Annotated in this window: 50 protein-coding genes, 1 tRNA gene and 1 pseudogene (1 of these 52 running past the window's edge); 22 read left to right on the forward strand and 30 right to left on the reverse strand. The window is 45.6% G+C overall.

Annotation, left to right across the window (positions count from 1 at the left end; all coding sequences use genetic code 11):
* Positions 1-312: transposase (locus NE536_RS16280; protein ID WP_261273340.1), on the forward strand; the 312-nt coding region annotated here is incomplete at its 5' end.
* Between the two features lie 172 nt (positions 313-484).
* On the opposite strand, the gene NE536_RS16285 is transcribed toward NE536_RS16280, so the two are convergent.
* The 3 genes from NE536_RS16285 to dnaQ all read right to left on the reverse strand — a co-directional run bounded on the left by NE536_RS16285 (position 485) and on the right by dnaQ (position 2,963).
* Positions 485-561: transfer RNA gene (locus tag NE536_RS16285), tRNA-Asp, on the reverse strand.
* A gap of 289 nt (positions 562-850) precedes the next feature.
* Positions 851-2,224 (reverse strand): TIGR03503 family protein, encoded by a 1,374-nt coding sequence (locus NE536_RS16290; protein WP_261273341.1) that lies wholly within the window; start codon positions 2,222-2,224, stop codon positions 851-853.
* A gap of 10 nt (positions 2,225-2,234) precedes the next feature.
* Positions 2,235-2,963: a DNA polymerase III subunit epsilon gene (gene dnaQ, locus NE536_RS16295; RefSeq protein ID WP_261273342.1), complete on the reverse strand. Its 729-nt coding sequence runs from the start codon at positions 2,961-2,963 to the stop codon at positions 2,235-2,237.
* Positions 2,964-3,033: 70 nt separating this feature from the next.
* Here dnaQ and rnhA point away from each other — a divergent pair, with 70 nt between their 5' ends.
* Complete coding sequence (gene rnhA / locus NE536_RS16300) at positions 3,034-3,504, forward strand: ribonuclease HI (protein ID WP_006081489.1); 471 nt, start codon at positions 3,034-3,036, stop codon at positions 3,502-3,504.
* 242 nt (positions 3,505-3,746) lie between these two features.
* Here rnhA and NE536_RS16305 read toward each other — a convergent pair whose 3' ends face one another.
* Both NE536_RS16305 and NE536_RS16310 read right to left on the reverse strand, forming a co-directional pair.
* Entirely contained in the window at positions 3,747-4,655 is a 909-nt protein-coding gene (locus NE536_RS16305) for a LysR substrate-binding domain-containing protein (protein ID WP_261273343.1), read from the reverse strand.
* 32 nt (positions 4,656-4,687) lie between these two features.
* Positions 4,688-5,425: a class I SAM-dependent methyltransferase gene (locus NE536_RS16310; protein ID WP_261273344.1), complete on the reverse strand. Its 738-nt coding sequence runs from the start codon at positions 5,423-5,425 to the stop codon at positions 4,688-4,690.
* A gap of 154 nt (positions 5,426-5,579) precedes the next feature.
* Between NE536_RS16310 and gloB the strand changes: the two genes are divergently transcribed.
* The gene (gene gloB / locus NE536_RS16315) at positions 5,580-6,371 is read left to right on the forward strand and encodes a hydroxyacylglutathione hydrolase (RefSeq protein WP_261273345.1); all 792 of its coding nucleotides are present in this window, start codon (positions 5,580-5,582) and stop codon (positions 6,369-6,371) included.
* A 232-nt stretch (positions 6,372-6,603) separates the two neighbouring features.
* Positions 6,604-8,151 (forward strand): lytic transglycosylase, encoded by a 1,548-nt coding sequence (locus NE536_RS16320; RefSeq protein WP_261273346.1) that lies wholly within the window; start codon positions 6,604-6,606, stop codon positions 8,149-8,151.
* 139 nt (positions 8,152-8,290) lie between these two features.
* Here NE536_RS16320 and NE536_RS16325 read toward each other — a convergent pair whose 3' ends face one another.
* From NE536_RS16325 to NE536_RS16335, 3 genes are read right to left on the reverse strand one after another with little or no spacing between them, the layout of a single operon-like run.
* Complete coding sequence (locus NE536_RS16325; protein ID WP_261273347.1) at positions 8,291-8,911, reverse strand: BsuPI-related putative proteinase inhibitor; 621 nt, start codon at positions 8,909-8,911, stop codon at positions 8,291-8,293.
* Positions 8,911-10,734 (reverse strand): AsmA family protein, encoded by a 1,824-nt coding sequence (locus NE536_RS16330; protein WP_261273348.1) that lies wholly within the window; start codon positions 10,732-10,734, stop codon positions 8,911-8,913. Before NE536_RS16330 ends, NE536_RS16325 begins: the two co-directional genes overlap by 1 nt.
* Before the next feature lie 57 nt (positions 10,735-10,791).
* Entirely contained in the window at positions 10,792-11,286 is a 495-nt protein-coding gene (locus NE536_RS16335; protein WP_106650374.1) for a putative 4-hydroxy-4-methyl-2-oxoglutarate aldolase, read from the reverse strand.
* Between the two features lie 230 nt (positions 11,287-11,516).
* Here NE536_RS16335 and NE536_RS16340 point away from each other — a divergent pair, with 230 nt between their 5' ends.
* Complete coding sequence (locus NE536_RS16340) at positions 11,517-11,837, forward strand: hypothetical protein (RefSeq protein ID WP_261273349.1); 321 nt, start codon at positions 11,517-11,519, stop codon at positions 11,835-11,837.
* Positions 11,838-12,086: 249 nt separating this feature from the next.
* Here NE536_RS16340 and NE536_RS16345 read toward each other — a convergent pair whose 3' ends face one another.
* Entirely contained in the window at positions 12,087-13,859 is a 1,773-nt protein-coding gene (locus NE536_RS16345; protein WP_261273350.1) for a DUF885 domain-containing protein, read from the reverse strand.
* A 637-nt stretch (positions 13,860-14,496) separates the two neighbouring features.
* On the opposite strand from NE536_RS16345, the gene NE536_RS16350 reads away from it, so the two are divergent.
* Positions 14,497-15,900 carry a DEAD/DEAH box helicase gene (locus NE536_RS16350; protein ID WP_261273351.1) on the forward strand — a complete coding sequence of 468 codons (1,404 nt, stop codon included), beginning with the start codon at positions 14,497-14,499 and terminating at the stop codon, positions 15,898-15,900.
* Between the two features lie 97 nt (positions 15,901-15,997).
* Positions 15,998-16,498, forward strand: a complete 501-nt coding sequence (locus tag NE536_RS16355; protein ID WP_006081478.1) for a peptidylprolyl isomerase — start codon at positions 15,998-16,000, stop codon at positions 16,496-16,498.
* Between the two features lie 342 nt (positions 16,499-16,840).
* Here the strand turns inward: NE536_RS16355 and NE536_RS16360 are convergent, their stop codons facing one another.
* Positions 16,841-18,637 carry a cyanophycinase gene (locus NE536_RS16360; protein ID WP_342455087.1) on the reverse strand — a complete coding sequence of 599 codons (1,797 nt, stop codon included), beginning with the start codon at positions 18,635-18,637 and terminating at the stop codon, positions 16,841-16,843.
* 346 nt (positions 18,638-18,983) lie between these two features.
* On the opposite strand from NE536_RS16360, the gene NE536_RS16365 reads away from it, so the two are divergent.
* From NE536_RS16365 to NE536_RS16380, 4 genes are all read left to right on the forward strand, one after another.
* Positions 18,984-21,587: a TonB-dependent receptor gene (locus NE536_RS16365; RefSeq protein WP_261273353.1), complete on the forward strand. Its 2,604-nt coding sequence runs from the start codon at positions 18,984-18,986 to the stop codon at positions 21,585-21,587.
* A gap of 78 nt (positions 21,588-21,665) precedes the next feature.
* Complete coding sequence (yfcC, locus tag NE536_RS16370; protein ID WP_261273354.1) at positions 21,666-23,111, forward strand: putative basic amino acid antiporter YfcC; 1,446 nt, start codon at positions 21,666-21,668, stop codon at positions 23,109-23,111.
* Positions 23,111-24,280, forward strand: a complete 1,170-nt coding sequence (gene iadA / locus NE536_RS16375) for a beta-aspartyl-peptidase (RefSeq protein WP_261273355.1) — start codon at positions 23,111-23,113, stop codon at positions 24,278-24,280. Before yfcC ends, iadA begins: the two co-directional genes overlap by 1 nt.
* 579 nt (positions 24,281-24,859) lie before the next feature.
* A complete protein-coding gene (locus NE536_RS16380) occupies positions 24,860-25,831 on the forward strand; it encodes a DMT family transporter (RefSeq protein ID WP_342455088.1) in 972 nt (323 codons plus the stop codon).
* 183 nt (positions 25,832-26,014) lie between these two features.
* On the opposite strand, the gene NE536_RS16385 is transcribed toward NE536_RS16380, so the two are convergent.
* The 4 genes from NE536_RS16385 to NE536_RS16400 all read right to left on the reverse strand — a co-directional run bounded on the left by NE536_RS16385 (position 26,015) and on the right by NE536_RS16400 (position 30,986).
* Positions 26,015-27,028 (reverse strand): hypothetical protein, encoded by a 1,014-nt coding sequence (locus NE536_RS16385; protein WP_261273357.1) that lies wholly within the window; start codon positions 27,026-27,028, stop codon positions 26,015-26,017.
* A gap of 106 nt (positions 27,029-27,134) precedes the next feature.
* Positions 27,135-29,123: a GMC family oxidoreductase gene (locus tag NE536_RS16390; protein WP_261273358.1), complete on the reverse strand. Its 1,989-nt coding sequence runs from the start codon at positions 29,121-29,123 to the stop codon at positions 27,135-27,137.
* Complete coding sequence (locus NE536_RS16395) at positions 29,120-29,650, reverse strand: hypothetical protein (protein ID WP_261273359.1); 531 nt, start codon at positions 29,648-29,650, stop codon at positions 29,120-29,122. The genes NE536_RS16390 and NE536_RS16395 overlap by 4 nt, the downstream gene beginning before the upstream one ends.
* A 19-nt stretch (positions 29,651-29,669) precedes the next feature.
* The gene (locus tag NE536_RS16400; protein WP_012587774.1) at positions 29,670-30,986 is read right to left on the reverse strand and encodes a hypothetical protein; all 1,317 of its coding nucleotides are present in this window, start codon (positions 30,984-30,986) and stop codon (positions 29,670-29,672) included.
* 1,002 nt (positions 30,987-31,988) lie between these two features.
* Between NE536_RS16400 and NE536_RS16405 the strand changes: the two are divergent.
* Positions 31,989-33,035, forward strand: a pseudogene (locus tag NE536_RS16405) (ISAs1 family transposase).
* Here NE536_RS16405 and NE536_RS16410 read toward each other — a convergent pair.
* Entirely contained in the window at positions 33,032-33,844 is an 813-nt protein-coding gene (locus tag NE536_RS16410; RefSeq protein WP_261273360.1) for a suppressor of fused domain protein, read from the reverse strand. The pseudogene NE536_RS16405 and the gene NE536_RS16410 overlap by 4 nt on opposite strands.
* Before the next feature lie 785 nt (positions 33,845-34,629).
* On the opposite strand from NE536_RS16410, the gene hypB reads away from it, so the two are divergent.
* From hypB to hypA, 5 genes are all read left to right on the forward strand, one after another.
* The gene (hypB, locus tag NE536_RS16415; protein WP_113939527.1) at positions 34,630-35,427 is read left to right on the forward strand and encodes a hydrogenase nickel incorporation protein HypB; all 798 of its coding nucleotides are present in this window, start codon (positions 34,630-34,632) and stop codon (positions 35,425-35,427) included.
* Positions 35,427-35,672, forward strand: coding sequence for a HypC/HybG/HupF family hydrogenase formation chaperone (locus NE536_RS16420; RefSeq protein ID WP_028760183.1), 246 nt, complete (start codon positions 35,427-35,429; stop codon positions 35,670-35,672). The genes hypB and NE536_RS16420 overlap by 1 nt, the downstream gene beginning before the upstream one ends.
* 63 nt (positions 35,673-35,735) lie before the next feature.
* Complete coding sequence (gene hypD, locus NE536_RS16425) at positions 35,736-36,875, forward strand: hydrogenase formation protein HypD (RefSeq protein WP_261273361.1); 1,140 nt, start codon at positions 35,736-35,738, stop codon at positions 36,873-36,875.
* The gene (gene hypE, locus NE536_RS16430; protein ID WP_261273362.1) at positions 36,868-37,884 is read left to right on the forward strand and encodes a hydrogenase expression/formation protein HypE; all 1,017 of its coding nucleotides are present in this window, start codon (positions 36,868-36,870) and stop codon (positions 37,882-37,884) included. The genes hypD and hypE overlap by 8 nt, the downstream gene beginning before the upstream one ends.
* Entirely contained in the window at positions 37,884-38,237 is a 354-nt protein-coding gene (gene hypA, locus NE536_RS16435; RefSeq protein WP_261273363.1) for a hydrogenase maturation nickel metallochaperone HypA, read from the forward strand. Before hypE ends, hypA begins: the two co-directional genes overlap by 1 nt.
* A 157-nt stretch (positions 38,238-38,394) precedes the next feature.
* On the opposite strand, the gene lpxM is transcribed toward hypA, so the two are convergent.
* From lpxM to pheS, 4 genes are all read right to left on the reverse strand, one after another.
* A complete protein-coding gene (gene lpxM / locus NE536_RS16440; RefSeq protein WP_261273364.1) occupies positions 38,395-39,333 on the reverse strand; it encodes a lauroyl-Kdo(2)-lipid IV(A) myristoyltransferase in 939 nt (312 codons plus the stop codon).
* A 104-nt stretch (positions 39,334-39,437) separates the two neighbouring features.
* On the reverse strand, positions 39,438-39,734 hold the full coding sequence (ihfA, locus tag NE536_RS16445; protein WP_006081370.1) for an integration host factor subunit alpha: 297 nt from the start codon (positions 39,732-39,734) through the stop codon (positions 39,438-39,440).
* 3 nt (positions 39,735-39,737) lie between these two features.
* On the reverse strand, positions 39,738-42,125 hold the full coding sequence (gene pheT, locus NE536_RS16450; protein ID WP_261273365.1) for a phenylalanine--tRNA ligase subunit beta: 2,388 nt from the start codon (positions 42,123-42,125) through the stop codon (positions 39,738-39,740).
* A gap of 15 nt (positions 42,126-42,140) precedes the next feature.
* Positions 42,141-43,124, reverse strand: coding sequence for a phenylalanine--tRNA ligase subunit alpha (pheS, locus tag NE536_RS16455; protein WP_006081368.1), 984 nt, complete (start codon positions 43,122-43,124; stop codon positions 42,141-42,143).
* A 469-nt stretch (positions 43,125-43,593) separates the two neighbouring features.
* Here pheS and NE536_RS16460 point away from each other — a divergent pair, with 469 nt between their 5' ends.
* Positions 43,594-45,114 (forward strand): methyl-accepting chemotaxis protein, encoded by a 1,521-nt coding sequence (locus NE536_RS16460; protein ID WP_261273366.1) that lies wholly within the window; start codon positions 43,594-43,596, stop codon positions 45,112-45,114.
* Positions 45,115-45,325: 211 nt separating this feature from the next.
* On the opposite strand, the gene NE536_RS16465 is transcribed toward NE536_RS16460, so the two are convergent.
* From NE536_RS16465 to NE536_RS16475, 3 genes are read right to left on the reverse strand one after another with little or no spacing between them, the layout of a single operon-like run.
* Positions 45,326-45,766, reverse strand: a complete 441-nt coding sequence (locus tag NE536_RS16465) for a YcgN family cysteine cluster protein (protein ID WP_006081366.1) — start codon at positions 45,764-45,766, stop codon at positions 45,326-45,328.
* A 52-nt stretch (positions 45,767-45,818) separates the two neighbouring features.
* Positions 45,819-46,931 carry a lytic murein transglycosylase gene (locus NE536_RS16470; protein ID WP_261273367.1) on the reverse strand — a complete coding sequence of 371 codons (1,113 nt, stop codon included), beginning with the start codon at positions 46,929-46,931 and terminating at the stop codon, positions 45,819-45,821.
* Positions 46,932-46,961: 30 nt separating this feature from the next.
* On the reverse strand, positions 46,962-47,240 hold the full coding sequence (locus NE536_RS16475; RefSeq protein ID WP_006081364.1) for a YcgL domain-containing protein: 279 nt from the start codon (positions 47,238-47,240) through the stop codon (positions 46,962-46,964).
* Between the two features lie 123 nt (positions 47,241-47,363).
* Here NE536_RS16475 and minC point away from each other — a divergent pair, with 123 nt between their 5' ends.
* From minC to minE, 3 genes are read left to right on the forward strand one after another with little or no spacing between them, the layout of a single operon-like run.
* Positions 47,364-48,029: a septum site-determining protein MinC gene (gene minC, locus NE536_RS16480; protein ID WP_106650327.1), complete on the forward strand. Its 666-nt coding sequence runs from the start codon at positions 47,364-47,366 to the stop codon at positions 48,027-48,029.
* A 27-nt stretch (positions 48,030-48,056) separates the two neighbouring features.
* On the forward strand, positions 48,057-48,866 hold the full coding sequence (gene minD / locus NE536_RS16485) for a septum site-determining protein MinD (RefSeq protein ID WP_006086391.1): 810 nt from the start codon (positions 48,057-48,059) through the stop codon (positions 48,864-48,866).
* Between the two features lie 2 nt (positions 48,867-48,868).
* The gene (gene minE / locus NE536_RS16490; protein WP_028760193.1) at positions 48,869-49,126 is read left to right on the forward strand and encodes a cell division topological specificity factor MinE; all 258 of its coding nucleotides are present in this window, start codon (positions 48,869-48,871) and stop codon (positions 49,124-49,126) included.
* Positions 49,127-49,264: 138 nt separating this feature from the next.
* Here the strand turns inward: minE and rnd are convergent, their stop codons facing one another.
* The 7 genes from rnd to tsaB all read right to left on the reverse strand — a co-directional run bounded on the left by rnd (position 49,265) and on the right by tsaB (position 56,086).
* A complete protein-coding gene (rnd, locus tag NE536_RS16495) occupies positions 49,265-50,374 on the reverse strand; it encodes a ribonuclease D (RefSeq protein ID WP_261273368.1) in 1,110 nt (369 codons plus the stop codon).
* A 70-nt stretch (positions 50,375-50,444) separates the two neighbouring features.
* The gene (gene fadD / locus NE536_RS16500; protein ID WP_261273369.1) at positions 50,445-52,118 is read right to left on the reverse strand and encodes a long-chain-fatty-acid--CoA ligase FadD; all 1,674 of its coding nucleotides are present in this window, start codon (positions 52,116-52,118) and stop codon (positions 50,445-50,447) included.
* 201 nt (positions 52,119-52,319) lie between these two features.
* The gene (locus NE536_RS16505) at positions 52,320-53,186 is read right to left on the reverse strand and encodes an alpha/beta fold hydrolase (RefSeq protein ID WP_261273370.1); all 867 of its coding nucleotides are present in this window, start codon (positions 53,184-53,186) and stop codon (positions 52,320-52,322) included.
* Between the two features lie 21 nt (positions 53,187-53,207).
* Entirely contained in the window at positions 53,208-54,020 is an 813-nt protein-coding gene (locus NE536_RS16510) for a class I SAM-dependent methyltransferase (protein WP_261273371.1), read from the reverse strand.
* Between the two features lie 210 nt (positions 54,021-54,230).
* On the reverse strand, positions 54,231-54,959 hold the full coding sequence (locus NE536_RS16515) for a M50 family metallopeptidase (protein WP_261273372.1): 729 nt from the start codon (positions 54,957-54,959) through the stop codon (positions 54,231-54,233).
* Positions 54,952-55,266 (reverse strand): hypothetical protein, encoded by a 315-nt coding sequence (locus NE536_RS16520; RefSeq protein WP_006081355.1) that lies wholly within the window; start codon positions 55,264-55,266, stop codon positions 54,952-54,954. The genes NE536_RS16515 and NE536_RS16520 overlap by 8 nt, the downstream gene beginning before the upstream one ends.
* Positions 55,267-55,372: 106 nt before the next feature.
* Positions 55,373-56,086 carry a tRNA (adenosine(37)-N6)-threonylcarbamoyltransferase complex dimerization subunit type 1 TsaB gene (gene tsaB, locus NE536_RS16525; protein ID WP_259569879.1) on the reverse strand — a complete coding sequence of 238 codons (714 nt, stop codon included), beginning with the start codon at positions 56,084-56,086 and terminating at the stop codon, positions 55,373-55,375.
* A 351-nt stretch (positions 56,087-56,437) separates the two neighbouring features.
* Here tsaB and hemB point away from each other — a divergent pair, with 351 nt between their 5' ends.
* Positions 56,438-57,421 (forward strand): porphobilinogen synthase, encoded by a 984-nt coding sequence (gene hemB, locus NE536_RS16530; RefSeq protein ID WP_261273373.1) that lies wholly within the window; start codon positions 56,438-56,440, stop codon positions 57,419-57,421.
* Between the two features lie 96 nt (positions 57,422-57,517).
* On the opposite strand, the gene NE536_RS16535 is transcribed toward hemB, so the two are convergent.
* Positions 57,518-57,671, reverse strand: the final stretch of a protein-coding gene (locus tag NE536_RS16535) for a bifunctional methionine sulfoxide reductase B/A protein (RefSeq protein WP_261273374.1). The gene runs 752 nt beyond the window's last position; only the last 154 of its 906 coding nucleotides appear in the window; its start codon lies beyond the right edge, outside the window; its stop codon occupies positions 57,518-57,520.

Below are 57,671 nucleotides of genomic sequence, written 5' to 3' on the forward strand. Positions count from 1 at the left end.
AACTGTTTTCAACCGGCCAGCGCATTTGGACAGCATGCGCTGGTCATCATGGACGGCGCAGGCTGGCATCAACAGGATTTGGCCGATGACTTTGATAATCTGACGCTTCTCAAGTTGCCACCTTATTCACCGGAGTTAAATCCGATAGAGCAGGTATGGCAATGGCTGTGTCAACATGTGCTGGCTAATCGTTGTTTTAGTGGTTACGACGATATTGTCGAACAGTGCTCTATCGCATGGAATACCCTCATTGAGAAGAAAGCAAGAGTGATAGAATTGTGTACCAGACAATGGGCAATTATGACCAGTTAGTTAATGGAATTGGTATAAAAAGCGAAATAGACTGATACTACAGATGACCAACAAAATTTTAAAAATGACCCTCGGTCAAAAGTGGGTTATGGTCACAAAGGGAGGAATGAGATTGTAAACGGATTAAAATCAAAAATCCCATGCTAATTAATAGCATGGGATTCATGAATGTTGGCGGAGCGGACGGGACTCGAACCCGCGACCCCCGGCGTGACAGGCCGGTATTCTAACCAACTGAACTACCGCTCCAAATTCTTCCATATCTAATATCTGACGAGTTTTAAACCCGCTAACCTCAGCGTGACAGGCCGCTGAAGCTAAAACAGAAATATGATAATCAAACTGACTTATTAAGGCTTCTGCTTAAGATGCGAAGAATAATACGGTTGAGCCCTGCGGGCGTCAACCGTTTTTTTACTTATATTTTTCATTTGATTAAAAAAAAACCAAATCAATATTTGAGCTTGATTTATGTCCCAAATATCGCTGAAACGCCGCAGTTCAAAGTGATTAATCAAACACATCAAGTGACTGCGAACTATCGGTCTTTATCCGCTTCATCTGGCATAGTGAGATCGATTTCATCTAACGAAGGCGCTGCAGCTGAATTCGCTGATGCTTCCTCCAATAAACGTGACTCAGCGGCAGCTAAGGCCTGCGCTAGACTTTGGCGTTTACGCCACACAATTAATCCCACCACGCCCAAGACTAATAAGATAGTGTTGATTGTGATGATCCAAAACATGGCATCTTTCTTCGCAAGTTCTTCTTCCTCTGCCGCTTTTTGTGCAGCAACAGCAGCTAACTCTTCGGCGCTCGGTGGTGGCTCTGGTGGCTGAATTAAGTTGAAAAATAGCTCAGGTAAATCAAGCACAATCTCTCGACCAGTAATCGTTGTCGTCGCCACGAAACCTTTAATACGATAACTACCAAACTCAGTCACAGTCGGTAAATCTAATTCAGAGTCCGGCTCAGTAAGGCCATTCACCGTTAAAGGCAGTTGTAAGCCAGCAGGACCCACCAACTCAAAGGAAAAATGCGTTTCAGCCAGTTGCAGCACAGCACTATCTACGTGCAACATGATCTTCCATTGCCCTGTTAACGGATCGTCTGGGGTAATGACTTCTAAATTAATTGGCCGCGGCGATAATCTAAACGGAAATGAAATCTGCCGCTCAAACACGTTGTTGCGTGCCTGCACCACAAACTCATAATCACCCCAAGGCTGCTTTACATTGAGATTACTGGTAAATACGCCATCATCGGGTTTTTCATCATAATCTTCACCATTGTCTTTATAGGAACCAACAATAATGTCACCCGCGGCAAAATTCTCATCGCCGGCCCTGTGCTTACTCACAAAATGAGCCGTCCACTCCACCAGAAAGTCGAGTCCCGGCATGCGCACACGCTGAGCATCCCCCATCAACTGGGCGACAATTTTAACTTGCTCACCTTGGAATAGCGGCTGCGGCAAAGGCTGCACTTCGATTTCGAGTTTAGAGAGTTTTTTGAGGGTCGAACCAGGGACGACTTTGCCCACCAACTGCCAAGGTCCAGGCATAGGTGACTCAATGTAAATAATGTCGCCAGTAATACCATCGACCCACTTAACGGTTTCGGGATGGCGATTGGCATACCATTTACTGCCATCGGGCAACACTATCACTACTGGCGCAGAGCCGTATTCACGCTCAACTAACAGCGTCATATTATCGACCATATGGTCGATACGAAAACGGTTTTTAAGCTCTGAGGCCGTCTCCAATCCTACAATCGGGGCAGCCTTAGGCGACTTAACAACTTTTTGAGTGGGCTCTTGGTCGGCGGCCAATACAGACGTCACACCCACAAGCGGTGTAGTGACAGCAAGGCAAAGCGCTAAAATAAGTTTATGGCACGACATCGGCATAATGATTTTTCTATCCTCTCCAGAGGCATTTACCTGATTTTTCGACTAAATCAAGGCGTTGTTCATGCATAGTCAATTCATCGGCCGATGCGCCGATCACTTTAAGATTAAGTGATTGCGGATCAAAACGTTGGATCCCCCCCGCTTCCTGCCCCGCTTCTTCGTTAGACAAATTAAACTTTGTCTGCCCGCCTGTCATGATCAAATAAACATCGGCGAGGATCTCGGCATCGAGTAAAGCGCCGTGGTACTCGCGGCGAGACGTATCCACACCGTAACGCTTACAGAGAGCGTCAAGATTGTTTTTCTGGCCGGGATGCAGGAACTTAGCAATTTCTAAGGTATCGAGGATCTGACAAATATCAGCGGTTTTTGGTCCACGCGGCTGCAACAGTGAAAACTCATGATCCATAAAGCTCACGTCGAAGTTCGCGTTATGGGCGACGATTTCAGCGCCGTCGATAAAGTTGATAAAGTCTTGAGCAACTTGATGAAAACGCGGCTCTTTGGAAACGCGCTCATCGGTAATACCGTGAACGGCGATGGCTTCAGGATCGATGGCTTGACCTGGATTGATATATTGGTGGTAATAACGCCCCGTCAAACGACGGTTCACCACTTCCACACAACCAATCTCGATGATCCTATGGCCTAAATAGATGGCACCGCTGCCCTGGTTCATACCTGTGGTTTCGGTATCCAAAATAACCTGACGGCTAGCATTAGAGATAATATTCATGTTTTTATGCGCTTCTTATGACAATTTTTGGTTATACTCGGCCGAAATTCCCGGCTATGGTAACAATTTGATGACTGAACTAAAACTGATCCACATCTTCACCGACGGTTCTTGCTTAGGCAATCCCGGTCCTGGCGGCTATGGCATTGTAATGAATTATAAAGGCCATACAAAGGAGATGTCCGACGGTTTTGCGCTCACGACCAATAATCGCATGGAGTTATTAGCTCCCATCATAGCGTTAGAAAGCTTGAAAGAGCCTTGCCAAGTCGTGCTCACCAGCGACAGCCAATATATGCGCCAAGGCATAATGACGTGGATCCATGGCTGGAAGAAAAAAGGCTGGATGACCTCAAACCGTACCCCAGTCAAAAACGTTGATCTATGGAAACGATTAGATAAAGCCTCACAGATGCACACTATCGACTGGCAATGGGTTAAAGGCCACGCAGGACACGCCGAAAACGAACGTTGCGACGTGCTAGCTCGCACTGCGGCAGAATCTAAACCAACCCAACCCGACTTAGGCTACCAGCCTTAACTCTGTGGCCCTTACTTAAACGAGCTAAGTTTGAACAACCCAAGTTCATACAAGCTAAATTCGAAAGTAAGTTAGAAAACTGAATTAGAAAAGTGAGTTCGATGCCATCACGCCTAAGCTAAATGCTGAGGCGTGATGATTTATTTCGCGATTAATCTCACCGTTTAAGCCCACCGTCAACATTAACCTCTTAAACAAATCGCTTAGGCTCACTGTTTACAAGGACCATTGCTATAAAAAGTTTATTTAACTTCTACACCTGCGATATTGAAAAAATTCTCACAAAACTGCACAAAAGCTTGACCTAAGGATGTCGCCTGACGGCTCTTATGGGTGATGCGATAAAACTGCCGCTCTAGCACTAATCCCTCAATCGTGACTAACGCCAACTCTTTGCGGCTGATTTCTTTCTCCAGCGCCAGCTCAGATAACACCCCAAGCCCAGCACCTTGTTTCACCGCCAGTTTAATCGCATCCGGCGTAGTAAAGCAGAATTTGGCTTCTGGCTGCATATCCAACTCATTGGCAGCATTGACAAAATACTCACGAGTGCCCGAGCCTTCTTCGCGTAACACCCATGACTGGCCTCTCACTTGCGCCGGTTTAACCACTTTCCCCGCCAGAGGATGCGCCGAATGACAAAACACCAGCAGCCTATCCTTATGCCAAGCTTCAACACTCAAACGATTATCGGTGCAATGACCTTCGATAAAGCCCATTTCAGATCGGAACTGCGCAACCGCTTGGATCACATCTTGAGTATTTGTGATCGCCACATCCACATGGGTTTGAGTGTGCTGCTGACAAAATGCCACTGCGGCTTTCGCCATCAGATAGTTACCTATGGTCGAACTGGCACTGATACTTAACCGCCCAACCAAATCGCCACCATGGTAGGTAAATGCCTGCTCAATTTGCTCGACACGGTGCAATAAATCCGTCGCCAGTGGCAACAGTAAATTGCCCTGCGAGTTCAGCTGTAATCGATTGCCAATGCGCTCGAATAGGCGGGCATTGAGCTGTTTTTCTAACTCAGCCAAAGCCATAGAAGTGGCCGGTGGTGATAAATTAACCTGCTCCGCTGCCTTTGCGACTTGGCCGCTACGTGCCACAGCCTCAAATACCGCCAGTTGTCTTAAGGTGATCCGCATATTAAAACCTATACTAAAAAAGAAATGGCTTATCAGTTTTCCGAATGCTCTGATAAATGCCCTGAACGTCCCGCGGTCGGTGCCGTGGTCCAATTCGTTTGCCGCACCTTACGTTTATCGCGAATAGGCGTGAGTGGCGACTCGAGTTTACGCGCCACAATCAAATACAAACTGCCCGCACTAGGAAGCCATGACGCTAAACTCTGTTGAAACAATTTACCTTGGTTGAAATCACCCATTAAGGGGTGATAGACCAAACGCTCATCGCCCACCACTTGATAACCCAATAAACCTAACCAATCTCGCACCCTTGATGGCATAAAGAAGCGGCCATTCCATGGGAGACAATCCTGGTACTTAGGCCATAACTTACCCAAAAATACTGGACTCAAGGGATTAAAACCGACGATAAAAAGATAGCCTCCAGCGATGAGAACCCTATCGGTTTCACGAAGAATACGGTAAGGATCGGGTTCAAATTCGAGCAATAGACTCATGACCACCGCATCTATCGCGGCATTTTGCAGGGGTAAATGGCAAAAATCACCTTCAATTGAGGCGCCTTGAGATGACGAGAGTGAAAAATGATGGGCCACTGGCGATGCCATACTCGATAATTCGGCACTCAAAGGCCCTAACTTTAACAAATGATAACCAAAGACTCTTGGCCACCAATCTTCAAGCTGCTTAGCAACGGCTTGTTGCAGCGCTTCACCATTGGGCAAGTCGCTCCATTGTTCGGGTTTGAGCTCAGTACTAAAATGCGACACAGAGTTCCTCCGTTAGCTTGGTAGACAAGTATCCAATTGGGTCAAAGATTGCTGCCATTTAGCCATAGGGCAAAAGCGGCAAAGGTCGCCAAGGGCCGTTCACTCATGGATAATACCTTTATCTTCGAATTGAAATACAGACATAGGCGGTTCTATGCTCACTATAACAGCGATCAAAGCCTTTAATGACAATTATATCTGGGTGTTACAACAACAGCCTCATACACAGGTTTATGTCGTCGATCCCGGCGATGCGAGTGTGGTTATTGACTATCTAGAGGCCAATCAACTCACGCTAGTGGGAATTTTACTGACCCACCACCACAATGACCATACGGGTGGCGTAACTGAACTTCAAGCCTACAGTCAAGACCGACTCACAGTGTATGGCCCAGATAATGAGAAGATTGAAGGCATCACCCATCCGCTGCACGCAACAGCGCAGCCCAGATTTACACTCGAGTATATCAGTGGCGAGCTGCAAGTCTTAGATGTACCGGGGCACACTGCAGGACATATCGCCTACGTTATTGCAGATGCCTTATTTTGCGGTGATACCTTATTTAGCGGTGGCTGCGGACGCTTATTTGAAGGTACGCCAGCGCAAATGCTCAACTCACTACAGCAACTTGCCCAGCTTCCCGCCGACACTCGGGTGTATTGTGCCCATGAGTACACACTTTCAAACCTCAAATTTGCCCTCGCGGTCAACCCCAACAATTGCGCGCTGCAAGACTATAACGAACGCGCCATACAGTTGCGTCGCCAAGACAAAGCGACTATCCCCTCCACCATCGCTTTAGAGCGCGCCATCAATCCCTTTCTACGTGCCAGCGACACTGAGATTGTTGACAGCATAAAACAGCATTTTAGCGATCTAAATCATGCCAATTTAGACGAACTTGGCGGTTTCACCCTGCTCAGACAGTGGAAAGATAATTTTTGATCACAAAAGCAATATTATAGTTTGAAATTTAAACAGTTTTTCCCATTTTTGATGATGTAAATCAAAAATGGCCTTACATTATGTACGATAATTAAGGGACAAGATCGAAAAGATCCCATAGAATGGCTCGTTTTGCGTGAAAACTTTGCGCGCTGCGTCGTCTTTATCTTCATATAAAACATACTGTTACTATAAAGAAAAGCTATGCACTAACAGAGGACTACCGTTTTCAATGAGAGTATCACTTTATGTTGTTGTAGGGGGATTTGCCCTACTCACAGGTTGTCAGACATTAGACAACCATGGCGTTAATCAGACAGAAGTTGAAGCCGTCACAACCGAAAATACAGTCCCAGAATATTATCTCGCAACTGAGGCTCCGTCGGCGCAAATTACCGATGTGTGGGAACGAATACGTCAAGGTATGCAGTTACCGGTTCCAGATCAAAAATTGGTAAACCAATATCGCGATTGGTACATCAAAAATCCGCAGCATCTAGAGATCATCTCAGAGCGTGCTGCACCTTATATGTACCTGATCGTGGAAGAGCTTGAAAAGCGTCATCTTCCAATTGAGATCGCTCTATTACCTATTATAGAAAGCGCCTTTGATCCATCGGCGTCTTCAGCAAGTGCGGCATCGGGTTTGTGGCAATTCACCACGCCTATGGCCAGCCATTTCGGTTTAGAAATGAACTGGTGGTACGATGGTCGCCGTGATGTGCCCGCTTCAACGACTGCGGCGCTCGACATGTTGGAATATCTTTACGATAAAACCAATAACAATTGGCTTTATGCTATTGCGGCCTATAACTCGGGTGAGTCTCGGGTGCTCAATGCGATTAAACGTAACGAGAAGAAAGGCTTAAAAACCGACTTTTGGTCATTGGATTTACCCAGTGAAACCGAACGCTACGTGCCACAATTGCTGGCGCTGGCTGAAGTCATTAAACACGCCGATGAATATGGCATCACTTTAGCGCCAATTGACAACATCCCTACAATTGAAGTGGTTGATATTGATAGCCAAATTGATTTAGCCATGGCGGCAGGTTTGGCCAATATGACTACGCTTGAGCTACAAAAACTCAATCCTGGTTATAACCGCTGGGCCACTTCGCCACTGGGGCCGCACACTTTAGTATTACCGATTGATAAATCGGAAGAATTTAAAAAGGCGCTCGCCGAAACAGAAACCGAAGATAGGATCAGTTGGCTACGCTACACGATCAAATCAGGTGACAGTATTGGCAAAATTGCGAAGCAGCACCACACGACTATAAATGCAATTCGCGCCGCCAACGGCATGAAAAACAATACCATAGTCGCGGGCAAGCATTTGATTATTCCTGTCGATGCGCAAGACAAACAGCTCTATGCCCTGTCGACTCAGCAACAATTGCCGAAGAAATCGCACGCTGCGACTGAATCGACAAAAATTGCCTATCAGGTTAAGTCTGGTGACACACTTTCTGAAATCGCCCAAGCCCATAAAGTGACAGTGAAACAACTTAGCGTTTGGAACAAATTAGGTAAGAGTGACAAGCTACAAAATGGTCAAAAACTGGTGATCTTAGCGCCGAAAAATCTTGAGCAAACTGCGCAAATTCGCACTGTGAGTTATAAGGTCAAATCCGGTGATTCACTTGCCCGTATCGCCAGCAAATTTAACGTGACTGTGGCCGAGCTATTAGAATGGAATAGCCTAGCGCAATCACAATATTTGCAACCAGGGCAAGTGATCAAATTAGTGGTCGATGAAAGTAAGTTGAGCGCATAAAACTAAGCAGGCACAGAGTTCGAGCTGATTAATGCTCTACAGCGTCAGCAAGTTTGAACCACAAATAACAAAAAGGCAGCAACCCTATCGGATTACTGCCTTTTTCTATTAAGGGCCTTTTCAATTATGAGAACCGGCGTTATTCCATTGTCAGTAATAAGACAACGGGCGCCATAACAACGGCATCAGACTCTAATGCCTTAGCAGCAAAATGCGCTTCTAAACGAGCACCATCTGCGGGTATACCAGCAAACGCTTTGGGCGGAATGCTAAAGGAAGTAGTGATCACTTTCCCCGCTGCCAATTGGCTATCGCGTAGCGCTTGGGTAAACATCATATCATCAGACCATGCCCACAGACGTTTGCCCTCCTGCGTTACCAGCCATAAATCCGCTGTCATGCCTGAATTATATCGAAGGCCGACGGCATAGGTTTGTGGATTGGTCACAGTCAACGTTGCCTTAACTGGCTGCTTGAAATCCACAAACGGCTCTAAGGCTAACTCACCGCGAAGCAGTCCTGGCGTAGCATCAGTCATCATAGGTTCAACCTTTAATGTCGGCGTACTTTTAAGGCCTGAAACATCGAGCGCCAGATCGGCAGCGCGAACAATCTCAGGCTGAACAGCCGTGGCTGTTGTCGTCTCCCCCTTGGTAGACGAACTCGTATCAGCGGCTTCTGGCGCAGAGCAAGCAACCAGTTGCCCTCCGACAAAAGCACTCGCGCCAACAAGCAATGCGTAGCGCATTGGAGCAACCATTAGAAACCTCCTAGTTTTTTCAGTAAGGAGTCTTTTAATTTTTCCTTAGCTTTGTCGGTTTCTTCTTTTAACTGATTATTCAGTAACGCTTGAGTATCCAAGGCATATTCAGTTTTTTGGAAAGTCCCGGTAATAGCCAACGGAATGTCAATTCCCGCCAGCGCATCTTTGTCGCTACCGCCCTGACCTTTTAATGAATTCACTAGGCTAGTCGTTAATCGGTAGTCTAAGGCTTCAGTCAATATATTCGCCGTGCCTTTGCCCGCCAAACGCAATAAAGGTGAAGACATGGCAAGATCTGGATTAGTGGCAACGCCGTTATCCAGCGAGAAACTGCCACTCAGACTCGAGAAGTCGGTTTTGCGTTCTTCCTTGGTTTCTGGCGATAAGTCGCCCTTTAACTTAGCTTGGGCACTGCGGATCATCTGCGGAATGTTAACCCCGTACAAAGCCCCGTCATTAATATCGAAATGACCATTAGCTAATAGATTTTTCTTTAACTGCTCAGGGATCAAACTCTTACCTTTACCCTTCACATCAAAGTTGGCCGTGCCTGCCAGTAAATCCACATCCGCCGCATCTTTCAGCAAAGAACGAATTTGTACCCCCGTCACTTTCTTATCAAATTGATAACTGGCCACCGCTTGACGCGCATCAACCTGAGCGCTCACCAGTAATTGACCTTGGTATAAATCCGCATTCAATTTGGTTAAATCTAACACGCCATTTTTAATCCCCACGTCCATCAACCAATTTTGAGTCGACAGATTCGCGACCTTAATCGACTTAACGGTCAACTTGAGTTTTACATCAAGCTGCTTAAGAGCCGATAAATCAGGCTCAACTGCCTGCGTGCTTGCCGCGGCTACTTGTTCTGTTACGGCAGCGGTCTCCGTTTTAGGTAACAGCGTATCTAAATCGATATCGCCGACTTGAAAATCAGCATTGATTTGCGGAATTTTTGTGGCGTAATTCACACCAACTTTACCCGCAGCGGTAATGCTCGCCGCGGTAAGCTGCACAATATCGACGGATAATTGCTGTTTATCCAACGCAATTTGAGTCGCTAAGCTAATCGATGTTTCGAGTTTCTTATTGGGAATACTCTCACCTTCCACCACAGTGTCAATTTTGAGTCCATTGACGACGAGTTGCGTCAAGTCTCGGCTTAGTTTTAGCTCACCTTTACCTTCGCTACTTATCGTCATATCCGGCATGGTTGCACTAAATTCAAAGGCGATGGGCGCAAATGTATCTAAAGTAAACTCACCTAAGGTGAATCTTTTTAAGCTAAAGACTTGAGTTTGCTTTTTCGCTTCGTCAATCATATTAATTTGAGTATTGGTGATTGAAACGCCGCCAATATTAATATCGTTCAATTTGGCATTTGAGGACATTTCGGTCGCTGGAGTTGCGGCTTGTTTGCTATTATCACCACTTAATCCATCAAAACTGCTAGTGCCATTCTTGCGAGTCACTAAATTAATGGTTGCGCCATCGAGACTCAATTCGGCAATTTCAATTTTCTGACTAAACAATGGCATCAACGCCACTTCGGCAACGGCTTTGTTGACTTCTAACATAGCCTTAGGGGTAAATCCCTCTGGATTAGATAAAGACACGCCACCTAAATTAATGCCGATAACAGGGAAAAAGGTCCAAGATAAATCGTCTGTTATGACTAATTCACGACCCGTTTGTTTTTTCACGGCATCGACTATTTCAGGTTTAAAATCATTAGGGTCGAAAAATACGGTGAGATAAACGGTGACTAAAAGAATGAGCGTCACCACTAAGGCCAAGAGCCACTTAATGAATTTCATACAAATATCCTTATCAAAAACAACTTGAATTTAAAGCGACTAATTCATTTAAAAATGTTAATTTAAAAATGCAAAGTTCAACATCTCATCACTTACTGCAATACCATTTTCATCGGCATACAGCATCATACCGGGCTTAACCATTACGCCGCCCATATCGACAGCAACATTAATTTGGCCTTGATCTAACTTCTCGGTTTTTATCGGCATGGCACCTAAGGCATAAACACCTAAACTAAAAGTATTTAATCGGGCCACATCACGAACACATCCATTGATCACTATCCCTTGCCAGCCATTATCCAGCGCGCTTTGCGCGATAAGATCGCCTAACAAGGCGCGGCGCAGAGAGCCTCCCCCATCGACAACCAAAACTTTACCATGCCCATCCTGTGCAAGTATTTCTTTTACCTTAGAATTATCTTCAAAACACTTGACTGTGACTATCTCGCCCCAAAACAGCCGCTTAGCGCCATAGGGTTTAAATGCGAGGGGAAGTAACTGTAATTTAGACGGATAGTGGTCAAATAAATCTGGTAGTAGATCAAGCATTTGAATCTCCATAATAGCCTATCACTTTAGACTAACCATAATTGTAGACCCCGACAAGGGCAAAGCCAAAATCAGCATTTTTTATTTAATTTTAACCAGCAAACGCTTGGTGTATATTGGCATAGGCACTATAATCTGCGATAGTTAACGTCATATGACACCTGTTAATGTTTCATAAGAATGTTTCATCAATCTGTTCTCACACCTCTTTGTTATAAAGCGAAAACCAAATGACTACTGATATTGATTTACAGAGCGCAATCGCGGCTCTAGATGAATATGGATATGATAAAAAAGTCTCAACGGATCTTGAGCAAGCACGTAACAAGCAACAAATGGGTAAATATATTAAATCCCTCGACTATAGTTTACGTCGATTATTGATATTACAAGAAACAGTTAACGAGTTAGTTGAAGAAAAGAAACATCAATTAGCCCAGCAAGAAAACATTCAAACCTACAAAACAAAAATCATTAACTTGTCGAGAGAATTTAACATTTCTTACGATGAAGTCTTAGCGCTGATGTCATCATCTAAATCTAAGAATTAAACATAACGCTATTCTGCTCTATCATTAAGCCGTCAATTTTTTCGGCTAACACCTGCATATGCCATATAACGAAATATATAATTTTTCAGTTATATGGCAATAGGATCTGCTTGCCATTATTTGCTGAGTGTTAACGATTTCATTTCATCAGTAACTGTGTTGACTTCACTTCCTCACTGTAATTTGTGCAACGATTCGGCATAAAAAAAGCAGAGCCTGAGCTCTGCTAATTTATATCAATATGCGAACTTATTTGTTTTGCATTAATTGACGAATATATTTCACTGGCGCGCTGCCGTAACTCAAGAATTGTTCGTGGAAGGTTTTAAGATCAAAATCTTTGCCTTGCGCTTTCTTGTATTCGTCACGGAAATCATAGATTTCACGATAACCTGAATAGTAGCTCGTCAGCTGAACTTGGCTAAGCGTGGCGCGGCGCCACTTGCCTTCGGCTTCTGCCTGCTGTTGGAAGGCTTCGTTCATCATCAGGGCGATGGCTTGCTCTTCGGTCATGCCTTTTACATGAATGCTGTAATCCAAAATAGTGTTACAGATAACGCGTAAATTCCACTTGTAGTACATCAACCACATTTCTGGCTCAAAATTACCATAACCTTCTTCTAGCATCATACGCTCGGTATATACCGCCCAGCCTTCGACCATAGCGCCATTACCGAATAAACTTTTCACTAAACTTGGAGATTGATTAGAGTAAACAAGTTGAGTGTAGTGCCCTGGGATGGCTTCATGAATATTGAGAATTTGCAGGATCCAGTGATTATATTCACGTAAATAACTCTCGGCAGACGCATCACTCATGCCATCGAGCGGCGTCACGTTATAATAAGTATTTCCTGATTTCTCATAAGGTCCCGGTGCACTAATTGAAGCGCCAGCATAACCGCGCATATATTCCGGTGTTTCACGAACGACCAGTGGTTTGTTAGGATCTAATGTCACTAAGTTTTTATTATTTACAAATTCAATTAACTCAGGAATTTGCTTACGCACTTCATTCACGAATTCATCGCGCTGAACATGTTTAGTTGATAATTTATCGATTAATTGACGAATAGCGAGCTTACTATCCGCAGGTTTTGGCGTAATAAAATATTTAGGCCATAACTTATCGGTAATTTTTGCCATTTCCCCTTGAACACGGTCTTTATCGGCTACGGCTTTTTGATACAGCTGTTTCGCCGTCATGCCCGCTTGAATATCAAAGGCAAATTTTTGCTCATATAACGCTTCGCCAATTCTAAAACTACGGGCACCGTCCTTCTTGAGTTGAACCACTAACTTGTCTAACCAAGCGATATGGCCGTTAATTGCGGCAGTAGCGGCATCAAAACGTGTTTTAAATAATGCTTTTTCCGTTGCCGTTAGACCAGAATCGCCGACCTGTTTTAATAAGTCATCGGAAAACACCGAAAATGCACCTTGGTTTTGCATCACGGCTAATTCGGTATGTTCCAATGTCGGCTTGCTAATGTTTGCCTGCGCGGCAGCATAATAAGCCGGAACATTTTCTAACCGCGCCAATACCGAACGTAATCTGTCATCTAAAGGGGCAAAGTTTTCATTGATGATTTGGGCAAAACCGCCCGATACATTATAACTTGAAGGATCCCACTGCCAAGATTTAAAACTGTCAATTTCCCATGCCATGCTGCCGAGTAAATTGTCGATCAGATGGTAATCAATCAGTTCATTCGGCGTGAGCGACTTTTGCTCGAACTGGGTCAATTTGGCTTGCTGCGCTTTCACAAACGCTAAGGTTTTCGCACGACCAGCCGCATCGGGGATTTCAAGATAGCCATCGTTAACATGCTTGCCACTGTATAAGGCCCAGGTCGGTGATAATTCCCACAGCGAATCAATAAAGGAGGCTGAAAATTGCTCAAATGATGGGGCTTTAACTTCAGGTGCAACCACAGGCTCGGTTTGAATGGTATGGGATTGACAACCAGCAAGGCCGGCCAGCGATAACACTATCGCAAGGGAAATAGCGGATTTTTTCATTATTATGAGTCCTTTGTTGATATTTATCAGGCATGCAAAAAATTACCTAAGTTAATCATATTGTCCCAATAATTGCAGCAGTGTTAGCCGCGAATACATCTACGGTTACAAAATTGTGAGTTCTCGATATTTATGCCGCTTACCATTCATCTATTCGAGGTAAAATTCCCACTTTGCCAAACGAAATCAGATAATGATAATCGCCAATTCTGTTTCACCTCCTGATATACCCAAGCTACCTGAATATACGAGTTTCAGAGCGCCTAGGGGCTCCAATTCAAGGCACATCAATGACAGAATGTCGGCTACCTTTTGAATTGATGCAACATAGAAGTGGAGTGCCCTAGGCGCTCCGTTCCGGCGGCTGATGTTAACCACGGGGTAACGCACTTTATGCCGCGTTGGTTATTTTTAACTTAGCCCACTAGGTCTGTAAATAACCGAAATCGCCATGGATGGCGTGAATGCCATTTATGCAGGAGCAATAAATGGCCTTGCCCAAAGTGCGTTAAATTACCGCTGAATCCTGCATCTTCAGGTTGTTTGGGTATATAATATCGCCCTGCTCCGCTGTTAACGCGTTGGCGTAACAGTTTGCTTATACATTATTGACCTGACCCTTTACCTGAGACATTCAATGCCATTTTCCAAACTTGGATTAAGCGATCCGATTTTAAGAGCCATCACTGAGCTCGGCTATTCACAACCTACTCCAATCCAAGAAAAAGCCATTCCGGTGATCTTGAAAGGTAAAAACCTGCTGGCTGGCGCGCAAACGGGTACAGGTAAAACCGCCAGTTTTGTGTTGCCAATACTGCAAATGTTCGCCGATATGCCGAAAATTCGGGCTAAACGCGTTCGCGCCTTGATCTTAACCCCAACCCGCGAATTGGCCGTTCAGGTTGAAGACAATATTGCCAAATACGCAAAATACCTGCCGCTGACCTCTATGGCCATGTATGGTGGCGTCGATGCCGCACCACAGAAACAACGCCTTATCGAAGGCGTCGATATTCTGGTAGCGACCCCCGGTAGATTGCTCGATATGTACACCCAAAGAGCGATTCATTTCGATGAAATCTCGGTATTAGTCCTAGACGAAGCCGATAGAATGCTCGATATGGGATTTATCGAAGACATCAATAAAATCATCGAACGTCTGCCAACAGAACGCCAAAATCTGTTGTTTTCGGCAACCTTATCTAAGCAAGTGCGCTTTTTAGCGAAAACAGCGGTTGAAAACCCTGTTGAGATTGAAATTGCCCGCGACAGTGCGAACGCACCGCAAATCGACCAATGGTTGATCACTGTCGATAAAGATAAAAAGTCTGCCCTGTTAAGCAAACTCATCACTGAGCAAGCTTGGGAACAGGCACTGATCTTTATCCAGACTAAACAAGGTGCCGCCAAACTGGTCAGCCAACTCGAAAAACGCGGTATTGCCGCCGAAGCCATTCACAGTGGTCGCAGCCAAGCGGTACGCGAGCAATTATTAGTCGATTTCAAGTCCGGAAAACTGCGCTTTTTAGTGGCGACCGGCGTGGCTTCCCGCGGTATCGATATCGACGCCCTCACCCGCGTGGTCAACTATGATCTGCCCGATGAAGCCGACGATTATATTCACCGTATTGGCCGAACCGGTCGTGCTGGCGCCTGCGGCGAAGCCATCTCCTTTGTTTCCAAAGATGATTTTAGAAACCTGTGTGCTATCGAGCGCCGTTTAGGCCACATCATAGTGCGTAAAGAAATTGAAGGCTTTGTGCCGAACAAAGAAGTGCCAGTTTCTATCCTCGATTTTGTGCCGAAAAATACCACGCCAAAAACCTTTAAAGCCCGCGCACCTGAGGCTAGAACCTCACGCCCCGCGAAAGAAGGCTCCTTTGAAACCGCCCATGCGAAAAAGCATCGCAGCGCTAAATCAAAGCCTGAGGCAAAAGCCGCTGTAGCGCGTCCACAATCCGCGCAGACTGATAACAGTAGCGAGAGTACGGGTCGCAGTGCGCCCTTTAATCCGTGGAACAGCGGTTCTAAAACGAACTGATGGCCTAATACAAAGTCATGATCCCGTATAAAGTCATGATCTAGTACCAGTCGTGACTTATTAGAAGTAGAAACTCATTAAGATAGAAGATATTAGCATGATTACATTCAGCACCAATTTAGGCGACATCACAATAGCACTCGACTTTGAACATGCGCCTGTCAGTTCAAAGAACTTTGTCCGCTATTGTGAAGAAGGCTTCTTTGAACATACGATTTTTCACCGTGTTATAAAAGGTTTTATGATTCAGGGCGGCGGGTTTACCGCAAAAATGAAAGAAAAGCCGACCCACGAGCCTATCGTGAATGAAGCCAACAAAGGCCTAAGTAACACCATTGGCACTATCGCTATGGCTCGCACCGATGCGCCTCATTCGGCCACGGCGCAGTTCTTCATTAACACCGCCAATAATGACTTTTTAGACCATACCGCCACCACCAATAACGGTTGGGGTTACGCGGTATTTGGTAAGGTCACTGCGGGAATGGATATTATCCAGCAGATTGAAAAAGTCAAAACCACCACAGTTGCTGGCCACGAAGACGTGCCCCGCGAACCTATAGTTATCGAGAAAGTGACGATTAATATCCAAAGCTGATAGCTAAAAGATAAGACTTTTATTTTGATATAATGAATCGCTCAGTTTTGCTGAGCGATTCATTATTTTTCGTAGCGGTTTCAAAATTAATTAGTTCGCAAAAACATCATACTTAATAAACACTGCTTAATATAAATTTACTTTACCTAATTTAAACTCAATCATTTAACTTAAAACTTACTTAAAGTAAAAAATCTTAAATTATAGCTTCTTAACTTAAAATAAGTAGATTAATTATCCTCTCAACTTTTTAAAATCTACCTAACATACACTTAACCTTAATCAATTTAGCCTATCCTATTGATATCATAGCCATCCAACTAAAATTAATTCAACTTACTGTCATTTATCTAACGCTTTTAGTGTTAACCCCATCGACTGATATCCGCGTTCTTGATTTAAAATGCCTTGGCAACTTAATGCCGCCATTGGAGTAATGGTTAATTCGTACTTATCACTCAGTGATGTTGAATATATACCTTGCCGACACGCATTGCTGACCCAAGTAAAAAAGTCACTCTGCTTACTCATTATTGGCGTTAATTTGGCAGTCTGAGCTAGGCGGATATGAGTCAAATGCTCACCAGTGGTTTCAATTTCAGCATAGGAACCCGGAGTGAGATAGTGCGAAACCGCATTTATTTCAGGGTTAGCTTGGCTTTGTTTCAATCGCTCAACATGCGCTAATGCCCATACTCCATGCTCACCGACCACTGAGAGCGAACGATGTGATAAATCGACCAATAATGCTGTATTTTCATCGACCCCAAATGCCATTTTGCTATCGGCATTGGCGCTAAGGAGCAAGAGTCTTAAATAACGGTCTCGTTGTGAAAAGTGTGTGTCGGGTATACCAAAGGGGAAAAATCCAAGCCCACCTTGCTCGCGATAAGTGACCGCCGTTGCAGGAACTGAGGTATCACAATTAGCGACTTCACAACGCTCACTTGGCGCCTCGGTCGCGAAAACGCCAAAACTCAATGCCCCCTCACTTGTACCACCGGTGATCATATTTTTATCAGCCATCACAGCAGTGCCAGCGCTGGTGCCACCGATAACAATTTCTTGTTTGGAAAGACGTTTCTTGATGATGCTTAATGCTTCGCTGGGTGATTCATCCGGCGTAGTCCACGCCTTTAATGTCAGACTCTGGTCGCCGCCATTTAAAAAGAGTCCGTCTATTTGATTAAGCAATTGATAGAGTTTAATGGGGCTGGCACAAAAATCCTTTTGTAGCTCAACTTGCTTTGGATAAAGCCTCGCCCTATCCGTATTTCCTTGTATTTGCTGTCTAAACATTTCGAGTTGGTCACACTGACGGGTAGCGATACCCGCTTGCAGTGCTGCATCTAAAGGCAGCCAAATAACCTCGGCCCCCATTTGCTCAAATACGCTGACATAGTAATGGGCCGCTTCAAAGGGATCGCGCGCAGAAGCGGTCACAACGGCGATCAGTGGACGTTTGGCATCGGGGTTGCTTTGCTGGCGCTTTACTAACGCTTGCTGCGTAAATAATTGATAAAGCGTCGCGGCATGAGAATTGGTTGTGGAATCAAGTAGCACTTGTTCTTGTAACAGCGTGCCGTCAGCAAGCATTTGCTTTTCTTCTAATAAATCTAGCAGTGCGTAATATTGTTGGTCGCTCAAATGCGCCAGAAATTGCTTATCTATCTTTGCAATGGCTTGTTCAAGCTTTGCCAAGGTTAAGCTGTCACTATGTAAAAGGCCAAGTGAACGGCCAATTTCAACATCGCTATTTTCAAGACTGTTACTGACAGGAGAAAGTGCTTTAGCCGCTTGCCGTAATATCACTTTTTGTTGCTCATTTAACGACTGCAATCTTGGGTGTTTAAGTGCACGTTCAAGCCACGAAACGTTGAACACATAGCGTGTTTCGCGTTTGGCATCGGCTGAGAATTTGACTTCCGATTGGCAATTTGCGGGAGCTTGAGAGCTGCAGGTTTTCATCCCTCCGCCCACCAGCATAAGATCAAATGGTTGATGAGTGGGTATCGATAAACTCAGGGTTTTCGCTGGCGCTGACTGCACGCTTGGGGCGATAAATAGCAAAAGAGTAAAGTAAGAAATACTTAAGCTATTGAGCAAAAAAGATAAGTTTTTTAAGCAACAATTTTTCATAGTGGCACTCAATAAAAAGTGTGCGCCATGTATTGACTCAAGGCTCATGTTACGGATAGTCTTTTAACAGGTCAATAACAAAAGACTTCAGTTTATTACATGAAAACAGCAACAACTCTTTTCCAAAGATACCACTACCGCACCTGGTATCTGTCCGAATGGTGGGACGAATAACCGCTAAACACCTTGTGTTTGGTGGAGTCTAGTCTAGCCGTCTTACTCCCCTCTCAATCATTTGATTGACGTTGCGCTTTCTGCAAAACATTAACTAATGCCATGCGTATTGACTCACGCGCAGCTTAGCCACGTCTAAAAATTCTAATAAGAGATTTATCGGGAGCTTATCATGAGAAGTTCTGTATTTTTGTGCGCTGTTTTTGGGTTAGCCTTGTCGCCCGTTGCTTTAGCTGTAGCCAATGAACTAGACAAAACAACTGAGCAATCTGCCGCAGATACGCCGGTCGAGCGAGTCGCAGTCACAGGTTCACGCCTAAAAGGGGTGGATATGGAAGGCGCCAATCCACTACAAAGTTTTACCCAGGATGACATCACTAAACGCGGTTACGAGAGTGTGAGTGAGTTTCTACGCGATCTCCCACAAGCTTCAAGTGCGGGGACTTTCTCGGAAACTGGGGGTGTAGGTGGAGCCGATGGAGCACCAGCTGGCGCATCCGGCGTCAGTTTGCGCGGATTAGGTTCAAGCTCAACCTTAGTGCTAGTCAATGGCCGAAGAGTCGCCGTTGATTCATTCTCTAATGGTTCTGACTCATTTGTGAACGTCAATTCAATCCCTTTATCTGCCATTGAACGCATCGATGTGTTAACCGATGGCGCATCGTCCATCTATGGTTCGGATGCCATTGCCGGGGTGATTAACTTTATCCTCCGTAAGGATTTTGTCGGGCATGAGCTCAGTGCCCAATATGGGGATGATACTTCCGCTCACGATGCCAGCCGTAAGAATCTGACCTACGCTGGCGGCTTTGCCACAGAAAACAGCAATACTACGGTTGTAGTCGATTATGCGACGCGAAACGCCATATTTAATAGCGATAGACCTGTTAATGTCACCTTTGAATCTAGCACTCGTATGACCATAGATGGTGAAGATTACGCTGAGTCTTGGTGTGGCGACGATACTCAAAAAAGTGGTACACGTTGCAATTATGACTATGTTATTCAACGCGCTATCCAACCTGACTTTGAGAACATAGGCACGACCTTTAATCATATTTATCGTCTAGATAATGGATTGGAGTTTTTTGCTGAAGGCATGTATCAAAAGAATACCGGTTCAGCCTATGAGGCGCCTGCGGGATATACAGTGGATGTTGCTGGTGATTCTGCCAACATTCCCCAGTATGTTCACGACATTGACATGCTAGATGGCAGTGTCAGCGACGTTATCACTGTTCGAACTCGTTTCCCTGAGCGTCGAGTACAGGAATATGACACTCAGAGCTATCGAGTCCTCGCTGGACTGCGCGGTGAACTTGCCGACTGGAGCTGGGAAACCGCGGCGAGTTATGGCAAATCTACAAACGAAATCAACAATGTTGCTGGCTATATGAATGCCACTAAACTGGATGCCGCCGTGGCGGCGGATGAATTTAATCCGTTCAATTTAGGCCGTGATAGTAGCGCTGCACAAATTGCTGCCCTGCGCGATCCCGGCATTCGTAAAGGAGAATCAGAGGTGTTGTCGCTGGATTTTAATATCAGTGGCGATCTGTTTGCATTACCCGCAGGTACAGTAAGCTCGGTTTTTGGTGGAGAGCTGCGAAAAGAGCAAATATTTGATAGGCCATCCATCAACGCCGTTAATAACGAAATTATCGGCTTAGGCGCAAGCGATGCCGAAGCAGACCGGACGCAATATGCTGTGTATGGCGAGTTTAATTTCCCCATTACCGACACCTTAGATGTGATCGCAGCTTTACGTTACGACCACTATAGTGACTTTGGTGGCGATGTTAACCCTAAAATATCAATGCGTTATCGCCCTCTTGAGGATTTAGTATTAAGGGCATCATGGAGTACAGGTTTTAGAGCCCCTTCGTTATCCCAATTAGGCGCAGGGACGTCGCTCAGCAGCCAGTATATCAATTGTGGTTCAGCTGAACCTTACAATGCCTTATGCGGTACTGCTGGCGCTGAGTTTGGCGAACTCGAGTTTGACCAAGAAACCATAGGCAATAAGGATTTATCCGCAGAAAAGTCTGCCGCCATTAACGTTGGCGTCTCTTGGAACCTCACTGAAGCACTACAATTGACCGTCGATTACTGGCGCTATGAGCACGATGATATTGTTGATATTGATGCCAACACCACCTTGGACGCCTGTATTAAAGACAGTACAAAAATCGTGACTAGCGTTGCAGAACTAGGAGATGAATTTGGCTGTGTTATTGATGGCCAAGGGGATATTAGCTTCTTACGCACTGGCTATTTTAACGTCGGCAATCAAAATACTGATGGCGTCGACTACAAGCTAGACTATCGCTTAGACACTGAAACCGCAGGTGAATTTAAGTTTTATGTTGCGGGTACTGAAACCCTATCGTTTGAAAGACAAGTGACACCTTCAACCCCAGTGGAAGATTTATTAGGGCGGTTAAGTGGCGCCTCCGAAATTGCTCGCCCTGAAAGCGTACTTGATCTAGGAACCGACTGGCAGCTCAACGATTGGAGTGCCAGTTTATCGGGTCACTACATCAGTTCATTGGGTGATGGTGACTTTAAATTTGATAACGAAACCGTCGACAGTTGGCTCACCTTCAGTGCGAGCCTTGGTTATGAGTTAAATGAACACCATAGCTTTTTGGTGTCAGTGCGTAACCTAACAGATGAAGAACCGCCCTACGCCTCCTCTCCAACCAATGGCTATGCAAGCTCAGTCCATGATTGGTTAGGCCGTCGCTGGAACGTACGTTATACCTTCAAGTTTTAATGTACTGACTTGAGGCATTGGCCGCAGCGTTTAATTGTGGCCAATGCCTTGTTCTGACCCTTTATAAAGGCACATAGGATGAAATTACCTACTGCAAGGGCAATGCCCGACGCTTTTGTTATTTTATTTTTTATCGTTTTAGCCGCCGCAATAAGCAGTTATCTGTTTCCTGCGGGTTGGTTTGCTATGGTCGATATCGTTGATAGCGCTGGCAACATCACTCAAAGAATCGATCCACAACAGTTTTTCATGACATACGATAACGCGCATCATGTCAGTCTATTTTCAGCTAACGACAAAACGGGGCTGACCAATTTTGCCTTCGACGGCATGACATCAGGCGATCGCATGGGCTCGGCCGTTGGCGTCATGGCATTTATCCTTATCGTGGGGGGTGCCTTTGGTGTCGTCATGGACACAGGCGCCATTACGCAATGCATTATGGCGATGATCACCAAACTGCAGCGCAGCCAAGTATTACTGATCCCATTACTGTTTATAATATTTTCATTAAGCGGCGCGATATACGGCATGAGTGAAGAGGCCATTGCATTCTGCATTGTTCTGTTGCCGCTTTTTCAGGCTTTAGGTTACTCAGCAGCAACTGTGGTCATGGTCACCTACTTATCCACCCAAATTGGATTTGCTACCTCGTGGATGAATCCATTTAGCGTGGCCATTGCGCAAGGGATAGCCGGTGTACCTTTAATGTCTGGCGCTGGTTTACGGATTGCGGCTTGGTTTGTTTTCACTGTTGTCGGCTTAATTTTTACCCTGCGCTACGCTAAAAAACATCGCTCAACAGTAGATACCACACTCGTGCAAGCTAATGATAAACCATTGAATAACCAATGTTCTTCCTTTGACATTCTCGTGTTGCTTTGTTTACTCGGCGTAATTATGTGGGTGATTTGGGGAGTGGTAAGCCAAGGCTATTATATTCCGCAAATCGCCAGTCAGTTTTTTGCACTGGCATTGGTTGTTGGGCTGATTGCCGTTATTTGGCGGAAACGTAGCTTGAACCAAATCTCAAGTGCCTTTCAAAAAGGCGCCAGTGAACTGTTACCCGCCGCGATGATTGTGGGATTCGCCAAAGGTGTGGTGTTATTGCTTGGCGGCGATGACCCACAACAGCCCTCTATTCTTAACACTGCCTTACATTATGCCGGCGAGTCCTTGGCAACGTTACCTGATGTCACCTCTGCCATTGTTATGTATATATTTCAATCTATTATGAATTTCTTTGTCGCATCGGGTTCCGGTCAAGCCGCCCTGACCATGCCTATCATGGCGCCGCTTTCCGATATAGCAGGCGTCACCCGCCAAGTATCAGTGCTTTGTTTTCAGCTTGGTGATGGACTGACAAATTTAGTGATCCCCACTTCAGCCTCATTAATGGGCTGTTTAGGTGTGGCTAAAATTTCATACGCTCAATGGCTTGCGCTTATTTGGCGCTTTCAATTATTGCTGACCTTGATGGCCAGTACCGTCATCTTATTTGCCGTTATTACAGGATATAGCTGATGTTAACTTTAATCCGTAACGCCGCCGTTTATGCGCCGCAGTTTTTAGGGCTACGCGACGTGTTATTTTGCGAGGCGAAAGTCCTTAAAATCGCCCCCGTCATTGATCTTAAGCATGCAGACTTAGTCACAATAATCGAAGCCAATGGCCGCCCTTTAATCCCAGGTTTAGTGGACCCCTTAGTACATATCACAGGCGGTGGCGGTGAAGGCGGTTACCACACGCGTACCCCAGAGATGCAACTAACAGATGCCAGCCTTGCTGGGGTCACTACGCTCGTCGCAGCATTGGGAACCGACGCCATTAGTCGCAGCTTGAACGAACTTGTCGTCAAAGCGAAAGCGCTCACATATGAAGGCTTGTCTGTCTTTTGCTACACAGGCTCTTACGAGTACCCCGTAAAAACCCTTACTGGCGATATCACCCAAGATCTGGTGTTACTCGACAATGTTATTGGTGTGGGTGAGATTGCAATTGCAGATCACCGAGGATCGCAACTCACTGCGCCAGAACTCGCCAGAGTCGCAGCGCAAAGCCGCGTCGGTGGCATGCTCAGCGGTAAAGGCGGCATAGTGTTTGTGCATGTGGGCGATGGTGCAACTGGTATCCAAATTTTGCATCACATCGCGCAGCAGTCTGATATCCCTTTAACGCAGTTCTATCCCACTCACATGAATCGCTCCCAACAGCTATTAGAGCAAGGGCTTGAATTTGCACGACAAGGTGGGGTTATCGATTTCACGACGTCGACTAATACTCAATATTTAAACGAGGGTGAAATCGCGGTCGTTGATGCGGTCCATTTTGCAATCTCGCAAGGTATCAACTTGAGTCAAATCAGCTTAAGTTCCGACGGTAATGCTAGCCTGCCTGTATTTAATGCTGACGGAGAGTGTATTGGAATAGAAATGGGTAAAGTCAGCAGTCTATTTGAAGCGCTAGTGGCTTTAATTAACAGTGGTTTACCCCTAGAACAAGTGCTTCCTTTAGTGACCTCAAATGCCGCTCGTGTGCTCAAGCTAAAAAGTAAGGGTGGGATAAGCGAAACACACGATGCCGACTTTGTGTTATTAACGGATAACTTTAATATCGATAAAGTATGGAGCAAAGGGCAACTACTCGTTGATGAAGGTAACGCACTGAAATGGGGAACATTTGAATCGCAGTAACTCAATAATGGCGCACGCCGCGCGCGTGCACCACACTCATAAACCGTGTGCAATGCGAGTAGATTACCCGCAAACAGAGCGTATCAAGCACATTTTCTCAAGGTGAAAGAGTTTGCATTGCTAAGCGCACTCCGATCATCGCTGATTGACTGACATTTTAAAACGCGTAACGTTACGCCATCGAGATCCGAACTGCACCATTACAGTTACCGCGCTTCAGCCAAACTATCCCATAAAAACTGGGCATCTTATTGCCCTATTTAGGAAAAGTATTTTGTATTCGGCTGATTAACGCCACAGCCAAACAACTTGTCTCTATGCTATTTGCAGGTATTGGACATACAAGATACGCGTAGCGGCGTTAGATTAACCATCTGATATAGATGAAAAAGCCATTTCTGTATCTATTATAGTGTCTTGCTTACTCTTATTATCCCCTTTCCTTTCAAGCCCAAGAACACTGCGAACTTGGGCTGCTAATCCGATTAGGATTAGCAAAGAAAGCCTGCTGTAGCGCGCATAAAATGCAGTTTAACTTAGAGCGCAGGATGTTTAACTTGGGTCACAATAAGCTATACCATGACTTCAGCGATCTGCTCCATCGAGCCAACACTCTTAAGTCGATACTTTTTCACAGACGCAGTCTACACATGTTGGGAAGAGATTTTGAATAATACAAAAGGTAGTCTGTTTATGGTTGCTGCTATGGCAGCATTTTCTATTGAAGACATGCTCATCAAATCTGCAGCAGAAACCACCTCTATCGGCATCATTTTAGCGTTATTTGGCCTTGGTGGAATGTTGATATTTATACTATTAACTTGGCGCAAGGGCGAAACTGTGCTTCACCCTGCGGCATTGTCGAGACCCATACTGTTACGCGCACTGTGTGAAGTTATCGGCCGATTCTGTTTTGCTTTAGCTATCACCTTAACGCCACTCTCGAGTGCATCCGCTATTTTGCAAGCCACACCTCTGATAGCCATGATTGGCGCAGCCTTGTTGTTCGGTGAACAAGTCGGTCATAAAAGATGGCTTGCGGTATTGGTTGGTTTTGTGGGCGTACTGATGATCATTCGCCCAGGGCTTGATGGCTTTGAAGCTACCTCTTTATTTGCCGTTATCGCTACCTTAGGTTTTGCAGGACGCGATTTAGCAACCCGTGCCGCATCACCCGTGTTATCTAACATGCAACTCGGGGTGTATGGCTTTTTTGTGTTAATTCCGACAGGCTTAGCCATAATGATGTACCAAAATGAGCCCTTACAGTTTAGTACCACTGCGGCAACACAAATTCTGGGAGCCATCGTCTTTGGTGTCATGGCCTACAATGCGCTGACAATCGCTATGCGCGCTGGAGATGTCTCAGTAGTCAGCCCCTTTCGGTATACACGTTTACTGTTTGCCTTAGCGTTAGGCATATTGATATTTGGAGAATCACCAGATTTACTAACACTTCTAGGGAGCTTACTCATAGTATTAAGTGGCGGCTATACCTTAATCCAAACGCGTAAAAGAACCACGACGAATAACATACCGAATGCGGCATGAAATGAGTAAAACAACAACGTAAGTTGAAATCTCGGCTAAATTCTTCGCAAGTAGACAGACTCGACAAGGCGCAGAAACAAGCGCGATACACTCAACACAGATTCAGCCTTATGACACCAACATAACGAGTAACTTCCTTATTGAATCTGTCCAAGCGGCGCTGCGAGGACGGCGTTAGTCATCTTATTGTGAACGACAGTAGTTGATGTTGGTTACAGCAAGTGCCTGTGGTTTTAATGCAATACTGCATTCCAATGGCGGCGCAATTGTCTCTAAGGGGCCGCAATGTCCCACACCATAAGTCGCAAACTGATTGGGGTTAATGTCAGCATGGAAGAACTGATTCGGAACCCGCACCTTTAAACCACTGTGTTCGCCCAAAGAGTCGGTTAATTGATCGCCGATACTCATTAGCCAAAATACCTTCCGTTCAGCTTCCAGCGCCTCGCGCACAATATCTTTATATGCAACATTGGGTGCTGGTGTGGGTAAATTACTGCACACCAGCTGTTTGGTGTTGCGTGAAAAATAGGTGAACCTATCTACGACCTTAGCATCAAGGCCCATGTTATTTTCAAGCCAATACTGAGTGGGTTTAGCACTTTGGTTTTCACAATTACGGGCCGTGACAAAATAACAATCAACACCGTCTTTAAAACACCATTGTTTAGCAAAATCAACCATGCCCTGAATTACAGGCCCCTTACCCGTTGGGTCGGAATCAATTGCAGCGCTAAACTCCAGTGTATTATCGATATCAAACATCAATGCCGGTATTTTTTTCTGCTGTTTGAGTGCATCGATTAAGCCGCTTTTTTTAAAGGACCACATCAGATCATCTAACCGTTTGCGCAAGGTTTCAATATCAGTTGCATACTGAGATTGGGCACCATACTGAGAAAAACCTGCACTATCCTGCGTGAGCTGATAATAGTTTTGGTCATCGCTATTGGTCATCAATGGGCTGGGTGCGGGCACAGTGATGGGCTTGCAGTTATTGCCATCAGCGTCGCACTGCGCATCTAAACAGATTTTCTCGGAACCGCTGTATTGATTCACCGCCCCAATACGCACATCTAATTGCGATTTATCGCGGGTCAACTCGCGGTACAAACTGAGCGGGTCTGGTGTTGTTGAATGAGCACTACATCCACTGAGAAAACTGGATATCAGCAGTAATAAAATAACTTGTTTCATCGTGATACTCCGATAACAGAGTGATAGTGAAAAACCGCGCCGATTTAGCACGCGGTTCTTTACTGGCAATTAAAAGCCGGTTAATGACTCAATAAACGAAATGGCATTAACATGCTTTGAGATCTGCTAATACATGATCTGCTGCCTGAAATGCCAACGCTGCCAAAGTGAGGGTGGGATTTCCCGTCGCAACCGTTGGAAACACACCGCTACCGACTAAAAACAGATTGCTATGATCCCAAGATTGCTGGCGAGGATTCACCACCGACGTATCTTTACAGTCCCCCATTCGATACGTCCCCACAATATGTCCAGCACCGTAAAACGTAAAATTGTTGCCCTGATATTCAAAATTATTCGACGTCACCTCACGCTTATCACCATAGAAAACCGGCGCAGGCGGAGCCTTGGTATATTCGCGCGCACCAAGGGCATCAAAGAGTTTGGTCGAAATATCTTTAGCCGAGACAAATGCGTTGCGCACATAATCTTCGCGGACTCGGTAGGTTAATTTTGGGCGCGGTAAACCTAAATTATCAGTCAAGGTCTCAGACAGTTCGACACGGTTTTCCGGATCAGGCAATTGCTCAATTAGATAGCCCATACGAATTTGCCGAGTGTAAATACCATTTAAGGTATTCACCAACGAGGCGCCAAATAAGCTGCTATTTGCGGGCATTGCCGGGTCAAAGCGCAATGGAATACCCTGTTGATTGACAGAATCCCCATTTAATTGCGAATTATTTTGCCCAAATACAAAATCAGCTAAAGTCGTGAATGGATCGTTCGCAGCCCACTGCCAACCCTCATTGCCGATTTCAATACGATAGGCGGCACGGTCTTTACGAAAGGCGCCATCGCGTAAACTTTCAATGCCCGCAGTAGATAGAGGTCCTCGAAAACCATAGACAGGATCTTTCGCCAATCCCCAGGCCAAATACATGATGTGATCCATCAAATTACGCCCCACTTGATCGCTATGGTTGGCGACACCGTTCGGACAGGCTTTATTACGCTTAGACATGAGCAATAATTTTGGTGTCTCAATCGCGTGAGCGGCAATCACATATTTTTTAGCCGTAACAGTACCGCCGCCCGTTGCTACCCCTCCGTGAGTTTGATAGGTCACATAATCAATACCAACAACATCCTTTGTGTTTTCATCCACTTGAATATTTGTCGCAACGTGACGATAAAACACATCAACATTGCCGGTTTGCAATGCTCGTCCGAGCGTCACAGTGGCATCGTATTTGGCTTGGATTGGGCAAATAGGAATACAATTCGTATTACCCGCACATTGACGGCGTTCACCCGGTAATGAATTACGCCCCTGAGGGGTTGGCGTGACTGACAATTGAATATTGTCGTACACCATATCGCTCACCGCTTGTTCGTATTGTTGATCCACTAAAGATGAAACAATACCAGGCATGGGATAATCGTAATTCACGCCATAAACGCCATCCGGTGAAACATTAAATCCTCGATAAAGCTGATCCATCGCCTCTTTGTCACCCGCCACGCCAATCTCATTGGTCGCCTGTTCATAGTAAGGAACCAGCGCCTGATAAAATTGTTTTCCACCGGGCCAATCCACGCCCTGCTTATACTGGGTTTGCAATTCAAAATCATTGGGCAATAGATGTAAACTGGTTCCTAGCCAATGCCAAGTTGTGCCGCCGCCAATGCGCTCATAAGAACTGGCAAAAGCAAACTTTGCTTCAGGACTGTCAGGTTTCAAATGCTCTGGTTGCGGCGTGTAGTCAAAATAACATTGCTTTGGATTGCGCCATGCGCCAATTTGCAACACGGTATAACGCGGCACATTCTCCTTCGCAGGATCAGGCAGTCCGAGTGGATTATCCGCCGTCGATGCCGCTGGATTTTGCGTAGTAGGAGGATAAGGTGATTCAGGTGTTTTGGCATTGGCTTTAAAAAAGGTTTCCATGTAACCACTGCGGTCAACAGGCACTTCCTGCCCTGCTTCGAGGATTAATACTTTTTTCCCCGCCATCCCCAGTTGATAAGCCATGATAGAGCCCGCAATACCAGAGCCCACAATAATAACATCGTAATTGGTTTGCGCGCTCATACTGCACCTCCTTGATGACCCGTATATGCCGACAGTGCTGCGGGTGGTTTTGCCCAATAGCCGTAACGATAATTTGAATCCCCCATAGGATGAGCCTGCATAACTTGCCAGACTAGACCCGTGGTATAACTTTTTGCCGAAATCATATCGCTAACCGTGGTCTCCGGATCTTTATCCGTCGCGGGAATAATGGTTGGCCATGCACCTGAGTACCACATAAAAATCAATTTACGACAGGCCAACACAAAATTCGTCCCGTTGTCTGGCGCCAGCATTTGCGTGCCAATTTGTTGATCTGATAATTGCAGCGCTTTTAACGCCGCATATTTTTGCAGAATAGTAGTCACTAAGGTTGGGTCCTTCGATTCTTCGGTTATTTTTTGCGTAAATACAGGTAAGTATTCGGATTTAATATCCACGGGATCCAACGTCGGGGCAATAATACTGGTTGCAAAGCCGGTTAATACCGCGCTCAAACCAATAAAATTATTCATAGTGTCGGCAGTCGCGCCTGTAATATCAGTCATGATGAGTTCCTTTCATAAATTATTGCGCGCGTTGCAGCAAGTAAGTGAAATCAGCAAAATTACCGTTAGTGGTTGCCGCATTATTGTGACAAGCCATACAGCTGCTTGATGTTTGCTTTACCGAACCCTGTATATAAGTTTCGAGCGTGGTGTTCGCTAAAAATGAGGGAGCAGGCACGCCCGTTGGATCGGTGGGATTTTTAGCATCGGTAGGCCATTGCGTACTGACCAATTCGTAATTCATCCATACCGATCCCGGCACGACAGCGTCGAGTGCAGCGTGATAACTGGCATTTAAGGCTTTAGCGTCGGCAGTGATAGGAATGACGCGTTCCACTTGAGTTGGTTTAGTGTGCGGATTTGCCGGATCCCACGGGCGTGCAGGAGGTTCATTAACTTTGCAGTCAGTACATTTAGCATCGTAAAAATTATATGCCGACAATGATGCAGACTCACCTTGGGTTGGCGCGTTAGCAACATGCTCAAAGGTAGACCAAATCCATTGTGGTTCACCTGTGGTTTTGTGAGCAATGTGAAACCCGACTAAACCGACTTGTTCAAGCGCACACGCGGGCTTGACCCCATGTTGCTCTTCGGGATTGTTATAAACTAGCGCATAAGTCGTATAGTAGTTCGTCGCATCAAACTTGCCGCCCATTTTTATCCATGAGGCCTTAAGCATGATAGAACCTACCTGCCCGGTTTTACTGTCGCTCGCGGTAAAATCAACATCGGCATTAAACTGTTTCTGGCCTTTTTTACTGTAGAGGTTATTGTCCAAAATAAAATTGAACATGGTTTCATTGGTTAATATTTCATAACGGGTATAAAGCCCGTTTTGATCAATCAATGGACCTGTTGTAAAAGGCTCGCCACTTTCATCCAACACATTCGGGGTCTTCCCTACTTGCGTTAAATAAATAGTCCCTTGAGGAATGGACTTGGGATCAATACTTTTGCAAACATCCGGCACATTATTGGACTGATCCCACCCAGGTGGTTTTACGCCATCGGGTAAAAAAATCTCCCGGCTTTCCTTCCAATGGAGCCACACGACTGGCTGGTTCGTTTTTTGCCCAATGGTGGACATGGTATTGGGTGTACCATCGGCATTGGCAGGCCAATTCAGTGCGATAAAGGATTGCCAAGAAAAATCATCAAAATCATGTTGCAAACTCTCAAGAGAGAAAGGCGGTTTTGCAGCGATTTCCAATGGTATAACCGGGCTTAAGGTTGGTAAACTTGCGGCGGCTTTGGTAACGGCTGGCGATTCCGCTTGCACGGTCGCACTCATACACAAGAACAACGCGCTATAACTAAAGTATTTGATATACATGAAATTAACTCTCCTTGTTGTTGAAACTTATCACTCACCATCATTACTGCTATAGAAACGATTAATCCTCTGTTGTTTGCCTAAGGTGCATAAGCCAGCCGAACTCTGCTATATAACAGTGTGATGACTTCATCACGGACTCGTTCGATGCATAAAACACGTTCGATGCAAAAAATCGCAGTTTAGCTTGCTTTAACCTTACTTTGACAACGAAAAACATAAGTACTCAGCAGCATCTCTGCATACCTAGCGCCGATATCAAGGTACAAGTCGCGTGCAGGACTTAGCCTCTGCCAAGTCCAGATAAATAGGTGTGCATAATGCGATTTTAGTTTGTTTTTTTGAGCGCTCCCGCTGGTCTACAGAACAGATCTGAAGCGACTTATATGGATAATGATGAACGTCTTTCATTGAAAATCCTTTTCATGACAGCGTGTTATCACGATACCTTGAGCCTAGATAATTCAATTAACACCAGATGCTTAATTGAAATCCTATTAGCTCCGTGAAGGATAAGATATACCTACATTTTTACAGTGAAACTAATTCTATTCTGGTAGAAGAAAAGTTACCTTCTGAAAACATGCTAAGTTAAAAAAATTGTATACAATTGACTTATTGTCAAGTTTGAAACGGGAGATTTGTTGGATTTGCAGAAAGGAAGAGGCTGCACTCAAACTAAGGTATGGCTACTTGGTAAAGCGTTCTTAAAAAATTAACGCCACTGTTGCACGCCACTGATAGAACCTTCATGATCTCGTAAGTAAGTATCATTCACGGCAAACTCAATTCCCTCAAAACCTGAAAGGTAAAACTTCTTCCGTTTTACCTAAAGATTTTAATAGAACTCTCTGTACATATCCGGCGTCATATAAACTTCAACCCAAGTGTCATTAACGCAGGGCAAGATCGTGAATATATTTTAACCGTTTTGACCCCAATTTGACGGACGGTGTCGATTATGATCTTATGCTCTCTTTTTCTTATAGAGAGCATCAGAGCATGTACCTTGAAGCCTTCACGTCTCATTTCAACTCGATTGCTGGGGCCGAAGGCTGGTCAGAAATTCATGACTATGCTGTCGGACATCATAACTGGTTTAAAGAAAAGGGAATTCTGACCGAAGGTGTCCCTGTCGATAACACCATTGCACGTATTATCTCTCGTATCGAGCCGGAACAGTTCCGACTGTACTTCGCCAATTGGATGCGAGCCATTTATGAGATGAGTGATGGCCATCTTATTGCTATCAATGGTAAAACGCTTCGTGCCCCATACAATCGTGAAGAGCGGCGCTCAACCATTCATATGGTCAATGCGTTTGCCTGTGCCAATAAAGTGGTGCTGGGGCAAGTAAAAACTGCAAATAAATCCAATGAGATAACCGCAATCCCAGCACTGCTCCAGTTGTTAGATATAGAAGGAGCACTGGTATCAATCGACGCTATGGGTTGCCAGACAGAGATTGCAACGCAGATAGTCGAGCAAGGAGGTGACTACTTATTTGCAGTGAAGGTGAATCAAAGTTCATTACATGAGGCCGTGGTTAGTGCTTTCAGTGAAGCGCGCAACAATCCTCTTGATGGACTCGTTATTGAGAAGAATAGAGGCCGTATCGAGGCAAGAGCCTACTATGTAATGCCTGCAAGCCAGCTCCAAGCTAAATTCTCTAAGTGGATGAAATTGAACACATTAGGTATGTGTTTGAGTTATCGGCATACGAAAGGGAAAGAGGCGCAGCTGAGCTACCGTTACTATATCAGTTCAGCCACACTCGATGAGCAACAGTTAGCCGATTCAGTTCGTGGTCATTGGGGTATTGAGAACTGCTTACACTGGGTGCTAGATGTCTCAATGTAAGAAGATAGTTGCCAGATTTATCAACATCATGGGGCTGAAAATTGGGCCATGCTTAGGCAAATATCACTGAATATGCTTAGGGCTGAACCTTCTAAAGGAAGCATTCCTGCGAAACAGAAAAGAGCTTGGATGAAACCTGAATATTTAGAATCGGTTCTATTAGCAGGGTTGCAGCTGGACGAATTTTAAACACTCATGCGGTTGCCCTGGTCATTAACGCCTTTGACCATACCTTCGTCACTTGGAATAAAAGTAATATTGTGCTCTGGACTAATGATATACAGTTCTTTCTCATGTGGAATACGAGCTGGCATAACAGAAAGTAAATGGAAACCTGCTAAAGCATCAAATTCAATACGAGCCTTACGCGGCTCTGAAATATTAAAATAAATTTTTGATGATGGAACGCTATCTGTATCAGAGCCGTCTTTATCCCGTCCCCGTACTATTGCATTAGCAATATTATCTTGAATTAACAGACTGAAACGTCTCAGATCAGTGAGTCCATCTTTAATCTGAATTTCGATCAGTTTTAAAAAATTTTCGGTTAACCAGCCTTTTGCAGCCATTGCTTCATCAGGGGTAATAGGCACAATTTGTAAAATTATAACCGACTCGTCAGCACTTTTAAGTTTTGGCTCTTCAGTCATCAAAGTTGTAAGAAAACAATCTGGCTGATTGACTAATGGTCTTTTGAAGTCAATCATCTCACCGACTGTAAGATGTATTTCTTGTGTTAATACGTAAGTAGCAAGTCCATTAAGCATTGAAATAGGCCATTCTGGCGCTGTTTCATCATTTGATTTCAAACGAAAAGTCAGCTCAAAGCCAAATTGCTTAAATCCTTCAGTAACATACAACCAATGCGATACTGGATCCGTAATGTGATAAGCAGAAATACAATCAAGCGGTTGATCTCCACCAAGATCAAACGGAATTTCTGGTTTGAACTCAACGGCAGTGATATCGCCATACACATTTTTTATCATTTCTTGCATTTAAAAAACCTCACTATTCCATGTTAAATATATCCTAACCTGCGTAATTTTAGGCTCGAACAAGGCAGAGTCAATAATACGATATAAGTAAATAACATAGTCTGTAAACTGAACGTATTCGCAAAACACATTAATAAACATAAAATTGAACAGTAGGTATTTAATTACTGAAGTTAATTGTCAAAATTAACACAATATCGATCAAATCACTAAGAAAGCCTCTCCTGTAGATTTATCTTGGGCTCAAATCCTCCCCCTAATAAACAGAATAATCACGCATTGATACATTATACGTTTGAATTAATTTTTAGCTCTTAAGCTTTCTCCGCAAATTATGTTTGAAATATTGATAAGAATTTGCTGATACCACATTTTGCGCGCATTATTTTACTCCAGTAAATTTAACGGTTAAAAACCATCTCTAATTCATGACATAACCGAACAGGATAACCTGAATAATATGCTTATATTCAATGCTTTATACCAGTAAACTCTGTTGCTGCACCTTTGTTCTTGCGAGCAATCCACCAAAAGTAGTTATCACCTTTCAATATATGACTGTTGCTCAACTGAGTCTGAACCTCTACCTGTTATAGACGATAACACTAAATGACCGACGAATATCGCGCGGTCATTTTTTATCCCCATAAACCTGACGAACATCAAAGATCTGCAGCGCAATTTGTATCACACTCAACATTAGCGTAACCAAATTAACGATTCGTACATCAATCATTATTCGTCAGGCAAAGTCCTCGCACTCTGCCGATTCAAGGAGAGGTAAAATGTGTAAAGACTGCGGCTGCTCCCTTACCCGCCACGATCATGATCATCTAGGCGCGCATGCCCATAGCCATGAGCATAATCATGACCATTCACATACTCATGAGCATAGCCATCAAGAGTTACACACCAATCCTCAGTTAAACGATAAAAAAACCTTGTCTGTGATCCATAAGATTTTAGATAAAAATGATGTCGAAGCAGGTCATAACCGCGCCCACTTTGAGGCACATAACATTACTGCCTTCAACATCATGAGTAGCCCGGGCAGCGGTAAAACGACCCTTTTAGAAAATCTCAAAGAATACACCAAGCTCAACTATGCGGTGATTGAAGGCGACTTAGAAACCTCCCGCGATGCCGACCGCCTCATCGCTAAAGGCATTAAGGCCTATCAAATTCAAACGGGCAGCGCCTGTCACCTCGACGCCTTTATGGTGCACGGTGCCCTACATCATTTACCACTTGAAGGGCTCGATATTTGCTTTGTCGAAAACGTCGGTAATCTTGTCTGCCCAGCCAGTTATGACGTAGGTACACACAAAAATATCGTGCTGCTATCAGTGCCTGAAGGCGATGATAAGATTGAGAAATATCCCGTGATGTTCCGCCGCGCCGATGTTGTGTTTATCACTAAGTGCGATCTACTGCCCTATTTTGATTTCAAGATGGACGAAGCCAGAGCGCAGCTTAAAAAACTCAATCCAGCAACTCAAATTATTGAAGTCTCAATTAAAGATGGCGACTCCATGCAGGCTGTAGCCGCTTGGCTTAAAGACAATATTCGAGGTGCACAATAATGTGCTTGTCCATACCTTCCCAAGTAGTGGCGGTCGATATTGAGCGCCAGAGCGTCACGGTCGACACCTTAGGCGTGCGCCGCGATGTCAGCAGTCATTTGATGAATGAACCGCTGGAGATTGGCGACTATGTGCTGATCCATATTGGTTTTGTGATGAACAAAATCGATAAGGAAGACGCGCAGCAAAGCATTGACCTATATAAAGAAATCGTCACTAAACTCGAAAACGAAGCCATACACTGATCATCAACAATGCAAGATTGAGTAGCAAGGCACGCACCCTATCGAGTGCACCGAGGAAAGAGCATGCTTGAACTAAAACACCTCTATCAAAGCTTTCGCGATCCCCAAACGATTGCCAATTTAGCGCGTGATATTCAGTTGACCGCTAAATTAGTTAAGCAACCAATCAATATCATGGAAGTCTGTGGCGGTCATACTCACACTATTATGAAATACGGCTTACTGGATTTACTGCCTGATAATATTGAGTTTATCCACGGTCCAGGTTGTCCTGTGTGCATTATGCCGAAAGAGCGCATTGACCAAGCGGCGGCGCTGGCCTCCCAAGAAAATGTCATCTTAGTCACGCTAGGCGATATGATCCGTGTGCCCGGCTCTAAGGGTTCCTTAGCCAGCTTTAGGGCGAAAGGCTGCGATATTCGGCCGATTTATGATCCCTTAGATACGCTCAAAATTGCCCGCGATAATCCCGATAAAACCGTGGTGTTCTTCGCCATTGGCTTTGAAACCTCAACCCCAATGACAGCAATTTTGTTACAACTGGCCGAACAAGAAAAACTCGAAAATCTACTGTTTCATATCAATCATGTATTAGTGCCACCCGCAATTGATGCCGTGATGCACGACCCAAAAGCGAGGGTCAACGCCTTTATCGGCCCAGCCCATGTAAGCGTGATCAGTGGCGCAAAAATCTATCGCAGCACAGTCGAAAACTATGGCACGCCCTTAGTGGTGGCGGGATTTGAGCCCGTCGATGTGATGGAGTCGATTTTACGGATTGTGCGCCAAAAAGCCGCAGGTAAAGCGGAGCTCGATATCCAATACAGCCGCGCAGTATCGGAGGACGGCAACCTCACGGCGCAGGCCAAAGTAAATCAATTCTTCAATGTCAGACCGCAATTTCGCTGGCGTGGACTAGGCCCAATCCCCAATTCAGCGCTGCAGCTTAAACCCGAATATGCCCACAGAGACGCCGAACTGCGCTTTAAAGACCGCCTACCCGTGAAGGAAATTGACGATCATAAAGCCTGTCAGTGTGGTGATATTCTTCGTGGGCTTGCTAAACCAAAGGACTGTAAAGTGTTTGGCCGCGGCTGCAATCCCGAAACGCCCTTAGGCAGTTGCATGGTCAGCTCCGAAGGTGCTTGCAATGCCTATTACCGCTATCAAGGTATCGATATCAAGGAACCACATCATGGTTGATACGTTAAAAGATAAATCCATTCAACTCAGCCACGGCGGTGGCGGCAAAGAAATGAATAAACTGATCCGCGATCTGTTTTTTGCCGAGTTTGATAACCCTATCCTTCGAAGCGAAGAAGACGCCGCAAAACTCGATTTGCACGGTGCCAACGCCTTTACTACTGACTCTTTCACCGTATCCCCTTTATTTTTTGCCGGCGGCGATATCGGCAAACTCGCCATCGCAGGCACAGTCAACGATCTCGCTATGATGGGCGCAGAACCTCAGTATTTGAGTTGTAGTGTAATCATAGAAGAAGGCTTTTCTATCAAGGATTTAACGACGATTGTCCGCAGCATGGCAAAAGAGCTCAAACAAAGTGGTGCACGGATTGTCTGCGGCGACACTAAAGTCGTACCCAAGGGCTGCGCCGATGGTTTATTTATTAATACCTCAGGCATTGGTCGCATCTTGCGTCCCAATATTTCCGCGGCGAATGTCACCGTGGGCGATGCCATTATTGTTTCCCGTGATATTGGTTGCCACGGCGCAGCGATTTTAATGGCGCGTGAAGGACTCACGCTCGAATCAGCATTACAAAGTGACTGCGCCACGCTCTGGCCGATAGTCGAGCAATTGATTGCCGCCAATATTCCCATTCATGCGATGCGAGATGCGACTCGCGGCGGCTTATCGGCAGTACTGAACGAATGGGCTATTGCCTCCAATGTTGGTATCACAGTGAATGAGGCCAGTATTCCCGTCAGCGATGAAGTCAAAGGTCTGTGCGAACTATATGGTTTCGAAGCCATGGATCTTGCCAACGAAGGCACTTTCATCCTCGCCGTCCCCAACGACATCGCCTTAGGTGCGCTCGAAATCATGCAACGCTTTGGCCACTGTGAGCATGCAGCGATAATCGGCACTGTGAGTGATGAACTCGTGGGGAAAGTCGTGCTAAGAACGCCTTGGAATACCAAGCGTTATCTCGATCTTCCCCAAGGTGAACTGCTGCCAAGGATTTGCTGATGCACGAATATTCAATTGTGAGTGCCCTGATTGAGCAATGTGAACAGCATGCGCTGGTCAATCACGCCGCTAAAATCACCCGAGTGGATATCAAACTGGGGGTGATGAGCGGGGTTGAACCTAGCCTGCTGCAAACCGCCTTCGATACCTTTAAGCTCGATGGCATTTGCAAAGCTGCCCAGCTCAATATCCAAATTCAGCCGCTAGTAATACTTTGCCAAGACTGCCAGAGCGAATCCGTGCTGAGTGAGCGCACCATCGTCTGCCCTGCGTGTCAAAGCTATCGCACCCGCGTACTCGATGGCGAAGATATGCTACTGATGCAACTTGAGATGGAACAAGATGAAGATTAAATCCTTCATTTGTAATCTGCATTGTTAACAACAGCAGAGTCGATAAAGATTTCAATCAATAAAGAGTTCTATCAGCAAGAATATTCCTCAAAAAAATGGCTTTGAGCAATCAGCGCTCAAAGCCATTTTAAACCACACTATTTTCAGTCACGCTACATCAGCTGTAGATAGAAGCTTCACCCTCTGGGCGCGTCTTGAGCAACCGCAGGAACCACATATACTGCTCTGGATAAGCTAATATAACTTGCTCGACCACTTTGTTCAGCGCCAACGCCTCGTTTTCCTTGCCTACCATGTCTTCAGGCGCTACGACCGTCATCACAGTGAGATCAAACTGACGTGTCGCTTGGTTGTAACCAATCTTTACAGGTAGCACTTGGGCATTACCCGCCTGCGCTAAACGCCCAACGACAGGCAGCGTTGCTTTCACTGTGCCTAAAAAAGGCGCAAACACGCTTTGTTCTGGGCCTAAATCTTCATCGGGAAGGTAAAAGAAACTGTTACCGCGCTTAAGCTCGGCTAATAACGCCCGAATCCCCGCCTCACGCATATATACATGGCCACCACAGCTGCTACGCACACGATTACTAAACCAATTGAATAAGCCGTTTTTATGGGCTTTGGCCATCGTCACCATAGGTAACTCTAGGTTAAGGCGTAAGCCGGCATAATCGATTGGCCACACATGGGGCATGATGAAAATGATCGGTTGCCCCGCCGCTTGTGCTTTCGTCACATGCTCAAAGCCGATTAAATTCACTCGACGACGCAAATGGGCTTTTGAGCGCACCAGCAATTCGCCTTGAGCTAACAAGACTAAAACGAAGTTTTGTACGTTCACACGGATTAACGCTTCGATCTCGGCGGCAGATTGTTCAGGAAAGCACGCTCTTAAGTTTGCTCTTGCAACACTAATGGGCTTTTTGGCAATCGGCATCACTAATCTTGCCAATAATCTTGCAATGGGATCACGCAGCCATGCGGGCATAAGTCCAAAAATCACTAATAGACCAATCGCCAACCAAGTGGCCCAGTATTTAGGGTGTAATAAGGCGAGTTTAAAGCGACGGTCGAAATGTTTGGGCTGTCTTGACAAAGAATTCACCTCAGACAGTGGATAGAAATAATGGAGATATTGCACAAAAAAATAAACAGGAAAGCCACTCTCTAAGGAGTGGCTTTCCCATCAAACAAACGAAATTACTTACCCGTGTTTGCTGCTTCTACACGAGTTTTCAGCTTTTGGCCGGGACGGAAAGTCACGACACGACGAGCAGAAATTGGGATATCTTCGCCTGTTTTTGGGTTCCTTCCCGGTCTTTGATTCTTGTCCCTAAGGTCAAAGTTGCCAAAGCCAGATAACTTGACCTGCTCACCACTTTCAAGTGCGCCCCGAATCTCTTCAAAGAACGACTCAACCATCTCTTTAGCGACACGTTTGTTCATTCCGAGTGTTTCAAAAAGATGTTCTGCCATTTCGGCTTTGGTAAGTGCCATACTTTAATCCCTCAACGATGCGTTGAACTCGGACTTAAGGGCAGAAACGACTGAACCAACGGTCTCAGCAATCTCTTTTTCCTCAAGCGTACGAGTAGTGTCTTGTAATGTAAGTGCTATCGCCAGGCTCTTCTTGCCAGGTTCAACACCTTTACCTAAGTATACATCGAACAAGTTTATGCCAACCAACTGATTTTCGCCAACTTTTCTTATCAATTTCATTACATCACCTGCAGATACACTCTCATCTACTACGACGGCGATGTCACGACGATTAGCTGGAAACTTAGATACAGCTTGGGCTAGCGGCAAACTGGTATGCAATAAAGCATCCAATTCCAACTCAAAAACGATGGTTTTACCATTGAGTCCAAAAGGCTTCTCCAAACTAGGATGGATTGCACCTATATGACCGATCACTCGATCATTTCTCAATATTTCAGCACATTGCCCCGGATGGAGAGCAGAATGCGTCGCTACTCTAAAGCTAAATTCTGATGCGGAAACTGTCAAGCCGATAATTGCTTCTAAATCACCTTTAAGGTCGAAAAAATCAACAGTTTTCGATTCCATAGCCCAATGTTCATCATTTTGGAGCCCAGTAATGACACAAGCGAGCATTGCTTGCTGTCTTACACCGGATTCTGCATTGATATCAGGAACAAAGCGCAGGCCAGTTTCAAAAAGTCTCACGCGACTCTGTTGACGACTTTGATTGTAGCCAACGGCGGCCAATAAACCGGTGAACATTGACAGGCGCATGGCCGACATTTCACTGGAAATTGGGTTTGGTAACACCATTGCCTCTAAACCAGGGTGAACCAGATTTTGCAATTTTGGATCGACAAAGCTGTAGGTTACCGCTTCTTGGAAGCCACGAGCGACCAATAAGGCACGCACGCGTTTTAGGCTTAAGTCAGATTCTTTATGATCTGACATACGCAGCGCGGCAACGGGTGCGATATTCGGGATATTGTTATAACCGTAAATACGCGCCACTTCTTCAATCAAATCTTCTTCAATCGCCATATCGAAACGATAAGTCGCAGTGGTGACCTGCCAGCTATCTTGCCCAGCAACCACATTGAAGCCTAGACGTTGTAAAATTTCAACCACATCCGTGTCTGGCACGTGGTGACCTAAAATTCGATCTAACTTGCTGCGACGTAACACGATTTGTGCTGGTTTGGGTAAATCAGCGTCTGATTTCACTTCAACTACAGGGCCCGCTTCACCGCCACAGATATCCAGCACTAAACGGGTCGCACGGTCGATAACCTTGTGTTGCATCTCAGGGTCAACACCACGCTCAAAGCGGTGTGATGAGTCTGTATGTAAACCTAAACGACGTGACTTACCCATAATAGCAAGAGGCGCGAAGAACGCACATTCAAGCAGTATGTCTTGGGTCGTGTCGCTCACGCCTGAATATTCGCCGCCAAACACGCCTGCAAGGGCTAATGGACGCGCATCATCGGCGATCACTAAGGTATCGCTTGGGATGGTCACTTCGCTGCCATCAAGCAGGGTGATTTTCTCTTCGCCAGTGCCTAAACGCACTTGGATATCGCCCGTTAACTTGGCAAGATCGAAAGCGTGCATAGGTTGACCGAATTCAATCAACACAAAGTTAGTGATATCAACGATAGGATCGATAGAGCGAATACCGCTACGGCGCAGTTTTTCCTGCATCCATAATGGCGTAGGCGCTTTAACATTAACGTTTTTAACCACACGGCCTAAGTAACGTGGACAAGCGGCTGGCGCCTTAACGTTAATCGTGACCTGTGCATCTGTCGTTGGCGTAACGGCTTGCCACTGTGGCTCAACCACAGCTTGGCGGTTTAACACGCCTACTTCACGGGCAAGACCTGCCATGCCTAAGCAATCGGCACGGTTAGCCGTTAAATCTACATCGATAACGGCATCATTAAGTTGCAGATAATCGCGGATGTCAGTGCCAAGTGGCGCGTCCAATGGCAATTCGATAATGCCATCGCTTTCGACGTTAATGCCAAGCTCACTGTACGAGCACAACATGCCTTCTGATGGCATGCCACGCAGCTTGGCTTTCTTGATTTTGAAATCGCCAGGTAATACGGCGCCAACCATAGCCACTGCCACTTTAAGACCCTGACGGCAGTTTGGTGCACCGCAGACGATATCGATAAGTTCGCTACCACCAACGTTGATTTTGGTCACGCGCAGTTTATCGGCATCGGGATGCTGACCACACTCAACCACTTCACCAATCACGACACCGCTAAAATCGGCAGCCACGGCTTCAACGTCATCGACTTCGAGACCGGCCATAGTGATCTGGTGGGATAATGCTTCACGGCTGACTGAAGGGTTTACCCATTCACGAAGCCAAGATTCGCTAAATTTCATGCTATTACAGCTCCGTTATTTAAATTGCTTCAGGAAACGTAGGTCGTTTTCGAAAAACGCACGTAAATCGTTTACGCCGTAACGCAACATAGTTAAGCGCTCGACACCCATACCAAAAGCAAAACCAGAGTATTTTTCTGGATCTATGCCAACGCTGCGCAGCACATTCGGATGTACCATACCGCAGCCAAGCACTTCTAGCCATTTACCATTTTTGCCCATCACGTCAACTTCCGCTGAAGGTTCAGTGAATGGGAAGTAAGATGGACGGAAACGCACTTGCAGATCTTCTTCGAAGAAGTTACGCAGGAAGTCATGCAAAATGCCTTTCAATTCGGCAAAGTTCACATGCTCATCAACCAACAGCCCTTCCACTTGGTGGAACATTGGCGTGTGTGTTTGATCGTAATCGTTACGATAAACACGACCCGGTGAAATAATGCGTAATGGTGGCTTTTCAGTTTCCATAGTACGGATTTGCACGCCCGAGGTTTGGGTACGCAGCATCAGTTTAGGATTGAAATAAAAGGTATCATGATCGGCACGGGCTGGGTGGTGCTCAGAGATATTCAGCGCATCGAAATTGTGGAAATCATCTTCAATTTCAGGCCCCTGCTTTACCGAGAACCCTAATTCCCCGAAAAAGGTTTCGATACGTTCAATGGTGCGAGTCACTGGATGTAAGCCACCAATCTCTTGGGTGCGGCCTGGCAAAGTCACATCAATCTTTTCAGCGATTAATTTGGCTTCCAGTTCCGAACTCTTTAGACCATCGATGCGCTCAGTTAATTTTTGTTGAATCGCCTGTTTAGCATCATTGACCGCTTGGCCAAAGGCTGGCTTTTCTTCAGGGCTTAAGCTACCCATCATTTTCATCATGTCGGTGATTTTACCTTTCTTACCTAGGTAATCGACACGGATATCATCCAGTGCTTTTAGATCACTGGCCTGGTCAATAATGACTAAGGCTTGTTCTACGATCTCAGTTAACTGCTGCATTTTCTCTTCCACTGCATAGTCGCGCTTGATAAACAAGTGCTATGGGCGCCAAACTTTCAGGCTATTTGGGTGCTCAGGTTATCGGGCGTTAATGCCAGACGCTTTGCTAGCTATAACGAAATAAAAGGATAGAAATTTTACGCGAGCGAGCGGCATATTACTAGGGCTTATTGGGGGTTTTTATCATGCAAATTCATGTGTTACCCCAGTTCAGAGCCTGAGTTTTGCTCAAGGTGAAATCCAGACCTCAATTCTGACCGAAACAAGTTCCCTATACAGCCACTAGCAGCATTTGTAACTAAACTGTAAACTAATGCCTGTACCCTGCCAAAATTGCAGCAAACAACACAATAACGACTGCAATTAGACTACATTCTAGATATAAATCATTACAAAACAGAAAACTATCAAGTCTATGGCAAACTGACCGATATACATTCGGTTCACAGCCCATTTTATCGAGGCACTCATGAAAGAAGTAAAGTTTCGCTGGATAGATCAATATCTTATCCATATGACCTTAAAAACTAAATTCGCTATTCTCTCTATCGTTCCCATGCTAATGATTGTTGGACTGGCGATTTTTCTTGATAACCAATCCCAGCAAACCTTAGTGCAAGGACAGCTCAACGGTCTACAAAATGCGTCACAACAAATCAACCAAGTCACGGGCAGCTTATATAACAAACTCCCAGAGCAAGAACGCCAAGCTATCCTTAGCCAGCTAAGTCGCGAAATCAAAGGCAATGTCAGCATTGTTTCGGTGAATGAAGCCGACAGCAAAGCGCAATCCTTAGCTCGCAGCGGTGGCGGTATTGATGATAGCGGTAAGCAACCTAGAGCTGTGAGTCGCGTTAACGATCAAAACCTGATCACGATTATTCCCTTAGACAGCAAAGAAATTGATGCCCTGCTCGCCAAAGATAACCTGCTGATTTACGGCCTGATGGCGGCGCTTCTGTTCGTGTTATTTTTATTTAGCTACTACATTTCGACCTTCGTGGGCGGCGCACTTTATACCACAGTGATGGCATTAAAACGCGCCGCATCGGGTGACTTAACCGGACGTTTAAACTTCTTCGAGGTAAAGGACGAATTCAGTATCTTAGCCATCAGTATCGATGCCTTAGTGGAGCGTCAGCATCTGTTAGTGAAACAAATCGCCGAGTCGACAACGAAAATCCGCGAGGTAGTGTCCTCGTTTCGTAGTACAGCGCAGCAAGGTCAATCCTTGGCGGTGAACCAGAGACAACATTTGGACTCCCTAGCAACGGCGATGGAAGAAATGACCGCCGCAGTGAAGGAAGTCGCCCGCAATGCCGAGCAATCTTCTGCCGAAACCCAAGAGGCTAATCAACAGGTTAGCGCGGGTGGTAAAGACATTGAAACCACAGTCAAAGCCATCGATGTGTTATCGGATGAGATCTCCTCAGCCTCGAATGCGGTGGGCGTACTCAATGACAACGCCAGTAAAATTGATGAAGTGGTATCAACTATTAATGCGATTTCCCAGCAAACCAACCTACTCGCCCTCAACGCGGCGATTGAAGCGGCGCGCGCCGGAGAACAAGGTCGTGGTTTTGCCGTGGTCGCCGATGAAGTGCGTACCTTAGCGGGCCGCACTCAAGCCGCGACGGTTGAGATCAAAACCATGATCGAATCGCTGCAATCGGGCACGCGCAATCTAACCCAAGTGATGTCACGTACTGTGAGTCAAGCGAATGAAGGCAAACAACACGTACTGCAAACGGGTAAAGACTTAGAGTTTATCGCCCATCACAGTAATAAAGTGTTTGAAATGAGTGTGCTAATCGCCACCTCGGCCGAAGAACAATCGGCTGTGGCCAACGAGATTGCGACTAACCTGATGGAAATCCGCAACCAGTCACACGATGTGGAGCAATCGGCGAACCAGTCGGTTTCAGGTTGTGATGAGCTGCAAGCAACAGCTGGGCAACTTGATCAGTTGATGGTGGGATTAAAAATCTAGTCGAGCATTATTTGATGGAATTTAAATTCACTTAACACCCAAAATGCACAAGGGAGCGATAATCGCTCCCTTGTTGTTTTTTCATTCTGACGGTCACAGTCGAATCAACCACTGTTTTTCAATCAAGCAGTTGTTCAGTCAACCAGTAACATTTCAATCATTAACTCACTTTTCAATCGACAACGCGACGGTAAAAATTAATCCACGTCTGTTAATCCACATCTTTGAGTGGCCATAGCACGATATGATCTTCAATATCCTTCACGCGTCTTTCATCGACCACTTTGCCTTGGATCGACATGCCCGCTAAATGCATCGCTTCTTTAGAGCCAGTCAGCAGCGGATGCCAGCTCGGTAGCTCACGTCCTGCCGCTAAGCGGCGATATGCGCAACTGTCGGGAAGCCAAGTTAACTCATGGATATTATCAATCGTGATCACAGTACATTGAGGGACATGGGTGAAACGGTCACTGTAATGCTGACAGCCCGCCGTTTGATGATCGAGCAAAAGGCAGGCCGCATTGGTGTAATACAAGTCTTCGGTTTCATCATCTATCAACTTGTTTAAACAACATTTACCACAACCGTCACAAAGGGATTCCCACTCGGTTGCGCTCATCTGCGCTAATGTTTTGCTCTGCCAAAATGCCATGATTAACTGTATCTTCTCAATAAAAAGCCCGCTTAATGCGGGCTATTTTACACTAGTTTATCGGCGGATACTTTATTCTCTCGGACAGATGCGCGACAGAAATCCCGAAATAATCGGTATTCTGCCAGTGCATTAATGCGCGGTAATTGCCATAAACGAGGTATTTTCGACCGGTAACACCATCGGGCATGATTAGCGAGGCGTTGATGTCTTCGCGGGACGGCAAATCGGTATGATCAAACTTGCGAATACCGAGAGTTTGCCACTGGGCTAAGGACTGGGGTTTATCTAATCCAGCGACGGCTAAATCAAGCGTTGCAGGCACTTGTACTTGTCGCCCCCAAGTATCATTGCCGTTCCAACCGAGTTGCTGTAGCAAATACGCCGCGGAGGCAAACGCATCTTGTGTGTTGTGCCAAATGTCTTTCTTACCGTCACCATCGCCGTCCTGCCCATAGGCAAGATAATCCGTTGGCATCAGCTGCGTTTGCCCCATGGCGCCATTCCAATGGCTTTTAAGATCTTGAAAACCGATATGATCTTTATCCATTATGCTGAGCGCTGCCATAAACTCTTTTTTGAAGAAAGCTTCGCGCTCGCCGCCAAAGGCCAGTGACGCAGTCACAGATAGCACAGGATAATCCCCAGAGGCTTCACCAAAGTCTGAAACAAGCCCCCAGAGCGCAACTAAGAAGCGTGGCTGAACTGAGTATTGGCTGGCGATGGCGTTGAGTTGTTGTTTATGCTCTTTAAATAGTACACGTGCGGTGTCAACTTTCCACTCGGGCACAGTGTCGGCGAGATAAGTATCGAGGTTGTGAGTTTTTTCTGTCTGGAGGCTGTCTGTCGCTCGAGCTTTTTTGAAGAGTTTGATCTGGGGAAAGGCTAAATCTAATGTCGTTTGGCTGATGCCCTGAAGACTAGCCTCTTGCTTTAACTGAATTAAATAATCACTAAAGCTGATTTTCTCATCCGACTGCTGCGCCATGGCTGGCAAACTGCACGCACTCAGCCAAATGATGAAACAGACAAATGCCCTGATGGGAGCGAAGATATATGCGGCGAGTCGATAAAGCTTATACTGATAAACCCCAAAGTGACAAACCTTAACTGGGAAAGCATTGGTTTGATAAGATTGGGTTCGATAAGTACGGTATCGATGCATATACCTTCCTGTTATTTTTATGCTATTGGCTTAATCTTTGATCCCAAGACTGAGTTTATGCTCTGCCAATAAATTCACCTGAGGTGGTGGAATTTGTAAATAAAAGCCGTTTTCCTCCATCGCAGCTCTTACCTTTTGAATATCTGCCATGCCTAACGCATCACGTTTCGCAATAGGAAACACCATCACCAGCTTTGGCACGCCGAACATTTCCATCAAAGGCGCTGGAACATCATCAAAACAATCTCTTTTCTTCACAAATAAATAAGTATCAGCCTTTCGGCTACTTTTATAAACAGCACATAGCATAAGAGTACAAATATCCAATAGTTCAAACTTGCCAGTCAATGGGGCACACTATAACATGGTCGCCTAGTAATTTAATTGTAAAATCAGCGAACCGACTGATGATTTCTGGAGAATAGTGCCGGGATGTCAAAACCTAGCTTAGAGTTAAAAGGCGCTTCTTTTACTCTTTCAGTGCTTCATATTAATAGCAGCGATTTACAAGCTGTCATGACTGAATTAGACAGTAAGTTGGCACAAGCTCCTCAGTTTTTTCTGGGTGCTCCTTTAGTCGTCAATCTGAGTGCGATCCAACACGACAGCTTAAATTTAAGTGCGTTAAAGGATCTGCTGATCTCACGTCAATTAGTGATTGTTGGCATAACGGGCGCGACAACCGTACTCAGTAAACAGGCCAAAGACTTAGGCCTTGCCATAGTTAAAGCCGGAAAACAGAGCAGTACGCCACCGCCAGCACCTCGCCAAACTAAAATAGTGAAGCAAAATATTCGTTCAGGCCAACAAGTCTACGCAAAAAATGGTGATTTAATCATATTTGGTGCGGTAGGCAATGGCGCAGAAGTCATCGCAGATGGTAGCATTCATATCTATGGCGCATTACGAGGGAAAGCCATGGCAGGCGCGGCGGGCGATACCAGCGCCGTCATCATAGCCCACTCTCTGGAAGCCGAACTCGTTTCAATAGCAGGGCAATATTGGCTCGCTGAAAATCTACAACAACATAGCTCAGATAAAAGTGGCTGCATTCGCCTAAACGGTGAGTCACTTATGGTTGAATCATTGCCCCTCTAAATGGCAGAACAAAGGATAGAGAGAAACATGGCACAAATTATTGTTGTCACTTCAGGTAAAGGCGGCGTAGGTAAAACCACATCGAGTGCTGCAATTGCGACTGGTCTTGCCATGCAAGGACACAAGACAGTCGTTATCGATTTCGATATTGGTTTACGGAATTTAGACTTGATCATGGGTTGTGAGCGTCGTGTTGTTTATGACTTCGTTAATGTGATCAATGGTGAAGCCAATTTAAATCAAGCGCTGATCAAAGATAAACGCTGCGACAAGTTATTCGTTTTACCCGCTTCACAGACCCGTGATAAAGATGCGCTGACCAAAGAAGGCGTTGGCCGTGTTCTAGACGATTTAGCCAAAGACTTTGAGTTTATTCTGTGTGATTCACCTGCGGGGATTGAGCAAGGCGCTATGATGGCACTGTATTTTGCCGATATCGCCATTGTGACCACGAACCCAGAAGTCAGTTCAGTACGCGACTCAGACCGTATTTTAGGGATGCTGCAGAGCAAATCACGCCGCGCCGAGCTAAACCTTGAGCCAATCAAAGAATACTTACTGCTGACTCGCTATTCACCGAGCCGTGTAAAATCGGGCGAAATGTTGAGTGTTGATGATGTTCAAGAAATTCTGGCCATTGAATTACTGGGCGTGATCCCTGAATCACAATCGGTACTCAAAGCCTCTAACTCAGGCGTGCCTGTGATTATCGATCAAGAAAGTGATGCAGGTTTAGCCTACAGTGACACAGTTGCACGTTTACTGGGCGAAGATGTCCCAGTACGCTTTATTACGGAAGAAAAGAAAGGTTTCTTACAACGGATATTTGGTAGCTAATTATGTCTTTACTCGACTATTTCAAAAGCAAGAAAAAGCCTAGCACTGCGGTAATGGCTAAAGAGCGCCTACAGATCATTGTGGCTCATCAACGTGGACAAAGGGACACTCCCGATTATTTCCCACAGATGAAACAAGAGATCATTGCCGTTATTCGCAAATATGTGCCGATTTCTGATGATCAAGTTTCTGTGCAGTTAGATCAAAACGACGCGAACCTGTCGGTACTCGAACTTAACGTCACATTGCCTGACAGATAAGTCGATTACGCAAAAAGCGTCATCTTCTGAAGAAGATGACGCTTTTTGTTGGCTGTTTTTCGGCTATCGATAAGTTTCAAATACTGCGCATAAAGTACAAGACTTCACGCGCAAGATTTAAATACTAGATTAAAAGCCTTAGACCTCAAGCTTAGCTAGGGACTCAGCGGCAATCTCGCCTCGCCATCCGCATAACACCGCGGGTAAATCCCCTTGTTGCTTATCCCAACGCCATTGCAAAAACTCATGGATATGACGTTTAGAGCCGAGCATTTCCTGTGGCACATCATGCTGTTCGCACAACTCAACTAAGCAGCTTTTTATCGCCTTAAAGGCCGATTTGTAACCCGACTTCAACGCCAGCACATCCACTAACTCGGGTAAATTGACCAAATCAGCGGTTTGTAGCACACGTAATAGATCTTTACCGTGGATACGTTTTTCTTGCTCAGTCAAATCATTGAGCTTAAACAAGTCGGCCGAGGATTTAGGTTGCTTCTTCGCCAATGCGATAAGACCATGATCTTTGACCACAAAACCTAGAGCTAAATCACGCACTAAGGCTTTTTCAAGACGCCACTTGGCTAGCACTTTAAGGTAAGCCAATTGGATTTCAGTCAGTTGGAAAGTATTTTTCACTTTCAAATAGGCCGTGTCGAGATCAGGATCGGCAAGCCTGCCCTGGGTCATCCTTTCCCCTTCCTCGTATAACCAAGCTAAACGCCCTTGGGCGCTGAGTTTCGCTTTAAGTTGAGGATAGAGCTGATACAAGTACAAGACGTCATTAGCGGCGTAACTTAACTGTGCTTCCGTTAACGGGCGGCGGATCCAATCGGTACGCGACTCGCCTTTATCAATCACTTCACCCAGGCAAGTTTCTACTAACTTGGCATAACCCACACCGTGGCCCATACCACACAAAGAGGCGGCAATTTGACTATCAAACAAAGGCGTAGGCTGACATTTGCCATAGTGGGCAAACACTTCTAAGTCTTCACTGCAGGAATGCACTAGCTTAACGATATTCGGGTCCGATAACAGCGCCCAAAACTGGGCTAAATCAGGTAAAGCCACAGGATCAATCAAAGCTAAGGTTTTACCATCATAGGCTTGGATCAAACCTAACTTGGCATAATAAGTACGAGTACGAACAAACTCGGTATCTAACACGAGTATCTTACTCTGTTTATATTGGGCAATGAGGGCATTAAGGCTTGCTTCATCACTCACATATTGAAACGCTGACAAATTCTTCTCCAGATCCTGTGGGTCAATCACAGTCCATAAAAACAAAAGCCGGCAAATGCCGGCTTCAATCTTACGCTCGCTTAGCTTCGTCTCTAAGCTCTCGTCGCAAGATCTTACCCACGTTGGTTTTAGGTAACTCGTCCCTAAATTCTACCAGCTTCGGTACTTTATATCCCGTTAAATGAATACGGCAGTGCTTAATGATGTCTTCAGCGGTTAAAGATTTATCTTTTGCCACCACAAATACCTTCACTAACTCACCACTGGCGTCGTTTGGCACCCCAACTGCGGCCACTTCAATCACTTTAGGATGCAGTGCAACCACTTCTTCGACTTCGTTAGGGAACACGTTAAAGCCTGAGACTAAGATCATGTCCTTCTTACGATCGACAATATAGAAGAACCCTTTCTCATCCATGTAACCAATATCGCCCGTGGCTAACCAGCCGTCAGTATCGATCACTTTGGCGGTTTCTTCAGGACGTTGCCAATAGCCTTTCATCACTTGCGGGCCTTTACCAAACAGCTCGCCAGTTTCGCCTTGGGCTAATACCTTGCCGTCATCATTACGGATTTGAATGAGTGTCGAAGGTGCAGGGAAACCAATTGAACCGTTGTAACCATCTAAATTATATGGGCAACAGGTTAATAGAGGTGAGGCTTCCGTCAGACCATAACCTTCGAGTAAACGGGTCTTAGTGATGGCTTGCCATTTATCCGCGACGGCTTTTTGTACCGCCATGCCGCCACCGATAGAGAGTTTTAAGCGCGAAAAATCCAACTGGGAAAAATCATCACTGTTCACTAACGCGTTAAATAAGGTGTTTACCCCAGTCAATGCAGTGAAAGGATACTTTTTCAACTCGGCCACAAATCCTGGGATATCACGGGGATTGGTGATGAGTAAGTTCTGGCTGCCTTTGTGCAAAAACAGCAGGCAATTCACAGTCAATGCGAAGATGTGATACAGCGGCAAGGCCGTTACCACAAACTCGCTGCCATCGTTTAAGGCGGGCGAATAAGCGCCATCGGCCTGCAATACGTTGGCGACTATATTGCCATGGGTCAACATCGCCCCTTTAGACACCCCAGTTGTGCCGCCTGTATATTGCAAAAATGCTAAGTCGTCGTTAGTGACTTCAGGCTTGATGTATTGCATGCGGCGACCAGTTGATAAGGTGTCGCGCATAGATAGTGCGTGGGGTAAGTCGTATTTAGGGACGAGCTTCTTAATGTACTTCACCACAAAGTTCACTAAGGTGCGTTTTGGTGCACTTAATTGATCACCTAAACTGGTGATAATGACGCTTTCAACGGGCGTTTGTTCGACCACTTCTTCTAAGGTGCGGGCGAAGTTTGACACTACAACGATGGCTTTGGCGCCCGAGTCAATCAACTGATGTTTAAGTTCGCGCGGGGTATATAGCGGGTTAACGTTAACGACCACCATACCGGCACGTAAAACCCCAAACAGTGCAATCGGGTATTGCAACAGGTTTGGCATCATTAAGGCGACACGATCGCCCTTTTCAAGCTTTAATTCATTTTGTAGATACGCGGCGAATGCACGGCTGCGTTCTTCCAATTTACGATAGGTTAGCGTGGCACCCATGTTGATAAATGCAGGTTGGTCTTCATACTTAGCCACCGCTGTTTCGAACATATCAACAAGCGATGAGTACTGCTCCACATTAATTTCAGCAGGCACATCTTTTGGCAAATGATTAATCCAAGGCTGATCCACTACTCTCTCCTAAATCCCCACAACTGCGGAAACAATATCCATACAAGCGTCAAGACTCGATAAATACCGAGTTAAAATACCGGCTTACATTTTATAGTTATTGATTGACTCGTCATAAATCATACGAGCGTTTTAATTTTGATCATCATCACATAAAAAAAACAAAAAACCTAGCGTCTTTTTTAGGGCAGTAAAAGCACCCTATTTAACGAATTCGCGGATCAAGCGCGCGACACCTTCGGCATTGTCCATGTGCACATGGTGATCGCCCTCTATTATGTGTTCAGACAAGTGTTTGAACCAGGTTCGCGCCTTAGGTATGGCGGTCTGCAACTGGCTAAATCCCTGTTTGCCACACACTAATAAGGTTTCAATATTGATGTCCTGCATTAATGCATCAACTTGAGCGAAGGTTAGCCTTTGGGGTGAATCTAATCTCAATCGAGGATCACTGCGCCAACCTATGCCCTCACCTTCGGGCTGCATATTACGCTCGAGCAATAGCCGACACCAAGGTTCGGCAAGTCCTGTTAAATGCGCCCTCGCCCGCACTGCAGTCTCTATGCTGTCGTAAATTTTTGCCTGCCCATGTTTCTGGGTTAAATACTTCTCGTGTTGATAGAAGCTTTTCCTTAGTCGTGCTTTCGCTTGCGTTGGCGATTCTGATAAGGGACTTAACGCTTCAATCAATACCAGCTTGTTGACCTTTTCAGGGAAGGTCGCCGTATATGCAGAGGCAATAATGCCACCGAGCGAATGCCCCACCATGGCCACAGGCTTTTGCGGTAATGCCGTTAATAGCGCATCCAAATCATACAAGTAATCAATCCAATGCAGCGGGTAATGCCCCGGCCGGTGCGCCGAAAAGCCATGTCCAGGCCAATCAATCGCGAGCACTTGATAATCGAGTAAATGCGCAGCTAAGGGTTCAAAACTGTTGGCATTATCTAACCAGCCATGTAAGGCCAGCAGTAAAGGTTTATCCTTCGCCCCCCATAATCGGCCTGCGACCTTAATATGAGGTAATGCAAATTCGATTTGATTTTGGGGGGCGAGAGATTGCCACATAATGCCTCTGATGTCAGGTGATTAAGATGATTTTTTGACAAATTTGAGTGTCATACGATCACTTTCACCGATCGCTTGGTATTTTTCCTTATCCGTGTCACCCAAAGCAAAAGAGGGCGGTAGCGTCCAAACACCTTTGGCATAATCCTTAGTATCTTTGGGGTTCGCATTGATTTCGGCGCTTTCAACTAAGGTGAAACCGGCTTTTTTGGCTAAAGCAACCATGGCCGCTTGGTCCATATAGCCAGTGCTGAAGTTCATTCCTTCGTTGGCTCTATGCTCTACCACGCCAAAGATACCGCCGTCTTTCAACACTTTATAAGATGCGGCAAACACGTTTTCCAACTGATCTGTCGATGCCCAGTTATGAAGATTACGGAAGGTTAATACCAGATCGGCACTGCCATCGGCGCCTAAATCCATCTTTTGTGGAGGATCGAAGGTAACAATCTTTGCATTGCCCATGACGTCTTTATTGGCCGTCATCCACGCAGCATACTTAGTACCAGCGTTGGCGCGATAGCGATTTCCGGGTGTATCCGTCGCGGGAGCGGTTTCGAAACTGGCGGCGATATATTGGCCTTCTTTGGCTAAATAAGGCCCTAATATTTCGCTATACCAACCATTACCTGGCCAGAGTTCAATCACAGTTTGTGTTGGGGTAATGCCAAAAAAACTTAAGGTTTCAGCGGGATGACGATAAACGTCACGGCTGGCATTTTTAGCCTGACGAAAATCGCTTTTTAAGACTTTATCTAAACTTTCATCGGCGTAGGTAACACTCGAACATAAACCAGCAAGCAGTAGACTGGCAACTAAGGTGACTTTTTTCATTGTAATTCTCCATGGATACCGAAGGCATAAGCTAGCAGCCAATGGCCAAAAATCCAAGGAATAGAAGTCGTAAAACCTAGGTTTGAGTGACATAAGTGGTTATGGCTCAAAGTGATGAGTCAATTCACCTTTAGCTAAACCAATAAAGCGCAAAGCGGAAAAAAGCCAGAGGAAACACAATACGCCTGAGGTATTAAATGACCTTGATGATTAGCGACTCGCAGCGTTATCCACACGGCGCCACGCAAAATACAAGGCGCAGGCACTGGTTAATAACCAAAGTCCCACCCAAATCCACGCGGGGATCCAAGAACGTTCGGCCAACATCACCGCATCACCTTGGCCATCAAGCCCGAGCAACACAGTTGGACTTGCCAGCGCATTAAGCATGATCATCAAACCGATAATACGCAAAAACTGGGTCAACATTTTGTTTTGACTGAGTTTAAGCGGTAACAACAAAATAATAGTGAGTACGGCTAGAATCGCCAGCGTGAGAATATCTCTGCCCCAAAGCAAGCCGCTTAGCACCACTAAAGCGCCCAGCAAGGCAAAGCTCACGCGGATCCCTTTTGGCCAAGTCGCGAGCAAGTAGATTAAATATCCCCAACAGGCCGCGCCAAAATACCCAGCAAAGCCAATCAACATCGGCGAACCGCCTTGGCTAAAACAAAAGCCTGCGCCGTTAGGAAACAATTGAATATGGCTAACCACACCCGAGCTTAATATCGTCGCAATGCCGTGGGACAATTCATGGAAATAACTTTCAAGCCATTTAAACGGCACGCTTAAATAGGGAATGCGAGTGATGAGTAACGCCACCACCAGCTCGATAATAAACAAGCCACGGCTTGGCACACCGCTGGCGGCTAAACCTGTTAATTTAGAAGAGGAAAATCGCGAGGTAGAACGGGTAGGCTTTTGTTGATGTTCAAGCATACAAGTCCACGCCAACCATTTGCTGAATTTCATCGCGTTTGGCGGCATGTTGGGTTTGTAAATATTGGGCTATCGCCCCCTGATGGCCACGCGTGTCTTGCTCATACTCTAGGTGGGCGCCGAGCCTTGACTGTAAATTTCCCGCTGCGCTTTTACTTTTAGGCTGGGTTTCTAAACTAAGGGCTTCGACAGCATCTTGCTCAATCACTGGGCGTGACGATTCAGGTGCGGTTAGCCCCTGAGCGATAGCGGGTCTATTACTCGCTACAGCATTCGTCAAACTCATTTGATTCACATTAACTTGCATCAAGAAGCCTTAAGTTTGCACTATTCATCGTTAAGCCATTCATCGTAAAGAATGCTTAGCATTAATTGCCTGAGATTCTATCGCAGATACTCAGGCAAAGAACAGCTTATTCACGACCGGGTAACTTTTTCCATGTGACTGTATCACGTAAATACACAGGTTCAAGCTCATCGACCGAGGTTGTTAGCCCTGCTTTGATACCTGTCTCAGCCAATATCAGCATAGCCCTTGCATCGGGATATTTCACGGCGTCGAGAGCTAAAATCCCTTTGCCGAGTGCCAGTAAATCAGGATAAGCATCAAAACCTGTGCCGCAAGCCACAATGGGCGCTTGAGTATCAAGCTGAAGTTGTACGTTGGCAGGCGCACTGACCACTTCTTTACCGACTAATGTCGCAATACCATCGACGGCCACAAACTGCCCCCAATACACTTCACCCATGCGCGCATCAATGGCACACAGCACTTGCTCGGCTTGATGCTCGCTAATGGCCATTTGTGCCATTGCCGCTAAAGTTGAAATACCAATCACAGGCAAATCTAACCCCAGTGCCAGACCTTGGGTCATGCTAGTGCAAATACGGATCCCCGTAAAACTGCCAGGACCTCGACCATAGGCAATCGCCGCCACTTTATCTAAGCTAATGCCCGCTTGTTTGAGCACTGAATCGACCATAGGCAACAGACGCTGGCTGTGTTCACGCGGCGCATCGGCAAGTTCAGCATAAATCTGACCTTGATATTGCAGCGCAGCTGAGCAGGATTCGGTACAAGTGTCTAAGGCAAGAATACAAGCAGAGTGTTCGTGTGTTATTGTCATTTCAAAACCGGATTAGCGGGCAAGATTTCGCATCAAGTTGACCATTTCGGTATTGTGCGAATATGCCATGAGTAAACTGGCGCAAATAATAACATCAAATGCCCGAAAACAAAGGGCTAAGCAAGCAAGTCAGCTAAAATAGCGCCCGCATGATATCCATTAGCAAATTAGGACTTCATGGATTTATGTGATCTAAGTCAATGATCGATAAACTCATTAATGAATACCGCTAACTTGGGGAAACTTTTTCAACTTTGCTTGTCAGAGCAGACAAGTCTGGATTGAATTCATTCCTTGCCATTCCTTTACTATTGTACGATTGCATTAACCCGCCTTCGATAAGGATATTTCATGTTAAACACGCCTCCATTGCGTCGCCTAAGACGCTTACGTAGTTCAGAAGCGATGCGCGATCTGCTGCGCGAAACCCATATTTCGTTAAGCGATCTCATCCATCCCCTGTTCATTGAAGAGCACATCACCCACGCAGTGCCTATCTCCACGCTACCAGGTATCAGCCGCTTACCTGAGACTGCACTGGCGGATGAAGTGCGCGAACTTTACGCCCTCGGGATCCGCTATGTAATGCCCTTTGGGATTTCGCACACTAAGGATGATAAAGGCAGCGACACGTGGGATGACAATGGCTTGCTCGCCCGCATGGTGCGCACCATTAAAGCCGCCGTGCCAGAGATGATGGTGATCCCCGACATTTGTTTTTGTGAATACACAGATCACGGCCATTGCGGCGTAGTTCACAATAATGAAGTCTGCAACGACCTCACCGTCGAAAATTTAGTTAAGCAATCGGTGACTGCCGCCAAAGCGGGCGCTGACATGTTAGCACCATCGGCCATGATGGACGGTCAAGTGAAAGCCATTCGCCAAGGGCTCGATGCCGCAGGTTTTGAGCATGTGGCGATTCTGGCCCACTCGGCAAAATTCGCCTCTTCCTTCTACGGTCCCTTCAGAGCGGCAGTCGATTGTGAACTCAGTGGTAACCGCAAGGGATATCAGCTTGATTATGCCAACGGTCGCCAAGCCCTGTTAGAAGCCTCATTAGATGAAGCCGAAGGCGCCGATATTCTGATGGTTAAACCCGGTACGCCCTACTTAGATGTGTTAAGCCGTTTAAGACAAGAAACCCACTTGCCACTCGCCGCCTATCAAGTCGGCGGCGAATATGCAGGCATCAAGTTTGCCGCCCTTGCAGGTGCGTTGGATGAGCGTGCAGTGGTGACTGAAACATTTGTTGGCTTAAAGCGGGCCGGAGCGGATTTGATTGTCAGCTATTACACCAAACAATATGCCCAGTGGTTAACCGAGAGTAGATAGTTCCCTCGGTAACTACCGTTGCGGACATTAAAAAATCTACAAAAACGCCACCTTTATCGGTGGCGTTTTTGTATTTAGCATCCTGCGCTGAATTGCTTAAGCTTTTTGCAATCGTGCAAACAAGGCTTTCACTTTTTCGACTTTAGGGCGCACGACCATCTGACAATAAGGTTGCTCACCGTGTAAAGCAAAGTAATCATTGTGATAATTTTCAGCGGGATAAAACGTCTCAAGTGCTGACACTTGGGTC

This window comes from Shewanella septentrionalis (genome assembly GCF_025370265.1).
GTDB lineage: Bacteria > Pseudomonadota > Gammaproteobacteria > Enterobacterales > Shewanellaceae > Shewanella > Shewanella hafniensis.

Bases quoted from the DNA above. Each gene is read 5' to 3' on its own strand.
- NE536_RS16380 (WP_342455088.1), top strand. From the start codon at position 24,860: ATGACTTCAGCGATCTGCTCCATCGAGCCAACACTCTTAAGTCGATAC.
- NE536_RS16400 (WP_012587774.1), bottom strand. From the start codon at position 30,986: ATGTATATCAAATACTTTAGTTATAGCGCGTTGTTCTTGTGTATGAGT.
- minE (WP_028760193.1), top strand. From the start codon at position 48,869: ATGTCTTTACTCGACTATTTCAAAAGCAAGAAAAAGCCTAGCACTGCG.
- hypB (WP_113939527.1), top strand. From the start codon at position 34,630: ATGTGTAAAGACTGCGGCTGCTCCCTTACCCGCCACGATCATGATCAT.
- gloB (WP_261273345.1), top strand. From the start codon at position 5,580: ATGCTCACTATAACAGCGATCAAAGCCTTTAATGACAATTATATCTGG.
- NE536_RS16390 (WP_261273358.1), bottom strand. From the start codon at position 29,123: ATGAGCGCGCAAACCAATTACGATGTTATTATTGTGGGCTCTGGTATT.
- NE536_RS16510 (WP_261273371.1), bottom strand. From the start codon at position 54,020: ATGAAAAAAGTCACCTTAGTTGCCAGTCTACTGCTTGCTGGTTTATGT.
- minC (WP_106650327.1), top strand. From the start codon at position 47,364: ATGTCAAAACCTAGCTTAGAGTTAAAAGGCGCTTCTTTTACTCTTTCA.
- tsaB (WP_259569879.1), bottom strand. From the start codon at position 56,086: ATGACAATAACACACGAACACTCTGCTTGTATTCTTGCCTTAGACACT.
- pheT (WP_261273365.1), bottom strand. From the start codon at position 42,125: ATGAAATTTAGCGAATCTTGGCTTCGTGAATGGGTAAACCCTTCAGTC.
- NE536_RS16520 (WP_006081355.1), bottom strand. From the start codon at position 55,266: ATGCAAGTTAATGTGAATCAAATGAGTTTGACGAATGCTGTAGCGAGT.
- hypD (WP_261273361.1), top strand. From the start codon at position 35,736: ATGCTTGAACTAAAACACCTCTATCAAAGCTTTCGCGATCCCCAAACG.
- pheS (WP_006081368.1), bottom strand. From the start codon at position 43,124: ATGCAGCAGTTAACTGAGATCGTAGAACAAGCCTTAGTCATTATTGAC.
- NE536_RS16320 (WP_261273346.1), top strand. From the start codon at position 6,604: ATGAGAGTATCACTTTATGTTGTTGTAGGGGGATTTGCCCTACTCACA.
- NE536_RS16305 (WP_261273343.1), bottom strand. From the start codon at position 4,655: ATGCGGATCACCTTAAGACAACTGGCGGTATTTGAGGCTGTGGCACGT.
- NE536_RS16460 (WP_261273366.1), top strand. From the start codon at position 43,594: ATGAAAGAAGTAAAGTTTCGCTGGATAGATCAATATCTTATCCATATG.
- NE536_RS16420 (WP_028760183.1), top strand. From the start codon at position 35,427: ATGTGCTTGTCCATACCTTCCCAAGTAGTGGCGGTCGATATTGAGCGC.
- NE536_RS16340 (WP_261273349.1), top strand. From the start codon at position 11,517: ATGACTACTGATATTGATTTACAGAGCGCAATCGCGGCTCTAGATGAA.
- rnhA (WP_006081489.1), top strand. From the start codon at position 3,034: ATGACTGAACTAAAACTGATCCACATCTTCACCGACGGTTCTTGCTTA.
- NE536_RS16475 (WP_006081364.1), bottom strand. From the start codon at position 47,240: ATGCTATGTGCTGTTTATAAAAGTAGCCGAAAGGCTGATACTTATTTA.
- NE536_RS16410 (WP_261273360.1), bottom strand. From the start codon at position 33,844: ATGCAAGAAATGATAAAAAATGTGTATGGCGATATCACTGCCGTTGAG.
- NE536_RS16325 (WP_261273347.1), bottom strand. From the start codon at position 8,911: ATGGTTGCTCCAATGCGCTACGCATTGCTTGTTGGCGCGAGTGCTTTT.
- dnaQ (WP_261273342.1), bottom strand. From the start codon at position 2,963: ATGAATATTATCTCTAATGCTAGCCGTCAGGTTATTTTGGATACCGAA.
- NE536_RS16385 (WP_261273357.1), bottom strand. From the start codon at position 27,028: ATGAAACAAGTTATTTTATTACTGCTGATATCCAGTTTTCTCAGTGGA.
- hypA (WP_261273363.1), top strand. From the start codon at position 37,884: ATGCACGAATATTCAATTGTGAGTGCCCTGATTGAGCAATGTGAACAG.
- NE536_RS16330 (WP_261273348.1), bottom strand. From the start codon at position 10,734: ATGAAATTCATTAAGTGGCTCTTGGCCTTAGTGGTGACGCTCATTCTT.
- NE536_RS16465 (WP_006081366.1), bottom strand. From the start codon at position 45,766: ATGGCATTTTGGCAGAGCAAAACATTAGCGCAGATGAGCGCAACCGAG.
- hemB (WP_261273373.1), top strand. From the start codon at position 56,438: ATGTTAAACACGCCTCCATTGCGTCGCCTAAGACGCTTACGTAGTTCA.
- NE536_RS16355 (WP_006081478.1), top strand. From the start codon at position 15,998: ATGATTACATTCAGCACCAATTTAGGCGACATCACAATAGCACTCGAC.
- yfcC (WP_261273354.1), top strand. From the start codon at position 21,666: ATGAAATTACCTACTGCAAGGGCAATGCCCGACGCTTTTGTTATTTTA.
- ihfA (WP_006081370.1), bottom strand. From the start codon at position 39,734: ATGGCACTTACCAAAGCCGAAATGGCAGAACATCTTTTTGAAACACTC.
- minD (WP_006086391.1), top strand. From the start codon at position 48,057: ATGGCACAAATTATTGTTGTCACTTCAGGTAAAGGCGGCGTAGGTAAA.
- NE536_RS16395 (WP_261273359.1), bottom strand. From the start codon at position 29,650: ATGACTGATATTACAGGCGCGACTGCCGACACTATGAATAATTTTATT.
- NE536_RS16350 (WP_261273351.1), top strand. From the start codon at position 14,497: ATGCCATTTTCCAAACTTGGATTAAGCGATCCGATTTTAAGAGCCATC.
- NE536_RS16365 (WP_261273353.1), top strand. From the start codon at position 18,984: ATGAGAAGTTCTGTATTTTTGTGCGCTGTTTTTGGGTTAGCCTTGTCG.
- NE536_RS16470 (WP_261273367.1), bottom strand. From the start codon at position 46,931: ATGCATCGATACCGTACTTATCGAACCCAATCTTATCAAACCAATGCT.
- iadA (WP_261273355.1), top strand. From the start codon at position 23,111: ATGTTAACTTTAATCCGTAACGCCGCCGTTTATGCGCCGCAGTTTTTA.
- NE536_RS16335 (WP_106650374.1), bottom strand. From the start codon at position 11,286: ATGCTTGATCTACTACCAGATTTATTTGACCACTATCCGTCTAAATTA.
- NE536_RS16505 (WP_261273370.1), bottom strand. From the start codon at position 53,186: ATGTGGCAATCTCTCGCCCCCCAAAATCAAATCGAATTTGCATTACCT.
- NE536_RS16345 (WP_261273350.1), bottom strand. From the start codon at position 13,859: ATGAAAAAATCCGCTATTTCCCTTGCGATAGTGTTATCGCTGGCCGGC.
- NE536_RS16290 (WP_261273341.1), bottom strand. From the start codon at position 2,224: ATGCCGATGTCGTGCCATAAACTTATTTTAGCGCTTTGCCTTGCTGTC.
- NE536_RS16360 (WP_342455087.1), bottom strand. From the start codon at position 18,637: ATGAAAAATTGTTGCTTAAAAAACTTATCTTTTTTGCTCAATAGCTTA.
- hypE (WP_261273362.1), top strand. From the start codon at position 36,868: ATGGTTGATACGTTAAAAGATAAATCCATTCAACTCAGCCACGGCGGT.
- NE536_RS16515 (WP_261273372.1), bottom strand. From the start codon at position 54,959: ATGCTTGAACATCAACAAAAGCCTACCCGTTCTACCTCGCGATTTTCC.